Annotated in this window: 53 protein-coding genes and 1 pseudogene (1 of these 54 running past the window's edge); 27 read left to right on the top strand and 27 right to left on the bottom strand. The window is 57.9% G+C overall.

Annotated elements, in window-relative coordinates:
- The 3 genes in view from alkB to CR155_RS07655 are tightly spaced (at most 26 nt apart) and all read left to right on the top strand, a layout consistent with a single transcriptional unit that may run on beyond the window.
- Window positions 1-636, top strand: the 3' portion of a protein-coding gene (gene alkB / locus CR155_RS07665; RefSeq protein WP_102069486.1) for a DNA oxidative demethylase AlkB. The gene continues 9 nt to the left of window position 1, outside the view; 636 of the gene's 645 nt are visible here — the last part of the coding sequence; its start codon lies off the left edge, out of view; its stop codon occupies window positions 634-636.
- A 22-nt stretch (window positions 637-658) separates the two neighbouring features.
- On the top strand, window positions 659-1306 hold the full coding sequence (locus CR155_RS07660; protein WP_102069397.1) for a DNA-3-methyladenine glycosylase family protein: 648 nt from the start codon (window positions 659-661) through the stop codon (window positions 1304-1306).
- Between the two features lie 26 nt (window positions 1307-1332).
- Complete coding sequence (locus tag CR155_RS07655) at window positions 1333-1932, top strand: 2OG-Fe(II) oxygenase (protein WP_233214010.1); 600 nt, start codon at window positions 1333-1335, stop codon at window positions 1930-1932.
- Here CR155_RS07655 and CR155_RS07650 read toward each other — a convergent pair.
- Window positions 1929-3017, bottom strand: a complete 1089-nt coding sequence (locus CR155_RS07650) for an NADH:flavin oxidoreductase/NADH oxidase (protein ID WP_102069396.1) — start codon at window positions 3015-3017, stop codon at window positions 1929-1931. The two genes, CR155_RS07655 and CR155_RS07650, sit on opposite strands and share 4 nt — an antisense overlap.
- A gap of 99 nt (window positions 3018-3116) precedes the next feature.
- Here CR155_RS07650 and CR155_RS07645 point away from each other — a divergent pair, with 99 nt between their 5' ends.
- On the top strand, window positions 3117-3425 hold the full coding sequence (locus CR155_RS07645) for an ArsR/SmtB family transcription factor (RefSeq protein ID WP_102069484.1): 309 nt from the start codon (window positions 3117-3119) through the stop codon (window positions 3423-3425).
- A gap of 58 nt (window positions 3426-3483) precedes the next feature.
- On the opposite strand, the gene CR155_RS07640 is transcribed toward CR155_RS07645, so the two are convergent.
- A complete protein-coding gene (locus CR155_RS07640; RefSeq protein ID WP_102069395.1) occupies window positions 3484-4377 on the bottom strand; it encodes a LysR family transcriptional regulator in 894 nt (297 codons plus the stop codon).
- 190 nt (window positions 4378-4567) lie between these two features.
- Between CR155_RS07640 and CR155_RS07635 the strand changes: the two genes are divergently transcribed.
- Complete coding sequence (locus CR155_RS07635) at window positions 4568-5305, top strand: sulfite exporter TauE/SafE family protein (RefSeq protein ID WP_233214041.1); 738 nt, start codon at window positions 4568-4570, stop codon at window positions 5303-5305.
- 132 nt (window positions 5306-5437) lie between these two features.
- On the opposite strand, the gene CR155_RS07630 is transcribed toward CR155_RS07635, so the two are convergent.
- A complete protein-coding gene (locus CR155_RS07630; RefSeq protein WP_102069394.1) occupies window positions 5438-6340 on the bottom strand; it encodes a LysR family transcriptional regulator in 903 nt (300 codons plus the stop codon).
- A 269-nt stretch (window positions 6341-6609) separates the two neighbouring features.
- Between CR155_RS07630 and CR155_RS07625 the strand changes: the two genes are divergently transcribed.
- Together CR155_RS07625 and CR155_RS07620 are read left to right on the top strand one after the other, a co-directional pair.
- Window positions 6610-7479, top strand: a complete 870-nt coding sequence (locus CR155_RS07625) for a Bug family tripartite tricarboxylate transporter substrate binding protein (RefSeq protein ID WP_233214039.1) — start codon at window positions 6610-6612, stop codon at window positions 7477-7479.
- A complete protein-coding gene (locus tag CR155_RS07620) occupies window positions 7476-8765 on the top strand; it encodes an amidase (protein WP_233214008.1) in 1290 nt (429 codons plus the stop codon). The genes CR155_RS07625 and CR155_RS07620 overlap by 4 nt, the downstream gene beginning before the upstream one ends.
- A 72-nt stretch (window positions 8766-8837) precedes the next feature.
- Here CR155_RS07620 and CR155_RS07615 read toward each other — a convergent pair whose 3' ends face one another.
- Entirely contained in the window at window positions 8838-10340 is a 1503-nt protein-coding gene (locus CR155_RS07615; RefSeq protein WP_102069392.1) for a hypothetical protein, read from the bottom strand.
- Window positions 10341-10691: 351 nt separating this feature from the next.
- Between CR155_RS07615 and selD the strand changes: the two genes are divergently transcribed.
- Together selD and mnmH are read left to right on the top strand one after the other, a co-directional pair.
- On the top strand, window positions 10692-11726 hold the full coding sequence (gene selD / locus CR155_RS07610; protein ID WP_102069391.1) for a selenide, water dikinase SelD: 1035 nt from the start codon (window positions 10692-10694) through the stop codon (window positions 11724-11726).
- On the top strand, window positions 11726-12823 hold the full coding sequence (gene mnmH, locus CR155_RS07605; protein WP_102069390.1) for a tRNA 2-selenouridine(34) synthase MnmH: 1098 nt from the start codon (window positions 11726-11728) through the stop codon (window positions 12821-12823). Before selD ends, mnmH begins: the two co-directional genes overlap by 1 nt.
- A 16-nt stretch (window positions 12824-12839) precedes the next feature.
- Here mnmH and CR155_RS07600 read toward each other — a convergent pair whose 3' ends face one another.
- On the bottom strand, window positions 12840-13172 hold the full coding sequence (locus CR155_RS07600; RefSeq protein WP_102069389.1) for a hypothetical protein: 333 nt from the start codon (window positions 13170-13172) through the stop codon (window positions 12840-12842).
- Between the two features lie 122 nt (window positions 13173-13294).
- Here CR155_RS07600 and CR155_RS07595 point away from each other — a divergent pair, with 122 nt between their 5' ends.
- Window positions 13295-13867, top strand: coding sequence for a DUF488 domain-containing protein (locus tag CR155_RS07595; RefSeq protein ID WP_102069388.1), 573 nt, complete (start codon window positions 13295-13297; stop codon window positions 13865-13867).
- A gap of 94 nt (window positions 13868-13961) precedes the next feature.
- Here the strand turns inward: CR155_RS07595 and CR155_RS07590 are convergent, their stop codons facing one another.
- Window positions 13962-14888, bottom strand: coding sequence for a DMT family transporter (locus CR155_RS07590; RefSeq protein ID WP_102069387.1), 927 nt, complete (start codon window positions 14886-14888; stop codon window positions 13962-13964).
- Window positions 14889-15156: 268 nt separating this feature from the next.
- On the opposite strand from CR155_RS07590, the gene CR155_RS07585 reads away from it, so the two are divergent.
- The 3 genes from CR155_RS07585 (at window position 15157) to CR155_RS07575 (ending at window position 17421) form a co-directional block, all read left to right on the top strand.
- The gene (locus tag CR155_RS07585; RefSeq protein WP_102069481.1) at window positions 15157-15426 is read left to right on the top strand and encodes a DUF2164 domain-containing protein; all 270 of its coding nucleotides are present in this window, start codon (window positions 15157-15159) and stop codon (window positions 15424-15426) included.
- Window positions 15427-15545: 119 nt separating this feature from the next.
- A complete protein-coding gene (locus CR155_RS07580) occupies window positions 15546-15980 on the top strand; it encodes a DUF3597 domain-containing protein (protein WP_102069386.1) in 435 nt (144 codons plus the stop codon).
- Between the two features lie 268 nt (window positions 15981-16248).
- Entirely contained in the window at window positions 16249-17421 is a 1173-nt protein-coding gene (locus CR155_RS07575) for a fumarylacetoacetate hydrolase family protein (protein ID WP_102069385.1), read from the top strand.
- A gap of 55 nt (window positions 17422-17476) precedes the next feature.
- Here CR155_RS07575 and CR155_RS07570 read toward each other — a convergent pair whose 3' ends face one another.
- From CR155_RS07570 to CR155_RS07560, 3 genes are all read right to left on the bottom strand, one after another.
- Window positions 17477-18175 (bottom strand): tellurite resistance TerB family protein, encoded by a 699-nt coding sequence (locus CR155_RS07570; RefSeq protein ID WP_102069384.1) that lies wholly within the window; start codon window positions 18173-18175, stop codon window positions 17477-17479.
- 100 nt (window positions 18176-18275) lie between these two features.
- Window positions 18276-19193: a dihydrodipicolinate synthase family protein gene (locus tag CR155_RS07565; RefSeq protein WP_102069383.1), complete on the bottom strand. Its 918-nt coding sequence runs from the start codon at window positions 19191-19193 to the stop codon at window positions 18276-18278.
- A gap of 1 nt (window position 19194) precedes the next feature.
- Window positions 19195-20931, bottom strand: a complete 1737-nt coding sequence (locus CR155_RS07560; RefSeq protein ID WP_102069382.1) for a thiamine pyrophosphate-binding protein — start codon at window positions 20929-20931, stop codon at window positions 19195-19197.
- 217 nt (window positions 20932-21148) lie between these two features.
- On the opposite strand from CR155_RS07560, the gene CR155_RS07555 reads away from it, so the two are divergent.
- Window positions 21149-22138 carry a Bug family tripartite tricarboxylate transporter substrate binding protein gene (locus CR155_RS07555; RefSeq protein WP_102069381.1) on the top strand — a complete coding sequence of 330 codons (990 nt, stop codon included), beginning with the start codon at window positions 21149-21151 and terminating at the stop codon, window positions 22136-22138.
- On the opposite strand, the gene CR155_RS07550 is transcribed toward CR155_RS07555, so the two are convergent.
- Both CR155_RS07550 and CR155_RS07545 read right to left on the bottom strand, forming a co-directional pair.
- Window positions 22131-23078, bottom strand: coding sequence for a LysR family transcriptional regulator (locus tag CR155_RS07550; RefSeq protein WP_102069380.1), 948 nt, complete (start codon window positions 23076-23078; stop codon window positions 22131-22133). The genes CR155_RS07555 and CR155_RS07550 overlap by 8 nt on opposite strands.
- Before the next feature lie 4 nt (window positions 23079-23082).
- Window positions 23083-24006, bottom strand: coding sequence for a LysR family transcriptional regulator (locus CR155_RS07545; RefSeq protein WP_102069379.1), 924 nt, complete (start codon window positions 24004-24006; stop codon window positions 23083-23085).
- A 117-nt stretch (window positions 24007-24123) separates the two neighbouring features.
- Here CR155_RS07545 and CR155_RS07540 point away from each other — a divergent pair, with 117 nt between their 5' ends.
- The 3 genes and pseudogenes from CR155_RS07540 to CR155_RS07530 all read left to right on the top strand — a co-directional run bounded on the left by CR155_RS07540 (window position 24124) and on the right by CR155_RS07530 (window position 27328).
- Window positions 24124-25362 carry an alpha-hydroxy acid oxidase gene (locus CR155_RS07540; protein WP_102069378.1) on the top strand — a complete coding sequence of 413 codons (1239 nt, stop codon included), beginning with the start codon at window positions 24124-24126 and terminating at the stop codon, window positions 25360-25362.
- Window positions 25340-26903 (top strand): annotated as a pseudogene (garD, locus tag CR155_RS07535) (galactarate dehydratase). Before CR155_RS07540 ends, garD begins: the two are co-directional and overlap by 23 nt.
- 149 nt (window positions 26904-27052) lie before the next feature.
- On the top strand, window positions 27053-27328 hold the full coding sequence (locus CR155_RS07530) for an HAD-IA family hydrolase (RefSeq protein ID WP_102069377.1): 276 nt from the start codon (window positions 27053-27055) through the stop codon (window positions 27326-27328).
- Window positions 27329-27347: 19 nt separating this feature from the next.
- On the opposite strand, the gene CR155_RS07525 is transcribed toward CR155_RS07530, so the two are convergent.
- Together CR155_RS07525 and msrA are read right to left on the bottom strand one after the other, a co-directional pair.
- The gene (locus CR155_RS07525) at window positions 27348-28013 is read right to left on the bottom strand and encodes a DNA-3-methyladenine glycosylase family protein (RefSeq protein WP_233214006.1); all 666 of its coding nucleotides are present in this window, start codon (window positions 28011-28013) and stop codon (window positions 27348-27350) included.
- Between the two features lie 24 nt (window positions 28014-28037).
- Window positions 28038-28559 (bottom strand): peptide-methionine (S)-S-oxide reductase MsrA, encoded by a 522-nt coding sequence (gene msrA, locus CR155_RS07520; RefSeq protein WP_102069375.1) that lies wholly within the window; start codon window positions 28557-28559, stop codon window positions 28038-28040.
- Window positions 28560-28839: 280 nt separating this feature from the next.
- Here msrA and CR155_RS07515 point away from each other — a divergent pair, with 280 nt between their 5' ends.
- The 3 genes from CR155_RS07515 (at window position 28840) to CR155_RS07505 (ending at window position 31590) form a co-directional block, all read left to right on the top strand.
- Window positions 28840-30201: an acyclic terpene utilization AtuA family protein gene (locus tag CR155_RS07515; protein WP_102069374.1), complete on the top strand. Its 1362-nt coding sequence runs from the start codon at window positions 28840-28842 to the stop codon at window positions 30199-30201.
- Window positions 30202-30212: 11 nt separating this feature from the next.
- On the top strand, window positions 30213-30539 hold the full coding sequence (locus CR155_RS07510; RefSeq protein ID WP_102069373.1) for a DUF4387 domain-containing protein: 327 nt from the start codon (window positions 30213-30215) through the stop codon (window positions 30537-30539).
- Between the two features lie 94 nt (window positions 30540-30633).
- The gene (locus CR155_RS07505) at window positions 30634-31590 is read left to right on the top strand and encodes a tripartite tricarboxylate transporter substrate-binding protein (protein WP_233214004.1); all 957 of its coding nucleotides are present in this window, start codon (window positions 30634-30636) and stop codon (window positions 31588-31590) included.
- A gap of 43 nt (window positions 31591-31633) precedes the next feature.
- On the opposite strand, the gene CR155_RS07500 is transcribed toward CR155_RS07505, so the two are convergent.
- On the bottom strand, window positions 31634-32632 hold the full coding sequence (locus CR155_RS07500) for a sigma-54 interaction domain-containing protein (protein ID WP_102069372.1): 999 nt from the start codon (window positions 32630-32632) through the stop codon (window positions 31634-31636).
- A gap of 161 nt (window positions 32633-32793) precedes the next feature.
- On the opposite strand from CR155_RS07500, the gene CR155_RS07495 reads away from it, so the two are divergent.
- Window positions 32794-33480 (top strand): type 1 glutamine amidotransferase domain-containing protein, encoded by a 687-nt coding sequence (locus CR155_RS07495; RefSeq protein ID WP_102069371.1) that lies wholly within the window; start codon window positions 32794-32796, stop codon window positions 33478-33480.
- 133 nt (window positions 33481-33613) lie between these two features.
- Here the strand turns inward: CR155_RS07495 and CR155_RS07490 are convergent, their stop codons facing one another.
- From CR155_RS07490 to CR155_RS07480, 3 genes are all read right to left on the bottom strand, one after another.
- Window positions 33614-34240, bottom strand: a complete 627-nt coding sequence (locus tag CR155_RS07490; protein ID WP_102069370.1) for a pseudouridine synthase — start codon at window positions 34238-34240, stop codon at window positions 33614-33616.
- A 54-nt stretch (window positions 34241-34294) separates the two neighbouring features.
- Window positions 34295-36346: a TRAP transporter permease gene (locus CR155_RS07485; protein ID WP_102069369.1), complete on the bottom strand. Its 2052-nt coding sequence runs from the start codon at window positions 36344-36346 to the stop codon at window positions 34295-34297.
- A 108-nt stretch (window positions 36347-36454) separates the two neighbouring features.
- The gene (locus CR155_RS07480) at window positions 36455-37417 is read right to left on the bottom strand and encodes a TAXI family TRAP transporter solute-binding subunit (RefSeq protein WP_102069368.1); all 963 of its coding nucleotides are present in this window, start codon (window positions 37415-37417) and stop codon (window positions 36455-36457) included.
- Between the two features lie 252 nt (window positions 37418-37669).
- On the opposite strand from CR155_RS07480, the gene CR155_RS07475 reads away from it, so the two are divergent.
- Window positions 37670-38266 (top strand): lipocalin family protein, encoded by a 597-nt coding sequence (locus CR155_RS07475; protein ID WP_233214002.1) that lies wholly within the window; start codon window positions 37670-37672, stop codon window positions 38264-38266.
- 39 nt (window positions 38267-38305) lie between these two features.
- Here the strand turns inward: CR155_RS07475 and CR155_RS07470 are convergent, their stop codons facing one another.
- Both CR155_RS07470 and CR155_RS07465 read right to left on the bottom strand, forming a co-directional pair.
- Window positions 38306-38776, bottom strand: coding sequence for a DUF2269 family protein (locus CR155_RS07470; RefSeq protein WP_102069367.1), 471 nt, complete (start codon window positions 38774-38776; stop codon window positions 38306-38308).
- Window positions 38776-40056 carry an SDR family oxidoreductase gene (locus CR155_RS07465; protein WP_102069366.1) on the bottom strand — a complete coding sequence of 427 codons (1281 nt, stop codon included), beginning with the start codon at window positions 40054-40056 and terminating at the stop codon, window positions 38776-38778. Before CR155_RS07465 ends, CR155_RS07470 begins: the two co-directional genes overlap by 1 nt.
- A 93-nt stretch (window positions 40057-40149) precedes the next feature.
- Between CR155_RS07465 and CR155_RS07460 the strand changes: the two genes are divergently transcribed.
- From CR155_RS07460 to CR155_RS07450, 3 genes are all read left to right on the top strand, one after another.
- The gene (locus CR155_RS07460; RefSeq protein ID WP_102069365.1) at window positions 40150-40620 is read left to right on the top strand and encodes a hypothetical protein; all 471 of its coding nucleotides are present in this window, start codon (window positions 40150-40152) and stop codon (window positions 40618-40620) included.
- Between the two features lie 105 nt (window positions 40621-40725).
- Window positions 40726-41292: a DUF4142 domain-containing protein gene (locus CR155_RS07455; RefSeq protein WP_102069364.1), complete on the top strand. Its 567-nt coding sequence runs from the start codon at window positions 40726-40728 to the stop codon at window positions 41290-41292.
- A gap of 9 nt (window positions 41293-41301) precedes the next feature.
- Window positions 41302-42297, top strand: coding sequence for an SDR family oxidoreductase (locus CR155_RS07450; RefSeq protein WP_102069363.1), 996 nt, complete (start codon window positions 41302-41304; stop codon window positions 42295-42297).
- Here CR155_RS07450 and CR155_RS07445 read toward each other — a convergent pair.
- Window positions 42249-43604: a PQQ-dependent sugar dehydrogenase gene (locus CR155_RS07445; protein WP_102069362.1), complete on the bottom strand. Its 1356-nt coding sequence runs from the start codon at window positions 43602-43604 to the stop codon at window positions 42249-42251. The genes CR155_RS07450 and CR155_RS07445 overlap by 49 nt on opposite strands.
- Window positions 43605-43723: 119 nt before the next feature.
- Between CR155_RS07445 and CR155_RS07440 the strand changes: the two genes are divergently transcribed.
- Together CR155_RS07440 and CR155_RS07435 are read left to right on the top strand one after the other, a co-directional pair.
- Window positions 43724-47911 (top strand): CheR family methyltransferase, encoded by a 4188-nt coding sequence (locus CR155_RS07440; RefSeq protein ID WP_233214001.1) that lies wholly within the window; start codon window positions 43724-43726, stop codon window positions 47909-47911.
- A 27-nt stretch (window positions 47912-47938) separates the two neighbouring features.
- A complete protein-coding gene (locus CR155_RS07435; protein ID WP_102069361.1) occupies window positions 47939-49066 on the top strand; it encodes a two-component system sensor histidine kinase NtrB in 1128 nt (375 codons plus the stop codon).
- Between the two features lie 91 nt (window positions 49067-49157).
- Here CR155_RS07435 and ada read toward each other — a convergent pair whose 3' ends face one another.
- The 7 genes from ada to CR155_RS07400 all read right to left on the bottom strand — a co-directional run bounded on the left by ada (window position 49158) and on the right by CR155_RS07400 (window position 56458).
- The gene (ada, locus tag CR155_RS07430; RefSeq protein ID WP_102069360.1) at window positions 49158-50309 is read right to left on the bottom strand and encodes a bifunctional DNA-binding transcriptional regulator/O6-methylguanine-DNA methyltransferase Ada; all 1152 of its coding nucleotides are present in this window, start codon (window positions 50307-50309) and stop codon (window positions 49158-49160) included.
- A gap of 75 nt (window positions 50310-50384) precedes the next feature.
- Window positions 50385-51731 (bottom strand): amidase, encoded by a 1347-nt coding sequence (locus tag CR155_RS07425; RefSeq protein WP_102069359.1) that lies wholly within the window; start codon window positions 51729-51731, stop codon window positions 50385-50387.
- Between the two features lie 20 nt (window positions 51732-51751).
- Window positions 51752-52435, bottom strand: a complete 684-nt coding sequence (locus CR155_RS07420; protein ID WP_102069358.1) for a DUF2848 domain-containing protein — start codon at window positions 52433-52435, stop codon at window positions 51752-51754.
- A 70-nt stretch (window positions 52436-52505) separates the two neighbouring features.
- Entirely contained in the window at window positions 52506-53789 is a 1284-nt protein-coding gene (locus tag CR155_RS07415; protein WP_102069357.1) for a TRAP transporter large permease, read from the bottom strand.
- Complete coding sequence (locus tag CR155_RS07410) at window positions 53786-54406, bottom strand: TRAP transporter small permease subunit (protein ID WP_102069356.1); 621 nt, start codon at window positions 54404-54406, stop codon at window positions 53786-53788. The genes CR155_RS07415 and CR155_RS07410 overlap by 4 nt, the downstream gene beginning before the upstream one ends.
- Window positions 54407-54469: 63 nt before the next feature.
- Entirely contained in the window at window positions 54470-55486 is a 1017-nt protein-coding gene (locus CR155_RS07405) for a TRAP transporter substrate-binding protein (protein ID WP_233214038.1), read from the bottom strand.
- Between the two features lie 162 nt (window positions 55487-55648).
- Window positions 55649-56458, bottom strand: coding sequence for a putative hydro-lyase (locus CR155_RS07400; RefSeq protein WP_102069354.1), 810 nt, complete (start codon window positions 56456-56458; stop codon window positions 55649-55651).
- Window positions 56459-56526 lie beyond the last annotated feature (68 nt).

The following is a 56526-nucleotide window of genomic DNA, read 5'->3' as shown; positions in this document are numbered from 1 at the left end:
GAACTCTTTGCACCGGTCACCGGTCAACCCGAGGCCCTTGGACAACGTGCGGTTGTTCTGCGTGGCTTCGCCTTGCCTTTCATGGACGAGTTGCTGCCCGCCATCCAGGACGTGGAGCAGGCCTCGCCATTCCGGCACATGATCACCCCAGGTGGATTCACCATGTCGGTGGCTCTTACCAACTGCGGCACTTTCGGCTGGACAACGGATCGGCGCGGCTACCGTTATGCAACCATTGATCCCACTACCGGCCGCCCATGGCCAGCGATGCCGGCGGTATTTGCAAGGATGGCGCGCGAGGCAGCCGCGGCTGCCGGCTTCGACAATTTCGAGCCCGACGCCTGCCTGGTCAATCGCTACCTGCCCGGCGCGCGTCTCTCGTTGCACCAGGACAAGAATGAACGCGACTACGACGCCCCCATCGTATCCGTATCGTTGGGCATGAGCGCCGTATTCTTGTTTGGCGGACATCATCGCGCCGACAAGCCGGTAAAGGTTGTTCTTCAGCATGGCGACATAACGGTCTGGGGCGGCGAGGACAGGTTGCGATATCACGGCGTGTTGCCGCTTAAAGACCTGCCGCATCCTTTGTTGGGGAACCAGCGCATCAATTTCACGTTTCGCAAGGCAGGATAAGCGATGTCGCTGGAGGCCAGACGTGCGCCGTGAAACTCAAGCTACCGAACTGTCGCAGCAGGCCTACAGGCGCGCCGCCGACTATCTTGCCGACCTAGACGAGGATTGGGCGCGTCATGTTGCCGCTACCGGCCCGTGCCAGCATGAGCCCAAGCCCACACGCGAGCCGTTCGAGGCGCTGGTGCGCGCCGTCGCCTACCAGCAATTGCATGCCAGGGCGGGCGACGCCATCCTGGGCAGGTTGCTGGCGCTTTATCCTGACAAGAAGTTTCCGTCAGCCGGGCTGCTGCTGGCCACCGATCCGGAACTGCAGCGGGCTTGTGGGTTCTCAGGAGCCAAGGTTGCGACCATTCGCGGCATTGCACAGGCTGCCTTGGATGGTATCGTGCCCACGCGCTCCCAGGCTTTGCAGCTGTCGGACGACGATTTGATCGAGCGGCTTGTGTCACTTCGGGGAGTGGGCCGCTGGACCGCCGAGATGTTCCTGATCTATAGCCTGGAACGCATCGATGTCCTGCCCGTGGATGATTTCGGCGTGCGCGAAGGCTATCGGCGCCTGAAAGGTTGGGATAGGGCACCCACACCACGCCAGATGCGCGAAATTGGCAAGGCCTGGAGCCCTTACCGAACCGTGGCGGCCTGGTATCTGTGGCGAAGCCCGACGCGCTAGCTGATTCGATGAAATGGAAAATCACCGTGATCCTTTTCAATAATGATGTCGTTGCCAGGCTGGACTGGGCAGAGATTGCCGCTGAACTGGATCAGGACGGTTATGCAATCCTTTCAGGCTTGCTGCATGGGGCGCGGGTATTACCCGAACCGCTGGGCGCATTACCTGCCGCCTTGTACGAGCCCCTCTCGACGATTGCGAACCGTTGGAACCAATCGCTTGGACTGAAGGAGCGCTTTCCGGACGGCTCCAATGCCTTTCAGGAACAGAGCAGGAAGGCGGGCCTGCCCGGTCCGCGGTCATATATGAGCCGGCTGCGAGAGCGGGACTATCAGGCCTTGCAGCAGCGGAATGACGGCGCATGGCGCTTTCCCCTACAACTGGTGGCGCTGCTGTCAGAGCCGGGAGTAGATTTCACGGGCGGCGAATTCGTAATGACAGAACAGCGCCCCCGAATGCAGTCGCGGCCGATGGTTCTGCCTTTGCAACGGGGCGATGCGGCCATCATTGCGGTGGCGCGGCGACCCATCATGGGCAGGAAGGGGTATTACCGCGTGAACAACAAGCATGCGATCAGCCGGGTGCACAGCGGCGAGCGTATCGGACTGGAGCTCTATTTCGATTAGTAGCGCGCGAGCCAATGGGCGTAGGGTGCCGGCAAGGTCCATGAGGGGCGCTCTATAGCAAGTTCCTTGGCGGCGAAATAGGCCCAATGAGGGTTGGCCAGATGGCTTCTCCCGACCATGACGACATCGAGCTGCTCTTCTTTGACGACGCGCTCTGCAATCGCCGGCGTACCAAATCCCCATGCGGAGCTCACAGGCACGTCTGCTTCGCGACGGACGCGCTCGGCGATCGGCCCTAAAAAAGCGGGCCCCCATGGAATGGCAGTTTCGGGTATCGTGAAACCTACGCTGACACTGATCATGTCCATACCGGCCGTTTTGAAATCGCGCACGAGGCTTATCGAATCGATCAAGGTTTGCTCATCGCGTCCGTCATACTCGATGACGCCAAAGCGTACGGTCAGGGGCAGGCTTTCTGGCCAGACTTCGCGTACCGCCCGCAAGGTCTCAAGAAGAAAGCGTCCACGGTTCTCGACGCTTCCGCCGTAGATGTCGTCACGATGATTCGAATGTGCGGAAAAGAAGCTCTGTGCCAGATAACCATGGGCGAAATGCAGCTCCAACCATTCAAAGCCGATTTCCCGCGCCCGTTTGGCAGCATCGACAAAGTCTTGACGCACGCGCGCGATATCATCCAGAGTCATCGCTCGAGGCTGTTTCGGCAGCTCCTTGCCGTACGCGACTGCCGATGGCGCTATCGTCTGCCAGCCTCGCGCATCGTTTTCAGCGATATGGTCGTCGCCCTCCCAGGGGCGATTTGCGCTGGCCTTTCTTCCCGCATGGGCAATTTGGATCCCGGGCACGGCACCCGCTGACTTGATGGCTTGCACGACAGGAACAAGGGATAGTGCCAGTTCATCGCTCCAGATGCCTGTGCAGCCCGGGGTGATGCGTCCTTCGGGCGATACGGCGGTCGCCTCGACAATAACCAATCCCGCAGCGCCACGCGCCATGCTGGCGTAATGCGATATGTGCCAGTCGTTGATATAACCGTCGACAGCCATGTACTGGCACATAGGTGGAACGGCAATGCGATTGCGCAGAGTCACGTCTTTGAGTTTGAAGGGTTGGAAGAGAGCAGACATGAGGGGCCTCGATTGAAAATACTAGGATCAGGTTGTTTCTGTAGTTCGAACATATACGAACATTAGAATAATTATAGGGCAATGTGTATGATATTGCTCATGCGCCCATTCAAACATCCCGCCGCCAGCGAGCTTTCACTCGAACGCGTGCTCTACGCCTTGAGCGATTCCATACGCCTCGATATCGTTCGACACCTTGCCCGCGTCGAAGCGGCAACGTGTGGAGAACTGGACGGGGGGCGTCCAAAATCTACCGTATCGCATCATTTCAAGGTGCTGCGTGAAGCCGGGCTGGTGTTCACCAGGAATAGCGGAACCATACATTTGAATAGCTTGCGCCGTACGGATATTGAAAGTCGATTTCCAGGATTATTGGATGCAATATTGACGCAGAAAACCGACTCATGACACGCTTTGCCGTATGCCGCCGCCGGAGTTCGCTGCCATGCGGGCTCATCGGCATCAGTCAGGCTTTGCAGAAGGCCAGGATATGGTGCAGCATTTTTCTGACATAAGCCGGCAGTTCTTCAAGTGATCGGACACAAAGGACCAGGTCTCTGGATGCCCACGCGTCGGTGAGCACAATTCGCTTGATATGTGCCGATCGGGCGTAACGGATCGCCGCCGCTTGTGGCACGACCGCAATCCCGATCCCGTGTCCCACCATCCGGCAAACTGCGTCAATGCCCCGCAGCCGTATGCGATACGTCAGCTCTTTGCCACTCTTGCGTGCATGGTAGGCAACGTGCTCCTGCAGCGCACTGTCGCCCGCCAGGCCCACGAATTCCAGGTGAGCCACCTCGGCCAGCGTGATGCAAGAGCGCTGGGCGAGCTCATGGTGGCGCGCGCAAATAAGGGTCAGTGGATCGGGCCGAAAGTGGAAGACTTCCAGTCCCTGCAGATTAGCAGAGCTGGCTACCATCCCGATGTCACCCATGCCGTTTCGGATGGCGTCGGCAATCTCAAAGCTGAGCCGCTCCTCCATGTCGATCGATATCTGCGGATTCATATTCAGAAAACTGTTGAGGATTTCGGGAAGATGCTCGCTAAGTGCGGATGTATTGCAAAGAAGCCGGACATGCCCTTTTATTCCGTTGCCGTAGCAGTCAAGTTCACCCCGCATACGGTCCATTTGTTGAAGGACCACCCGGGCATGGTGGATCAGTGTTCTGCCGGCTGGGGTGATCTCGACGCCGCGTCTGCTGCGGGTCAACAAGGCCACGCCCAAAATTGATTCCATCCCTTTGATGCGTTCGCTTGCCGATGCGAGCGTCATATGGGATTTACGCGCGCCCTCTGTGATGGTGCCCGTTTCATGTACGTTCAGGAAAAGACGGAGATCGATCAGATCGAAGCGCATGAAAAATCATAGCATCCCTGCCTAAGGTGCCGCCTTAGCCAGGCTTTGTGAAAGCCAGATTGTCAGAATGCACGCACCGCTCCAGAATCCGGCGTAAGCATTGGCGTCGTCTCGCCGCTGGAGATTTCCATTGGAATACTTGATGGACATGATATTGCAAGGTGGTTCTGGCTTTCAGGGCCTCCCTGGCATGGGCGCGCACCCTTTTTCGGTTGCGGTTGTCTTCATGATCGCAGGCATGGTCAAAGGCGTCGTAGGCCTCGGCCTGCCGACAATCTCCATGGCTTTGCTGGCACTGTTCATGCCTCCGGCCGACGCCGCAGCATTGCTGATTATTCCCTCCCTGATCACGAATATCTGGCAGGCGGGACCGGTGCGCACACTTAAGCCAATAGTGCGGCGCATCGGAGGCATGCAAGTGGGCATAGTGGCCGGTACCCTGGCCGGTGCGGCGGTGTTGGGTGCGCCGGCAGGAGCCTTGGCGTCCGCGGCACTGGGGGTGACGCTTATCGCGTATGCGGCCTGGGGGTTTTTGGGCAAACCACTCTTTGTTCCAGCCAATGCTCAACGGTGGGCTGGCCCGCTTATGGGCGGGCTGACCGGCATCGTCACGGCGGCTACGGGCGTCTTCGTCGTGCCCGCCGTCCCATACCTGCAGGCGCTCGGCTTGCAGCGCGACGACCTGATCCAGGCTATGGGCGTGTCGTTCACGGTTTCCACGGTGGCGCTTGCCCTTGGCTTATGGGCTAACGATAGCTATTCACCAGCTGTGGCGGGCGCGTCGTTTCTCATGCTGATACCTGCTTTGATCGGCATGTATGCGGGCCAACGATTGCGGCTGCGACTCGCACCAAGTTTGTTTCGTCTATGCTTTTTTATCAGCCTTGCCTTGTTAGGTGCCTATCAGGTTGCCCGCCATATCCTGTAGCACAACACCTGTTAGTGCCAAGTGCAGAATCTTGGGTCTTGGCTGCACGCAGCCGGTCGATAGGTAGCGGTGGAGTCACGGCGACGAACCAGGCTTCTGCCTGCGCTGCGGTTTCGGCGTTCAAGGGTCCATCTAAGTCAGGTCTACGCAGCTCTGGAGTACGTCTTCCAATGCGAGCACGGCCGCATTGGCTTCGCTGTGCCTGCGCACGCTGTAGAGTTCGACAGCGCACAGCGGGTCGTCTTCGTCTAAGGGCCGATATTGGATCTCTTTACTGTACAAAACTTCCGCAGATGCGGGAACCAGCGCCAAGCCGATTCCCGCCTGCACCAGTGCGAGCACCGTAGGCATGGCGCTGGCGGTCACGACATGAGGATGTATCTGATAACGAGCGAAAAGACTATGGGTCCGCTCGCGGAAATAAGTGGCGGTGTGGCTCTCGAAATCGATAAAACGTTGTCCGTCCAGTTGTTGGACGGAGATGCTCGCTTTATGTGTTAAAGAATGCCCACTGGGCAAGGCGACGTAAAACGGTTCACGCTCGACCACCCTGAAGAGCAAGCCGTCAAGGCTGGCCGCCGCGGGTCTGCGCACCAGCGCAATATCGAGGCGTGAATCCCGTACTTTCTCGATCAGATTCTGCGAGTGGCCTTCCTGAAGGTTTATCGTAAGATCTGGCCGACGGACCTGTAAAGCGCTCAGTAGCCTTGGAAGTAGGCGGTAGGCTACCGAACTGCTGAAGCCGAGTTCTACGGTACCGGTTTCGCCAGCAGAGAGCCGCCGTAGCTGATGCAATAAAGCGGCGCCGTCCGCCGCTTGCTCCTGGGTCCAACGCTGCAACCGCTCGCCTGCGGGTGTTAATTGAACGGAGCGAGTGCTTCGAACAAAAAGAGTGGTGCCAAGCTGAGCCTCGAAGCGACGTATAAGTTGGCTAAGAGGGGGCTGGCTGATATTCAGTCGTTTCGCCGCGTGCCCAAAGTGCAACTCCTCTGCCACCACCACGAATGCGCGCAACGCACGCGATTGTAAAAGCATATGGATCCTCTTTTAGGAGCTATTAGGTCGATAGAAGACCTAATTAATCACTTTAATCATATTGGACGACATTATGCAGCATGGCTACACTTTGCATTTTCAAAGCGCACAGCATCGGCTGGCCGCGCTCATCACTTCCAAGGAAACGTACGATGCGCACGCGCCGAAATTCGTTAATACGCCTAATGGGCGCTTTGCTGGTACCAGGCCTGTTGTTCGCGCCTATTGCTGCGCAATCGCAAGGTACTTATCCAAGTCACCCTGTGACCATGATCGTCCCCTTTGGGGCAGGCAGTACAACTGATGTGCTGGCCCGTATTGTTGCAAACGGCCTTTCAGCGCGTCTTGATGTACCGGTTATCGTGCAGAATAAGCCGGGCGCAGGCGGCAATATTGGCGCTGCGATAGCCGCCCGTGCTACACTCGATGGTTACACGCTTCTGGTGGGACCGACCAGTACGAACGCGGTCAATCCCAGTCTGTTCAAGAATTTGCGTTTTGACCCGCTGAAAGATTTTCGTCCGATTACCAATCTTGCAAAGTCGGCCAATATCTTAGTGGTGCACCCAGATGTGCCGGCGAAAAATGTGTCCGAACTCATCGCCCTTATTCAAGAGCAGGAGTACGCCTACGCGTCGACCGGCAATGGCGGAAGTATGCATTTGTCCGGGGAGCTGTTCAGAACCATGACCAAGGGCAAGATGCTACATGTGCCATACAAGGGGGGAGGTGACGCATTGGCCGACCTATTGCCCGGTCGTGTTCCGATGATGTTCTGTAATGTGCCGTTATGCCTGCCGCACATTACATCAGGAAAGTTGCGCGCACTCGCCGTCACCACGGAAAAACGCTCTGCACTGCTGCCTGAGGTGCCAACCGTGGCGGAGTCGGGATTGCCTGGTTATGACGTATCGGGCTGGTTCGGCTTGTTCGTGCCGACGGGTACGGATGAAGCTATCGTGCAGCGGCTCAACAGGGAAGTTTTGGCTATCCTCGAAACACCTGACGTACAAAAACAACTGCTCACGCTCGGCGCCGAACCGGATGGTTCATCGAGTCAATCATTCACGGCCTTCGTGCAAAGTGAATTCGACAAATGGGCGAAAGTGATCAAGGAAGCGGGAATCTCGGTCGAATGATGCAATCTCAGCAATTGAATAGGCTCGGCGTGCTGGAAACCGTCCGCGCGGTGCATGAAGGTTGCGCGACTGCAACCGCTATCGTGCAGGCCCGCCTTGATATTATCGAGGCGGGTAATGATGACATCAAGGCGTTCGTGGCGATCGATCCCGAAAGGGCACTGGAAGAAGCCGCTCGCGTCGATGCTGGCAGGTACAAAAATGGTCTATTGAGCGGTGTGCCCTTCGCTGTCAAGGATGTGCTGGATACAGCCGAATACCCGACCCGTTATGGTTCGCCTATTTATGCCGATCACCAACCCCGGGCAGATGCCGCCTGTGTGAGGCTCGCACGCCGGCAAGGGGCCGTGCTCATGGGTAAAGTTGCAACCGGGGAATTCGCAACGCAGACGCCGAGCGAAGCACGCAATCCTTTGCGTGTCTCCCACACGCCTGGCGGATCGTCGAGCGGTTCAGCGGCCGCCGTAGCCGCAGGGATGGTGCCCGTGGCGTTTGGCACCCAGACCACCGGCTCGATCGTCCGCCCCGCTCTCTATTGTGGCTTGATCGGCTATAAGCCCAGCTTTGGCCTCATCGGTACCGCGGGCCTCAAGACGTTAAGTCACACGCAGGACACGATTGGCGTCATTACCCGCGATGTGCCTGACGCCGCGTACTTCACCATGGGCTTGCAGGGCGCACGGACGGCTGGGCACGGCATTGAACGACCGCAGATCGCACTGTGCCGATCGCGGCAATGGGATTACATTTCCTCCGAAACGCACCGTGCGATCGAAGAACTGGTCCGGCGCCTGGAAGCCAGTGGTGCGCGCGTGGTGCCTGTTCGACTTCCGGCCATGCTGGAAGCCCTCGCAATACAACAGCCACGGCTTTTCATGTTCGAGGCTCTCCAGAACCTGGCGCATGAATTCGAAATGCACCGTGATGCTTTAAGTACCCGGCTGCAGACGCGGTTAACGGCAGCGGCGGGCGTTACATTTGATGAATATGCGTCGATACGACAGCAGGTCCAGCGTGGCCAACAAATGTTCGCCGATATGATGCAAGGTTTCGATGGCTTGCTTTACCCCGCAGCGTCGGGGGAGGCGGAGGCCGGCCATCAGGAAGCGGGCGACCCGCGTTTCGGGGCCTTGTGGTCGATGCTGCATGTTCCGACCGTGTCGTTCCCTTGTGACGTCGGCCCGACAGGTCTCCCAATCGGTGCTCAACTGGTCGGCGCGTTTGGAGAAGACACGCGCCTGCTTGCCGCCGCCACCAGCGTGTCGCGATTGGCGACACAGCCATAGACGCGAAGTGAGCGCCGCGCTTTGTTGGCGGGGCGCTCCAGTCAATTACACAGCATTGCTGCGTTTAAAAAATCACGCGGCGACAGGCAGCACAAAATTGCTGCTATTCAACTCACCTGTATAGCCGACCAGTTGGATCAGGCCGTCACCGGTTTCCAGTTCGCCGCTGCCGTTCTGGACGAACACGAAGGTGTCATCCTGATGCTGGAAAGTCGTCCAGCTGTCAACGGCGACATTCGCTGCGGCAGTCTGCAGCTTGACCAATAAATCCGCGCTGGCGTCCATGGCTACATTTACCTGCTCACCTTCCAGCACGATGCCTGTAAGTTCGCGCGCACCGGCACCGTCGGCATGTTGACCAAACACCAACTCATCGCCGGCGCTGAAGTCCCTGACATTGATCACGCTGGCGCGGATGCCTGCTTCGCTGCCCACATCCGCCAAGTTGGACACTTGCTCAGTGAACTGGATCCAGTTATCGCCTTTGCCAGCCTCCACGGTTACACCCAGTCCGCCCGCGAGGTAGAGCGTGTTGTCGCCGGCGCCCAGGTCGATCTGTCGATTTGTGCTGACGCCGGAATCGATGACACCGTCATCGGATTCGACCCGTAAGCTGATGCTGTCATCGCCACCACCGAGCATGACTGACCAGCCAGGCAGGGCCGAGTCGCCCGCATCGATAACGATGTCGGCATCCACGGTTGTGGTCAGTGTAGACACGTCGAACGTGGAAGAGCCGTTTGCATCAATGGATATTGGTCCGAGATCCAGCGTGCCCCCGCCTTCCACTATGACTTCGTTAAGGAACTGGCCGATCGGAAAATTGGTCCCCAAATCAATTGCGCCCTCCGTCGTGACAAGGTCAACGACCAGATTCTTCATGACCTCGGCCACGACCGTGAGGTCGATAGTGGAATTTGTGAAGGCCTCGGTCAGCGACATATTGGGCGGCAGGGCCGCCGCGTCGGAGATATCAAAGGCAAAGCTTAGCGTTTCGCCATCCAGGCTGGCGCCTGTGGCGTCAATGCCGCGTGCAGCCAGAAATTCGATCAATGGCGCTGCGGCGTCCTTGATATCGTCCAATGTCAGCTCACCTGTGTCGCCCAGGCCATCGCGCAAGCGTAGCAGGTCGGAAGGTGTGATGGAAAACTCGCGGCCGTCGGGGGCCGTCAGCAATAGCTCTCCAGTCAGATTGATCGTGAGTTTGTCGCCCTGGCGGCGCGCGATAGCCTCGCCTTCTCCCGACCATTGGACAGGAATACTGCCAAAATCGGTGACGAAGGTCGCGGTGCCGCTGGCATCCTTCAGCTCGGCGGTAAATCGATTGGGATTGCCATGCTCGTTACCATGCCCGTGGCCATTTCCGTTTCCGTGGCTATGTCCGTGATCAGGGCCTGGCTCAAAGTCGTTTCCGCGTCCGTGGCTAAGTCCATGATCGCGGCCTTGCCCGTCGCGGTTGCTGAATTGGTGGAAGGCGTCCAGAGCCGTGACCAGGCCTTTGTTCGCAACGCCGAATACATTGCCAATATCAGAGAGCTGGTCCCTGTTCCATAAGCCATTGAGTACAGATGCCATAATTTTCTCCCGGTAGGGTTGAGCGGAGGACACCGTGCGGATGCGCGGTTCATACCAGGCATGATCCTAGCAACTCGCAGGAATGGTGCAATGACAAAACGTATCCTCCCGCGTACGTTCTGAAGCAAATGTAAACGGCCGTGTGAGCTGTTCCTGGCGAGATCGGGGAGAAACGTTCACGAGCCATGACTAATGCGCTCTGTCAGGCAGGTATCATGTCGTTGAATGAATCAGAAACCTGCGGTTGCAACTAAGATGAATGGATTACAGCTTTTGGCCCATTGTGAGAATGCAAAGCCACAGGGAATGAAAGGTATAGAATTGCCAGCGTTGAGCCATAGCGGAGTAGTCATGAACAGTCCCATACGCCTTACTCAGTACAGCCACGGAGCCGGTTGCGGTTGCAAAATCTCGCCCAAGGTGCTGGAGGTGATACTGGCGGGTAGCGGCGCACAGCATCTGGATCCCAATCTGTGGGTCGGCAACGCCTCCCGCGATGACGCGGCCGTCTACGCGTTGGACGAGCAGCGCGGCGTGGTGTCGACCACGGATTTTTTCATGCCGATCGTGGACGACCCCTTCGATTTCGGGCGTATAGCGGCGACCAATGCAATCAGCGATATTTACGCCATGGGTGGCGATCCACTGCTGGCCATCGCCATCCTCGGATGGCCGGTCAATCTGTTGCCGCCGGAAGTTGCGCGCGAAGTGATTTGCGGTGGGCGTTCGGCCTGCGAAGCGGCCGGGATTCCTTTGGCCGGCGGGCACTCCATCGATGCACCGGAGCCGATCTTCGGCCTTGCCGTCACTGGGGTGGTGGACAAGGCCTTCCTCAAACGTAATGACACCGGCACGGTTGGTTGCAAGCTATACCTGACCAAACCACTGGGCATCGGTATCCTGACCACCGCCGAGAAACAGTCCAAGTTGCGCGCCGAGGACATCGGACTGGCGCGCGACTGGATGTGTACGCTGAATAAACCAGGAAGCCGCTTTGGTAAATTGGATGGCGTCAAGGCCATGACTGATGTCACCGGTTTCGGCCTGCTTGGCCACTTGGTCGAAATGACGGACGGCAGCGGCGTAAGCGCCCGCATTGAGTTTGACAAAGTGCCGCGCCTGCCTGGCGTGGATTATTACCTCAGTGAAGGCTGCGTACCCGGGGGCACTGGTCGCAACTTTGACAGCTATGGCGAACGCATTGCTCCCATCAGCCAGGAACGACTGAACTTGCTTTGCGATCCTCAGACCAGCGGAGGCCTGCTGGTGGCGGTTGTGCCTGAAGGCGAAGCCGACTTCCTTGCTGCGGCGGCGGAGTTCGGCCTTCAGTTGGCGCCGATCGGCGAACTGATTGAGAGACAGGCCTACGCAATAGAAGTGGTGTGATGCGCGAGGACACCAGCAACTATCGGAACCTGTTCCTGGACGATGTGCCCATGATGGACGCCCGCGCGCCCATCGAGTTTGGCAAAGGGTCTTTCCCGGGTGTCGTCAATCTGCCGCTCATGGATGATATCGAGCGGCAAAAAGTCGGGCTCTGCTACAAACAGAAGGGCCAGGATGCGGCCATCGCCCTGGGCCATCAACTCGTATCGGGACAGATCAAGGCGCAACGCATTGCAGCATGGGCGGCGTATGCGCGGGCCCATCCGAACGGTTACCTGTATTGCTTTCGCGGAGGCTTGCGCTCGCACGTTGTACAGCAATGGTTGAAAGACGAGGCCGGCATCGAATATCCGCGTGTGATCGGTGGCTACAAGAGCATGCGCACTTTTCTGCTTGAGACCACCGAACAGGCAGTGAAGGACTGCGGATTCGTTGTGCTGGGTGGCATGACTGGCACCGGCAAGACCGATGTACTGCTCCAGCTGGCTAACAGTCTGGACCTTGAAGGGCATGCGCGGCATCGCGGCTCCAGCTTTGGAAAACATGCCGCCGGCCAGCCCGTGCAAATCGACTTCGAGAATTCCCTGGCCATCGATATACTGAAGAAGCGCGCGGCGGGTCACGACTTGTTTGTGGTGGAAGATGAGAGCCGGGCAATAGGCAGCTGCAGCTTGCCATTGCAGCTGTATCAAGGCATGCAGACCTATCCGATCGTATGGCTGGAAGATAGCCTGGAAAACCGGGTGCAACGTATAGTGCGCGATTATGTACTTGGCTTGCGGACCGAGTTCGACAGGTTGCATGGCGAGGAAAGGGGCTTTGGCTTATACGCTGAACGACTGCGTCAAAGTCTGGACAACATCGTCAGGCGACTGGGGGGCGATCGTCACCGGCGTCTGGCGGCAATCATGAGCGCCGCGCTGGCCGAGCAGGAGCGCAGCGGCGCGGTTGAGATGCACATGGGCTGGATTGAGGGCCTGCTGACCGAATACTACGACCCCATGTATAACTACCAGCGGCAGCGCAGATCGACTCGCATCGAGTTCTGCGGTGGGCAGCAGGCGGTGCTTGATTATTTGCGGAAGCATCGGGGATAAAGAGTGCACAGGGACGCTATGCCTGCTGCGTAGCCGTCATCTCTTCATACCACTGCGCATATGGAGTGTTCTTGGCCATGCAGCGATTGAAGTCTTTCGCGCCGTCCGACCACCATGGGGGTCCCCGCTCGCCGAGTGCAACTTTTGCGATATTGACTGCGGCGCGCGCGTCTGCAAGTTTAGCCGGTTCCCGGTGTTTAAGCGCGGCCTTCACATTACGGCGGGCGGCCGCCAGTTCATTCACGAGCGCAGTTCGCACCGCCTCTGGAATATTTGGATTGCTCGCGCGCCAAAGGCGTCCGCGAACAACAATGTATCGCCCGTCTGGCGTCATCAGGGGCTTGTTCATCCTAAGGCATCTGCGTATCCGTGTCGTGATTCTTTGATTCTACGCTGGCGTCTTGCCGATAAAGTTATAGTAATTATGCGGGCCCGGCTATCGTCGCCCGTGATTTCGTACGGAGCAGCGTTATGACTCGAGAATCAACAGCGACAGGAACCGACTATCCGCGAACCATCTGGACCATAGGTCACTCAACCCGGCCGATCGAAGAATTCTTAACTCTCCTTGCCGAGTTTGAGATCGAAACCGTCGTGGATGTACGTAGTTTTCCAGGATCCCGCAAATATCCGCATTACGGCAAGGACGCTTTAGCGGCCACGCTGCAAGGCCATGGCCTTGCTTATCAGTGGTTTCAAATCTTGGGGGGACGTCGGCGCACCAGCCCGGATTCGCCGAATACCGCTTGGCGCAACACATCATTTCGGGGTTACGCCGACTACATGTCGACGCCCGAATTCGCGGAAGGACTTGAAGCGCTACTGAAGATGGCCAGTGCCTCCCGCATCGCACTGATGTGTGCCGAGGCGGTGTGGTGGCGCTGCCATCGATCCATGATTTCTGATGCGTTGTGCGTACGTGGCGTCAAGGTCCTGCATATTATGGATGATGAGCATGCCGTGGTGCATCCCATGACTTCGCCTGCGCGGGTTAACGATGGAACGCTGACCTATGGGGCGGCTCCGCCGGCCACTAACGACTGACGGCGGGCCGGCGACGGGCTTGTGGCGACCTCCCGTCACTTTGGCTGCGACGCGACGTCATTGCACAGGGCCCGCGCGCGGTCAACACTGGAAACTATGTTTTTGGTGTTGCTTTCGCCTGGCTCATGGCAACCAAGGCGATTCCAAGCGCAATCAGCGCGGCGCTGGGAATCAAAGCTTGCGGCGGCGCTTCGTTTTGTAGGAAGATGGCGATTGGCACGCCGACAATGGCGCCGACCGATCCAAGAAGACTCAATAGAACGGGGCCGCCGGTTTTTTGCAAAAGAAACAGCAGTTGGAATTGCCCGGCAAAAAGCAAGGCCTGGATAACGATAAGGACGAATGGCAAGCTACGATCGGTGGGCACGACCAGTGAGTGGCCGGGCAGAAAGCCAGCCATCAGCAGCATGATTGCAGCGCCCGTCACCATGCCGGGGGCCAGCGCCTCAGCCGAAACACCTTCCGGCCAGCGCAAGGTTCTGTAGAGATTTCCGGCGGCCAGAAACACGGGTCCAACCAGCGCAACAAGAATCCAGAATACCTCGGCTTGCGGCATCCTCAACTGACTTACAGCAAGCACGCCTGCGCCGGCTAGTGCTGCCGCGACACCCACGGCGCGGGTCGTCTGGAAACGTTCCATTTTCAGAACTAGTGCCCCGACGTAGGTCAACAGGGGCGGCAACGTGATGATGAGTGCCACGAAGCTGGCACCTACATGCGGGATGGCGGAAAAAAAGATGAAATTGGACGCGGCGACGCTGACCAGCGCGGATATTGCGTAGTACGTCAAGGTACGCTTGTTGACGGGGGGAGGGCTGCGCCGCGCTGCAGCCACAATCAGCAAAATTGTCGCTGCACCGGTCATTGACCAACCGAGAAGCGCCAGCGGTGCCAAGCCGATATCGCCGGCAAGCTTGGCCAGATTGGTCGACAGCCCCAGCACCAGTCCGCCGGACAGGAGGAGCAGCAGGGGGAACAACCATGTGTTTCTACGGGAGCGTGCGATTTGCTGATGCGTCATGGCTTGCCATCTTGTCGAGATTGGGTATCTTGGCGTCAAGGTAACTGAACTGCTCGAATATTCAAATCGGCCAAGATAGAATCTACCTTACAAATCGATCTTGCCGCCATCTGAAGCTGTGTCGACTGACAATCGGAGGCGCGACGATAGGCAAGGGCATTTATCGATGCCTGCAGACCGCGACGAAGCGGGATATGCATCACATACATGCGCGCATCGGCCAGGTGATTGCTACGCTGTTTACCACTGATTTAACCAGGTGAAGAATGTGTCCATTAAACTGAAAACCGAGACCGAGGACCAGTTGATTGCATCCTTGCGTCGTTATTGGAAGGAGGAAGAAGATTTAGATCTGGGCGAGCTTCGCGCACGAATGTTCGTAAAGTACCTCGTGCAGGAGTTCGGCCCCAGTATCTATAACCAGGCGATACAGGATGCCCAGGAATACATGCAGGAGAAAGCCGCTGAAATGGAGATTTCCTGTTATGCACCGGAATTTACCTACTTTTCGAGCAGGAAAAGGCCGGCGCGCAAATGATCACCGCTGATTGCATCCACTGACAGCCTTGTAACTGGAAGAGGGGTATATTCGAACAGTATTGCGTCGATGTGACGCTTTGCGCCCTTCTTCACAACACCAATCTTCCAGGAGTTGATATGGGACTTTTCAGCAAGATTCTTGATAAATTGGGCATAGGCGGGGCTTCAGCGGCGCCTGCCGCAGGTGCCACACCCGTCGATGCACCAGCGACCAGCGGCAATCCCGTAGCGGTCAACATTGCTCCAGCCGATTCCAGTACCACGTCAGTAGCCCAGCCCCGTGCAGTGCCCGTCGTAGATGTCGTGGCCCAGCTCGAGAAAAAAGCCGCCGCACATCCTGAAAAATTGAATTGGCGCACGTCGATTGTCGATCTCCTGAAATTGCTGGATATCGACAGCAGCCTGACCGCGCGCAAAGAACTCGCGACCGAGCTGGGCTGTCCCGCCAACCTGATGGCGGATTCGGCCCAGATGAATATGTGGCTGCACAAGGCCGTGCTGGCACGTGTTGCTGCCAATGGCGGCAATGTCCCGGCGGACCTGCTGGATTAAGGTCAGACACGAGGCACAGTCCGCCACGCGGAAATGTTTTTGCGGCGCAGCGTATGTACGGCGCTCCGTTGGAGCGCCGTACTGTGCAAATTCCCTGATACAGCATCCGTTTTGCCTTCGATCAGGAAGCGACCAACCTGGACTCTCCTACTTTTACACCTGGCGCAATGCTTCTCGTGGTAACCCGCCATGGCGGTCCGTAGTCAGATAGAGTAATGTTTACGATTTCCAAGGATGTCACTGACATCGATATATCTGCCGGGAAATCATGATTACTGCTTTGGATACTGAACGGTTTTTGCCCGAGGATTATGTGCGAGCTACGCTAGTTGGCCGGATCGCGGACCCGGCCCACGAAGGCGACCCCTGCGTCGTGATTGTTCGAGAAGGCCTGGTCCTTGATATCACACATATTGCCTCCACCGTTAGCGAGTTGCTTGAACAGGACGACCTTGTCGCGTTTCTGCGTCATCAAACCGGACGTCGTGAATGGCCGCTGGAACAGGTGGTCCAGAACTCACTGGCCCAACGTCAGGATGCAGTGCGTTTCATTGCTCCTTGCGACCTGCAGGTGATTAAGGCTTGCGGAGTGACGTTTGTGGGCAGCATGCTCGAGCGCGTCATTGAAGAGAAGGCGTCGGGGGATCCGTTGAAGGCTGACAAGATTCGATCCAGCATCAGCGAAATCGTGGGATCCGCCATACAAAGCGTCAGGCCAGGGTCGCCAGAAGCCGCCAAGGTCAAGGAGTTCCTGCAGTCTAATGACCTGTGGTCGCAGTATCTTGAAGTGGGCATAGGCCCCGACGCTGAAGTCTTCACCAAGTCACCCGTGCTGTCCTCAGTAGGCTCAGGTGAAGACATCGGTATCCTTCGCAAGTCTGAATGGAATAATCCCGAGCCAGAGCTAGTGCTTGCTGTTGATTCACAGGGACATATCAAGGGCGTGACCTTGGGCAACGACGTTAATCTGCGAGACATCGAAGGCCGTAGCGCGTTATTGTTGGGCAAGGCCAAAGACAACAATGGTTCGTGCGCAATTGGACCGCTTATTCGTGTTTTCGACGACAACTTCACGATCGATGATGCGCGCATGCTGCAAATATCTTTGTCCATACAGGGCGAAGATGGCTACGGGCTGGAGGGGCACAGCTCCTTGAGCGAAATCAGCCGCGACCTCCTGGACCTGGTAAGTCAGACGATCGGAACCCATCATCAATATCCCGATGGCGTAATGTTGTTTACCGGGACGCTGTTCGCACCTACGGACGACCGTGGCGAAAAGGGACAGGGCTTTACACACAAGGTGGGCGACCGCGTTACGATATCCGCAGCAGCGTTAGGTGCGCTGGTGAACACGGTACGCCATTCCGAAGATTTACGACCGTGGACTTTCGGTATCAGGCAGCTTATGCGCAGTCTGCAACGGCGCGGATTCCTTTAGGATCACGCCTTTTCTGAAAAGGCCCGGGCCGACGCTATCGGACAATAGAGCAGGCTCACGCCTTGAGCTTTGAATCCAGTTCGGCTTTCAGGCCCGGATCCAGTTTAAGGTTGCGGGCAAGCTCGTCAAGGTAGGCGCGTTCCATGAAGCTTTCTTCGTCGACCATGAGTGCACTGGCCAGATACAGTTCGGCGCCCAGTTCGGGCGTGGTTGCGAGATTTGCAATTTCCGCCGGATTGGCAGGCTTTGCCAATTCGGAATCGATCCACGTCACGTCTGTTACGTCGGACGTAAGCTTTCCCACTTCGGCGTCAATAAGCTGTTTTTCTTCGGTCCCGATGTGCCCGTCGGCTTTGGCCGCGGCGATCATGGCCGAAAGGATGGCCCTGTTGTGCTGTTCATTGTCAGGACTGGGGAGGGCTGACACGGGCCGCGGACTGAGAGCAACGGGGCGTTGCTGTGCGTCTGCGGGGGCCGGGGTGGCTGCTTTCTTTTCCTGCCAGTCTTGATAGGCCTTCAGCGCAACCGCTCCCAATGCAGCGGCGCCACCATAAGCGCCAATCTTCCCGCCCATTTTGCGAAACTTCTTGTTGCCTAGCAACAGGCCAAGGGCGCCCCCCGCGAGGGCGCCGCCGCCAAATCCGCCCATGGTCGAACCGAGGCCCTGACCGGACGTGTTAAGTTTGGAACCCGCATCTTGGGCCAGGCTTTGGCCGGATTGAAGCAGTTGTTGCAAGAGCCGTTGCATTGACATCGCGCTGTTTTCCTTTGATCCAGTAAAAGTCATGAGACAAGAAAGGATCATTTTAGTTGCATGCAGGACTTACAGCGCCTCAGCAGCGGTCAGGGGCGTGTTAAGCGATAGCGGGGATGCCCCAACCCTTCATCAGGGCCTCCAAGCGTAATTGCTGGGTTGAACTCAGTGGCCATGCCGCCGGAGGGCGGGTCGGGCCGCAATCGTTGCCGATCAGCTGGAGGGCGGCTTTCACACCCGTAACATTAGTGCCGTTCAATTCTTCGGCTCGTATCGTTTCGAACTCTTCGATCTGGCGGATCAGCTGCATGGCCTTGGCATACTCGCTCGCGCGCAACGCCTGCAGAATGGCGACGGACTGTTCCGGCCAGATATTGATCAATCCTGAAGTGAACCCCTGGGCGCCGACCGCGCACAGGGCAGGAGCCCAGGTTTCAGCCAGGCCGCCGACCCATACTACGTCTGGATCGGCTCCTTGTATGGCCTGGGCGAGTTTCATCGGACTGGGCGCTGCCCATTTCACGCCGGCGACAGCGGGAATGCTGGTCAGGCGCACGATGGTGTCCGTACCAATGGCATCGTTGCGCAAGTAGAGCATGACAGGCAGGCCGTCAGCGGCGTTCGCAACGCGTTCGACATAGTCGATTAAACCGCGTGGCGAAACAAACGGGTCCGGCGGCTGGTGCACCATGATGCCGTCCGCGCCGGCCATTTTGGAGGCGCGAGCCAGGGCGCAAGCCTCATGAACGCTGCGTCCGACACCATTTATGACGGGCACCCGGTTATCAACCATTTCGACCGTGGCGCGCATCATTGAATCCGCCTCCGCAGCCTGCAGTGCGTAGAACTCGCTGGTGTTGCCATTGATGACAAGGATGTCGACCCCTGCGTTTATCGCACGGTCCATGATGGGCTGAAGCCTGGTGGGAGCGATCTGGTCATCCGCGTCGAATGGGGTGACCAGTATGCCCGATATGCCGGTAAACGCCTGCCGCAAAGTGTGTGAAATAGTGCTCATGTCAGTCTCCCAGGCGCATGGTCGGTGTGATTTGGCGTGGATCGGTGCGAAGCTCCAGCAATGCCAGGCCGCCGGAGTCCTGAGCCCGCTTGAAGGCAGCGGCGAAGTCTTCTGTGCGGCAGACCTGCTCTGCATAGGCGCCAAATGACTTGGCAAGCGCGGCATAATCGGGGCCCTGAAGGCGGGTGCCGCTGATGCGGCCTGGATGGTGGCGTTCCTGGTGCATGCGGATAGTGCCATACATGCCGTTATTGACCACCAGCACAATCAGCTTGGCGCCGTACTCCGCCGCCGTCGCCAGTTCCTGAGGATACATCAGGAAGCAGCCGTCGCCGGCGACGCACACGACGCTTTGTCCCTTGTTGCGCAAAGCGGCGGCCACGGCGGCGGGCAGGCCATAACCCATGGCACCGCAGGTAGGAGCAAGTTCGGTGCGCCCGCCGCGGTACTCGTAGTAGCGGTGCAACCAGACGGAATAGTTGCCAGCCCCGTTGGTCAGTACGGCATTGTCCGGCAACGTCCGGGATAAATGCTTGATAACGGCGGTCAGGTCTACGCCATTGTGCGCGGACGAGAGGACGGAATCTGCGCTGAAGGCGACATGATCGGCCCGCGCAGACCGCGTCCAGTCTGATCGCGTAGCGGCAGACCGGGTCGCGCCAGACCGGGTCGCGCTAGACCGGGTTGCGGCAGGTGGCGGGACGAATGCAAGCGCTGCGACCGCGGCATCAGCCGTGGCCTGAATGGCGATATCGGCCTGGTAAACGCGGCCCAGCTCAGAGGCGTCGACGTGAATGTGGATGAGCTTTTGCGCCGATCTAGGTGGCACGAGCAAGCTGTAGCCATCGGTCATGACGTCGCCGAGGCGGGTGCCAATGGCGAGGATCAAGTCGGCGTTCTTGATCCGTTGGGCGAGCTTTGGGTTCATGCCCAGGCTGAGGTGGCCGCAATAATGCGGGTCGCGGTTATCCAGCAAGTCCTGGCGCCGGAAGGCGCAAGCGACCGGCAAATCCCATTGTTCAGCGAACTGGGCCAGATCCCGGCGTGCCTGTGCGCTCCAGTTGGGGCCTCCAATGAAAACCAGCGTGCGTTCCGACTGCTCGAGCGCCGCGGCGATCTGGTCCACTGCGTCGGCCGGGAGCGCAGGCGCCTGCAGGGGCGTCGCCATGCAGTCGAGTGTACTGCATGCCTCGACCAGCATGTCTTCCGGTAGCGAGACAACGACTGGGCCGGGACGGCCCGACACGGCGGTCTGAAAAGCGCGCGCCAGGATCTCGGGTATGCGGTTTGCGTCAGTGATTTCCACAACCCATTTGGCTAGCGAGCCGAACATGGCGTGGTAGTCGACTTCCTGGAACGCTTCGCGACCTATGTGATTCCGGGCAATCTGGCCCACGAACAGGACCATGGGCGTCGAATCCTGCTGTGCAATGTGCACGCCGATGCTCGCATGCGTGGCGCCTGGCCCGCGAGTGACCATGCATATGCCCGGACGGCCAGTCAGCTTGCCATCTGCTTCGGCCATGTTGGCGGCTGCGCCTTCGTGCTTGGCAACGATGAGCTCGATTTCAGGCGTGTCGTAAAGGGCATCCAGCACTTCCAGATAGCTTTCGCCGGGAACGCAGAACACACGATCCGTGCCGTGCATTCGCAGGGCGTCGACAATGGCCCGGCCACCCGTGCGCGCGGTGTGGTTGACGCCGGTCGCCTGTTGTGTCGATGCGATTGCATCCTTCATTGAATTCTCCTTGGAAATAGCGAGCAGTCGAGATGGCTGGCGATGCAGTGTATAGAGGGTTGACTGTCCAAGGGTATTGCAGGGAAGTCATTTCTGAAATGATAAAAACACATGACAGGGAACTTGCTCCAGCCCGTAGAATGTCCTCACCATACCTGCGCGGCCGTGAAGCTGCGCAGGCATAGGATCAGATCAATAAAACAGGAGACTCAAGCACATGACGCTGTCCAAGAAATCACTATTCCTCGCGCTATTGGGGGGCTTTGCGCTCAGCATGGCAAGTGTGGCGCCGGCGCTTGCCGCCGACGACTGGCCCAGCAAGCCCATTACCTACGTCGTACCGTTCGCTCCTGGCGGAGCCACCGACATCCTGGGGCGAACGTACAGCCAGGCGCTGAGCGAAGCCTTGGGCGTGCCAGTGGTGGTTGAGAACAAGCCGGGCACTGGCGGCAGCCTGGGCTCCGCCTATGCTTCCCGCGCCAAACCCGACGGGTATACCGTAGTTGGAGGAACGATCAGCTCTCACTCCATCAATGTCAGCATCTATCCTTCCATTGGTTACGATCCCGTCACGTCGTTCGAACCCATCATCCTGACGGGCACGCTGCCCAACGTGCTGGTAGTGCGGGCCGATAGCGACATCAAATCGGTTGACGACCTGATCGCGAAGGCTAAGCAGAAGGCGGATGGGGTCACGTATGGGTCCTCGGGCGTGGGGTCGTCCCAGCATCTGGCGGGCGCGCTCTTTGCCGGCACGATAGGTGCACAAATGCTGCATGTACCCTATAAGGGCAGCAGTCCGTCGTTGCAGGCCCTGGTCGCTGGCGACATCGATCTGCTGTTCGACAATATAACGTCTGCGGTCCCCTTGATTGAAGGCGGCCAATTGCGGGCGCTTGCCGTCACATCGTCCACGCCTGCCGAGGCACTGCCAGGCATCAAGCCCTTGAAAGAATTGGGGCTCAAAGATTACGAAGTCGTATCATGGCAAGCAGTCTTCGCCCCGGCCGGGACGCCCAAGCCTATTGTCGACAAACTGCACAAAACCATGTACGGCGCTTTGCAGAAGCCTGAGGTCAAGGAACGCCTGAAGAATCTTGGCATGACCGTATCCGGAGCAGGCCCCGAGGAACTTGGTGCGTTTCAGAAAGCAGAGGTCGCCAAATGGGAAAAGGTTGTCCGCGACGCGAATATCAAGGTCAACTAGAAAGCGTAGCGGCGGCATGCGGGACCACGCCGGGCCAGTTGCCCTGCGTGACCTGATCGACCACTACTTGGCGTATGGACTGCAAAATGTCCCATTGGCCGATGACTGGAGGTCTGTTGCGAGCCGTCGCTATGGCAATATCCCGGGTGACTACCGGACTCACCAGTCGAGCGGCTTGCAGGCGTCCTTGTTCAACTTCTTCTGTGACCGTTGCCAGAGGAAGGATGGTGCATCCTATCCCGGCCTGGACGAGGTTTTTGGTAATGGCGTTTGAACCGTCGCACTCGACTTCGATCTGAAGTTGCATAGTGCAGCTCGCCGCCAGGCTTTCCGCCAATTCTCGCAGTCCGTGCGGTGTGCTCGGCAAAATAAGAGGCTTGCGGAGGGCATCTGCGACCGATATTGTGGGGCCCAATGCGACATGGTCCGGCGGTGCCACAAAATAAAGCGGCTCCTGCAACAGCACATCCATTTCAATCACCCCTGTCTGGCTGGGTACGTACAGCAGTGCAACGTCAATTTTTCCTTCCACCAGCCAGTTGATCAGTTGATGGCCCAGCGCCTCGACCATGTGCATTCGGGTGTCGGGAAAGCGGGCGCGCATCGTACGGGCTACGGCGGCGAAGCTGCGTTGTGCCAAAGTGGGTTGCGCCGCAATGACCAGTCGCGAAGGCCCCTCGTCCGAAAGTGTCACGGCAAGCTTGCGGGTTTGATCCAGTGCAACCGATACTGCCTGGGCGCGCGTCAGCAGCAGTGTGCCTGCGTCGGTAAGCATGACACCGCGACCGCTGCGGTGAAACAGCCGGACTTTCAGGTCGGCTTCCAACCTGGCGATATGTCGCGTCATGCTGGAGGGGTCGATACCCAGTTCGATGGCCGTGCGTGAGATGCTGCCGGACTCGGCGATTTTGACGAAATATTCAAGGGCTATGGGGTTCACGGCGCTAGTTTCCCTTAGGCGTCTTATCGGTCAGGAAACTGACCGGCAATTCGAAGTCGACGACTTCTTCAAGCAGCGACTGGATGCTGCGCATAATCGGGCGTGTATCGTCGCGCCTCATTTGCAATGAATAGTGCAGGGGCTTGAGCGTTGGCCACTTGGACAGCGGTTTCAGCAGCCCGCGATCCATGAGTGGGCCGGCCCAGGCCTGCGGCAGGAAACCTACACCGACGGCTTCGATGAGTAAGGCGGAGACGGCGCTCCATGTATTGCAGGCCAGGCTGCGACCCAGTATGACGCCAGTGCGCGACAGCCACTCTTCAATCATGCGGTGAGTTCCGGCCCCCGGCGGCATGGTGACAAGTGGCGTGTCTTGCAGCAGCTTCGTGGGGTGTGCATCATGGGAAGTTGCGATTCGATGCGCCGCCACCCAGACAAAATCTGCCTTGCCGAGGGGGCGCGAAGTGATGCTGCGCCGCGATGAGGTACCGGCCGCAAGGGTGAAGTCCAGTTCGCCGTTCTCCAGCGCGTGCTCCATGATGCTGCCGATCTCTACGTTTGGTTCAAGTTGCAGGCCAGGGTAGCGCTCCGCCGCCAGGCGCATGAAACGCGGCAGCCAGGTTTGCGAGGCAAGTTCGCCCACGCCAAAGCGCACATGGCCTTGCAGTCCGGCATCGTGCTGGACGCTCAGGCGCAGGGCTTCTGTTTGATCCAGCAAAGCGCTGACTCGCGGAAGGATGGAGTGCCCGGTCGCTGTCAGTGTGGCGCGATAGGTGCCGCGGTCGAATAGCGGTTCGCCTAGCGAGGCTTCGAGCTCGGAAATGCGCTTGGAAAGGGTGGACACTGATAAGTGCAGGCGTTCCGCCGCGACCGCGAAACTGGCACATGTTGCAGCCCAGAAAAAGGCTTCCAGTTGCTTGAGGGTCATGGGTGGAAGAAGCCTACATAGTGAATTTATTCGAACAATGTAATAGGATTATTATCGCTATATATCCACAAGCTTATTCCATACCATACGTGTTTGTCCATCAACGATCCAAGCCGTATGCTCAAGCACATTTATTCCCTCAATGATTTCGAACGTCCGGCCCGTAAGAAATTGCCACGGCAATTGTTCAGCTATATTTACAATGGTGCTGACGATGAAGTCTCGATGACGCGCAATCGTGCAGCCTTCAACGAGTATGTGCTGATGCCTCGAATGCTGGCGGGCGTTTCGCAACGAACCCAAAAAATTGAACTGTTCGGGCATACCTACGACTCGCCTTTCGGCATTTCTCCCGTGGGCCTCAGTGCAATGTGGGCGTATCGCGGCGACGTGCTCCTGGCTGATGCGGCGTCCCGGGCCAACATACCGGCAATCATGAGCGGTGCCTCGCTGATCCCCATGGAAGCCGTCGCCCTTGCGGCCCCGCGGACGTGGTTCCAGGCCTATATGCCGGGCGATGCGGCGAGGGTCGATGCGCTGTTGACCCGTATCAGCACAGCAGGCTTCAAGACGCTGGTGCTGACCGTCGATCTCCCCGTAACGGTGAACCCGGAAAACTATCAACGCAACGGTTTCAGTTCGCCGCTGCGTCCCAGCGCGCGCCTGGCGTGGGACGGTATCAGCCATCCGCGCTGGCTGCTGGGTACGTTCGGACGTACACTGCTGCGCCACGGCATGCCGCATTTCGAGAACTGGCGCGCCGAACGGGGAGCCCCAATTCTTTCAGCCAAGGTAGAGCGCGATTTCCAGGCGCGGGATCATTTCGACTGGAGCCATCTGCGCCAGATCCGCGAGGCATGGAAGGGAAACCTGGTTGTCAAGGGGCTGTTGCGGTGGCAAGATGCTTTGCTGGCACGCGATGCGGGTGTCGATGGCATCATCGTCTCGAATCATGGCGGACGACAAATAGACGGCGCTGTTTCCCCGCTCCTGGTCCTTCCGGAGATCGTCAAGGCAGTGCCTGATGTCGTGGTCATGATGGATAGCGGCGTCCGGCGCGGCAGCGATGTCCTCAAGGCTTTGTCCCTGGGTGCAAAATGCGTGTTCGCCGGCCGTCCGTTCAATTATGCTGCAACAGTCGGTGGTCCTGGCGGTGTCGATCACGCCATTCAGTTGCTGCGAACAGAGATTCATCGCAACATGGCGCTGCTGGGCATAAACCGGCTCGATGAGCTGGACCACACGCTGGTACGCCACGTGTCACGTCTGCGCCCCGAATTTCACCAGCCGGTTTCGCTGGCTGCCAACCTACTGAGTAATCCAGGAAGAGATGATGTCATCAGAAACGCCACATAGTATCCGGATGCACGACAGCGACAATGTTGCCATCGTCGCCAACAACGGCGGCTTGCCGGCCGGCGCAGTACTGGTCGATGGGACCTTGCTTCTCGAGGACGTGCCGCAGGGGCACAAGGTGGCACTGGCCGATATCGTCGCGGGTGAACCAGTCTATCGCTACAACGTCATCATCGGCCACGCCAGCCAGCCGTTGCCGCGAGGAAGCCTGGGTCAACGAACACCGCCTCGATATGCCGCAGGCACCCGGACTCGACAATCTGCCGGTCGCCACACAGGGTGTGAGCCAGCCGCCACTCGAAGGTTACAGCTTCCAGGGCTTTCGCAATGCCGATGGCAGCGTAGGTACGCGCAATATCCTGGCCATCAGTACGTCGGTGCAATGCGTGTCGGGCGTTGTTGACCACGCCGTGCGCAAGATCCGCGAAGAACTGTTGCCCAACTATCCCAATGTGGATGATGTCATTGCGCTCGAGCACGTATATGGCTGCGGTGTGGCGATCAACGCGCCCGATGCCGTGATTCCCATCCGCACCTTGCGCAACATTGCCCGTAACCCTAATTTTGGCGGCCAGGCCATGGTCGTGAGCCTGGGCTGTGAAAAGCTGCAGCCCGACCTGCTGTTTCCGAAAAATACAATCCCCATTCGCGATAGCAGGCAGCACGTCGCCCTGCAAGACGTGGATGTGGTGTGTCTGCAGGATGACGAACACGTGGGTTTTCAGAGCATGATCGATGCCATCGTCAGCGTCGCAGACAAAAAACTGCAAGTCTTGAATAAGCGCCGGCGCGAGACCTGTCCAGCGTCGGCCTTGACGGTGGGCGTCCAGTGCGGCGGAAGCGACGCTTTCTCTGGCGTGTCGGCCAACCCGTTGGTGGGATTTGCCAGCGACCTGTTGGTGCGGGCTGGCGCCAAGGTGATGTTCTCGGAGGTGACTGAAGTTCGCGACGGGATCGCCCAGCTTACAGCGCGGGCGGCCAACCAGCATGTCGCCGATGCCCTGGTGCGTGAGATGGACTGGTACGACCGCTACCTGGGTCGTGGCAGCGCCGACCGTAGCGCCAATACCTCGCCGGGGAATAAGAAGGGCGGTTTATCGAACATTGTCGAGAAGGCCATGGGTTCGATCATCAAGTCGGGCTCCTCGCCCATTGTCGGGGTGGTATCGCCGGGCGATCTGTGCGAGAAGGCGGGCCTTAACTTTGCCGCCACGCCGGCCAGTGACTTCGTGTGTGGCACCCTGCAATTGGCCGCGGGTATGAATTTGCACTTATTCACGACGGGGCGCGGAACGCCTTATGGCTTGAAGGAAGTGCCGGTCATCAAGCTTGCGACCCGCAGCGACCTGGCCCGGCGCTGGCACGACCTCATGGACGTCAATGCCGGACGTATCGTCGACGGCGAAGCCACCATCGAGGAGATGGGCTGGGAGCTGTTTCACCTGATGCTGGATATAGCCAGCGGGCGCAAGCAAAGCAAGGCCGAGGCGCTGGGCCTGCATAATTCCCTGGCACTGTTTAATCCGGCCCCAGTAACCTGAACCCTGCACATCGCTGATTCCACCGCAACAAGGAGGCGTATGCATTTAAAGCTTCCGCTCGATAAGGCCGTTCGTGTCGCACTCTGCGAGGCGTATCTGACCCTCGCGCCCTATCCGGAAGCGCCCACCGTCTTGACGCATTAAAGACCATGGGTCTGCCGCTCGCTATCAGTGTCGAGAGCAAGGTCTTCAAGCCCCACACCAAGGTGTATGAATTGACCGAACGCAGACTGGACTTGCCGCGATCGGAAATCCTCTTTGTCTCATCAAATGCCTGGGACGCGGCAGGTGCAGGCCATTTCGGCTATTCGGTGTGCTTGGTCAATCGTGCCGGCAATACCTTTGACGAGCTGGGCACGCGTCCGGATGTGATGCTTGCAGGCCTGGGTGAGGTTCCCGAATGGATCAGGCGACACACGGCGTGAGCCGTCATCGTGACAGCCTTCAGCTATTCAACGCCATGCCTTCGCGATTGCGCCTGGCGGCATAGAAGCGCCAGAACAGAAGCGCCGCCGTGGCGCGATACGGCGCCCACTGAGTCGCAATAGCCATCAGCGCGCGTCGATCGGGAGACGGCACAATGTTGAACGCATCGCCTACGGCTTTTTGTAGTGCCAGGTCGCCGGCAGGGAATATATCAGGGTGTCCCGAACAGAACATCAGGTAGATCTCCGCCGTCCACGGTCCGATGCCTTTATGGCTGGTAAGACGCGCAATGGCGTCTTCGGCGCCAAGAACCTCCACCGCGGCAAAGTCGAGGCCGCCGGCAACAATGGCTTCCGCCAAGCCCTTTAGTGTGTGGTATTTGCTCCTCGAAAGGCCGACGCCACGTAATGCTTCTTCACCCAAGGCGAGAAAGCCTTCTGGCGTGGTCGCATCCGGCTGTGCCTGCAGGCGCTTCCAGATGGCGTTGGCGCTCGCGACTGAGACTTGCTGGCCGCAAACGATACGGGCCAGTCCGGAAAAACCCGGTTCACTGATGCGCGGTGAAAAAGCACCAGCTATATCGTGTACCTTGGCCAACCGTGGATCGAGCTGCAGCAGGGAATGCAAATGCCGCGCCAACGCCTCGTCAGAGGCAAGGCGATCGGGCAGAATCATACCGTCCATGTTCGTGGGATCGCGATGGCGAACTTAGGAGACTTGCGTTGGCGACTTAGCCGGCAGCTTCCAGTTTGGCCGGACGTAGTGGCACGTATAGCCGTTCGGAATGCGCTCGAGATAATCCTGGTGTTCAGGCTCGGCTTCCCAGAACGCGCCCGCCGCCTCCACTTCGGTCACGACCTTGCCAGGCCATAAGCCAGAGGCATCCACATCGGCAATCGTTTCTGCGGCGACACGCTTTTGCTCATCGCTGGTATAGAAAATAGCGGATCGGTAACTGAGTCCGAGATCATTACCCTGACGGTTTTTTGTGGTGGGGTCGTGAATCTGGAAGAAAATCTCCAGAAGTGCCCGAAAGCTCAGCACGTCGGGTTCGAAAATTATTTCGATGGCCTCGGCATGGGTGCCATGATTGCGATAGGTCGCGTCGGGGACGTCGCCGCCGGTATAGCCTACACGGGTGGACACGACGCCCGGGCGACGGCGCAACAAGTCCTGCATGCCCCAGAAACAGCCGCCGGCAAGAACGGCGCGTTCGGTAGAAGCTGGCATATCGTTACTCCTGATTTGGTGTTCGGATAGTTTAACGCGTGGACCGCCGGCGCGATGGTGTTCGACAATCAGGTCAGTACCATTCATTGGAATTTTTCACGCGTTCCGCGTGATTTTCACGCAAAATCGACGCATTTCCGGGCATGACGCCCCATTGGCATTCATTAGAGCATTGATATTTAAGGATTTTTATAAATCTCGAATCTTGGCATGCCATTTGCGTTTGTCATCGTATCCGGTCTATTGCCGGTACCGTTCATGACTACTTAAGAGATGCCAGATGGATTCATTGAAGATTATCTGCCCTAACGGGCATTTGGGTTTCGCGCCGCTACGCACGGAAAGCTTTCAGGTCGGCGTCGAGGCCGGACCGGACTATATCGCCGCAGATTCGGGCAGCGACGATGTCGGTCCAGTCCCGTTGGGATCGGACACATCGACCAGCCCCGAATCGTGGCAGCGACACGATCTCGAGCAAATGCTGTTGGCTGCGCGAAAGCAAGGCGTGCCCATGATCATTGGTTCAGCCGGCGATACGGGTGCGAACAGCCGGGTTGACCTTTACGTGCGCATCATCCAGCAGCTGGCCGCCAAGCATAATCTACCGGAATTCAAGCTGGGCTACTTCTATTCGGAAGTCGACAAGGAGACCGTGCGCAAGAGAATACGCGACGGCAGCCAGGTAACAGGTCTGGACGGCTATGCGGACTTGACCGAAGACGAGCTCGACGCGACCAGCCGTATTGTTGCAGTGGCGGGAGTACATCCCTATATCAAGTTGCTGGAGCAAGGCGCGGAAGTGATTATTGGCGGTCGCAGCTCCGACGCCGCTTTGTTTGCCGCGCCGGCGATTTTCCATGGTTTCCCTGCCGATAATGCCTATTACCTGGGCAAGGTACTGGAATGTGCTTCGTTCTGCGCGGAGCCGTATGGCGGCAAAGAGACCGTCCTGGGCGAGATTTCGCACGGCAAGGTTGAAGTGACGGCCATGCATCCCGATCAGCGTTGCACCATCGCCTCGGTGGCAGGCCATGCCATGTACGAACGATCCAATCCGTTCGAAGAGCTTTTTGCTGGAGGCAAGCTGGACATGACCGATTGCCACTATGAGCAGATCAGTGAAAAAACGACGCGCATCACCGGATCACGGTTCATCCCGGCGCAGAAGATACGGGTCAAGCTCGAAGGCTCCGGCAAAGTAGGCGAGCGTTTTATTGGTCTTTGCGGTATTCGTGATCCGTACACCATCGCGAATCTGGACAGGGTGATTAGCTGGGCGCGGGAGAAAGTGCAGGAACGATTTGGCGATAGCGGCTATCAGCTCCATTACAACGTGTATGGGCGCGACGGCGTAATGGGCGAACTGGAGCCGCTACGTCACGCCGTAGGTCATGAGGTGGGTGTGCTGGTGCAAGGGGTCGCCCCAACCAAGGAGATGGCAGAAGAGCTCACCTTGATAGGTTTGCGCCAGATGTTCTATGCGCGTCTGCCCGATGTAAAAGGGACCGCCGGATCAGTATCGTTTCCATTGGACGAGGTACTCGAGGCGAGTGCGGCGTACCGCTGGACGCTTAACCACACGATGCCTGTTGACGATGCGCTTGAGCTTTTTCCAACCCATATCACTTCTGCAGGTATTTGACGGAGCGCGCCATGACAACACATAAACTGAATGAACTCGCCAAGACCATACGCAGCAAGAATGCTGGTGTGAACAAGATTACTTTCGATATCATATTCCGTGACCCGCAAACGTATCAGTCGGTCAAAGCCTCGAAGGCGTTGACGCGCGAAACAATTTGCCATTTGTACGATATTTCCGCCGAACGTATCTCGGATTTTGTCGAATACGATCCCGGACTTGCCATCAAATTCACGATCTATCGTCTAAGGCCTAGCGGCTCCGCAGGTGATGGAGATATTTTCGGCGCACAGCAGTATGCGCCTCTGTTGGAGTTGCCGGTCAACCTGCAGGATTGACAAGGTACGCGCCGCAGCGCTACGCGGCGCGCTACTGAAATTGACGCTCATTCAAACAATCAAACAAATGGGAAGTGACTTGATGAAAAAACTCATGTGCAAAACGACTTTTGCTGTTTGCTACGTGCTTCTGCTTGCCGCATCCAGCCATGCCGCGACACCCGTTCCCAAGCAGATCAAGATTATTGTGCCGTTCTCGGCCGGTGCCAGCAATGATTCCATTGCGCGCGTAATTGCCCCGCAATTGGGTGAGAAATTGAAGACCAGCGTTATTGTTGAAAACCGCGCTGGCGCAGCCGGTGTCATAGGCTCGGATTACGTCGCAAAGGCGGCGAAAGATGGCTCGGTACTTTTATTGAATTCATCAACGTTTGTCACGTCGGCAGCAACGCAACCGACCCTGCCCTATGACGCTATAAAAAGCTTCGTACCCATCGCAATGATCGGCCAAGGCCCCCTGGTCGTTGCCGTTTCATCTGAAAAGCCTTATCAATCGCTTGGCGAGTTGCTCGAGGCAGCGCGCGCCCACCCCAAGACACTGAACTATGGTTCCGCTGGGGTAGGATCTTTGGCGCATTTGGCCAGTACCTTGCTGAATGACGCGGCAAAAGTCGATATCACCCATGTGCCCTATAAAGGCTCGGCCAATGCCGCCGCGGACTTGGCCGGCGGCCGTATCGACTTCATGCTGGCGAACTACAGTTCCATGGCCTCACTATTGCCCACCGGCAAGGTGAGATTGGTAGCCACCACGGCCCCTGGTAAGCACCAAGCATTTCCACAGTTGCCACCCGCGGCCCAGACGGTGCCAGGCTACGATGTTGATATTTGGGTCGGTGTATTTGCGCCTGCCGGCACGCCGGAAGACCTGGTAAAGGTGTTGAACCGTTCCCTGGTTGAAATTTCCAGGTCCCGCCAGTTGACGGCTTTGCTGGATATGGACGGCACCGTACCGTCGGACATGAGCAGTGCTGAGTTCGCCAGCCGTGTAGTACAGGATCTTGGTCGCTGGAAGGCATTGGCAAGCCAGCACGGCATCACGGCGAACTGAACGCGGGTGAAAATAGGCCGTTACACAAGTGTTTCCCGCTGATTCAATTCTTGCTTTGTGCCATGTCCAGTTTGGCAAGCTGATGCCGCAGGGCATGGCGGGATATTCCCAATTGGTCGGCAGCTTGGGTCACATTTCCGCGGCTACGCTGCAGCGCAGCGTCGAGCAGGGCTTTCTGAAATTGTTTCGTCTGCTCGAAGTAATCGCTGGGGGTGGTTGATCCGGACGTGTCGTTAGGGTGTTTGAGGACCTCACGCACGATGCGCGCGGGCAAGTGTTTTTCTTCGATGCGTTCACCTTCCTCCAGAATGCAGATGCGTTCTAGAAGATTACCGAGTTCGCGCACGTTTCCTGGCCATCTGTACTGACGGAATATCTCCCGTACCGCAGGATCGATCTGGTTGAAGTGGCTCTCGTGTTGAACGTTGTACTTCTCCAGGAGTCGATCTGCCAGCAGCTGCACGTCGTCGCCCCGGTCGCGTAGCGGAGGAATGTTTATCGATACGACCTGCAAACGATAATAGAGATCGTCGCGGAATTTTCCCGCGGTCACTTCATTGAGCAGTATCTTGTTGGTTGCCGCGATAAACCGGGCATTGGTGGAAAGTTCTTGAACTGATCCGATACGCCGAAAACCGCGGGTGTCCAGTAGAGTGAGCAGCTTGGCCTGCATGACTGGATCCAGTTCTCGAATCTCATCAAGGAAAACGCTGCCGCCGCTGGCGATCTCCAGCAGGCCGATTTTCCGCTCCACAGCACCCGTAAACGCGCCGCGTTCGTGGCCAAAAAGTTCGGATTCCAGCAGATTGCCTGGAATTGCCGCGCAGTTGATTTCGGTGAAGTTGTTCTTGGCCCGGTCTGACTGGGCATGCAAGGTCCGTGCGACCAAGCCCTTGCCGGTGCCCGTCTCGCCATAAATCAGGACGATGCCGGCCTTGCTGCGTGCCACACGTCCCACAAGATCCCGCAATTGGACGACGGATGGGTGGTCGCCCAGTATGGTTTGGAAGGCGACCGGGGGCGGTGTGGGGTGGCGGGCCATGCAGGGCGTCCGGGATGATCAGTGAATTTGGGAAATTGAGGACTTCGCTATCTTGAGTGTAGCGCGCCTTGTTACCAAACTGATGCTATTGCTGGCATCGGGTTTCGATCTATGATGCAGTGTTGTTTGACGATAATGCAGGCAGTGTTCAGGAGGTCAAGATGAAGATACTGATGGTGCTTACTTCGCATTCCAAGCTGGGCGCTACCGGCCGCCAGACAGGGTTCTGGCTCGAAGAGTTCGCAACGCCGTACTACGTTTTCAAAGACGCCGGCGCCGATATCACAATCGCGTCGCCGCTGGGGGGGCAGCCTCCCATAGATCCGTCCAGCGACGAACCGGCGGCGCAAACCGACTCCACACGTCGCTTCAAGGCTGACACCGAAGCGCAAGCCGCGCTGGCTCATACCGCCAAGTTATCCGGTATTGCGGCCTCCGATTTCGATGCCGTCTTCTATCCTGGTGGCCACGGGCCTCTGTGGGACCTGGCTGAAAACGCCTTTTCCATAGGCATCATCCAGTCGGCGCTAGCCGGCGGGAAGCCCGTCGCAGCAGTCTGTCACGCACCAGGCGTGCTGCGTCACGTCAAGACGCACGATGGCGGCGCGGTGGTACAAGGCAAAAACGTGACGGGTTTTACCAATACCGAAGAAGAGGCTGTCGGCCTGACCAAGGTTGTGCCTTTCCTGGTTGAAGATATGTTGAAGGCCAGCGGAGGCAATTACTCCAAGGTGGCGGACTGGGAGCCGCATGTTGTCGTGGATGGACTGCTTATCACTGGCCAGAACCCCGCTTCGTCCGGTGCGACAGCAGAGGCCTTGCTGAATCAGTTGCGCAAAGGAAGATAAGCGCGTAGCCAAAAGAAGGCGCGCGGACATGCCAACTCTGTGGGCAGTACGGGCGCATGCCGCCGCATCGCTGCTTATCTGGCTTGGGGCAGTGCTGGCGGGCAGATGGATAGGTTTTTTATAACGGGACAGCCTAGAGAACGGGCGGGAGCTCCCGCCATTGTCCTGGCTGCAGGCCATCCAGCGACCAAGGGCCGACCTGCACCCTTACCAGGCGCAGGGTCGGCAGGTTGACGGCGGCTGTCATGCGCCGCACTTGGCGATTGCGGCCTTCCTGGATGATCAGCTCGAGCCAGGTTGTGGGGAGGTTCTTGCGGAAACGCACCGGTGGATCGCGTTCCCACAATTGGGGCGGGTCCAGCAGCCTGGCCCGTGCAGGCATGGTAAGTCCGTCATTCAATTCGACCCCATCCCGCAAACCTTGCAACTGCCGCGCATCGGGCTCGCCCTCTACCTGCACCCAATACGTTTTCGCCATTTTGCTTTTTGGATCGGTGATGCGTGCCTGCAGGCGGCCGTCGTTGGTCAGTAGCAGTAAACCTTCGCTATCCCGGTCCAGACGCCCCGCAGGGTAAACGTCGGGGACGTTCACGAAGTCCTTGAGCGTTGCACGGCCGGCTTCGTCGCTGAACTGCGTCAAAACGCCGAATGGCTTGTTGAGCAACAGCAGTCGTGGTTCGGCGGGCGGCGCTTTTGCCGTCCGGCGCACGCCCGGCTTACGGTGATGGAGCAAGGATGCGGAGCGAAAGGGAGAAGGCATACGGCGATGTCCCGCAAATTAAGAGGATCAGTGTAACGCGGACTTCTCATGGGCTCATCCGGAGTTGGCTCTTTCGCCTTGCAGGGGCCGGTGTTTCCAGCCGCGACGCCAATGGGAGGCCAGCGCAATGATTATCAGCGCAGCCCCCGCAAGGTTGGACACGGGACCCGGATAGACCAGCGCAAATCCGGCGGCGATCAGGAACGTACGCTCGACCGCGGTGGCGCGCACCAGCAACCACCCCTGGAACCCCACGGCGAGGGCAAAAATACCTGCAGCGGCGGTGAGGGTGACCCTTGCTATTTCCCAGGGATTGGCCATGGCCAACGCATCTGTAGAACCCATGAGCAGCAAGGCCTGGCCGCTGGGATCAAGCACGAAAACGAAGGGCACCAGGAATGCGGGTATGGTGTACTTCCAGCACTGCATGGTGGTTTTGTATGGATCGCCTCCGGTGATGGCGGAAGCGGCAAAAGGCGATAATGCCGTCGGCGGCGACACTTCGGACAGCACGGCATAGTAGAAAATGAACATGTGGGCGGCAAAATCCGGCACGCCCAGTTTGATCAAGGCCGGCGCAGTAATGACCGCGCAGATGATGTACGACGCCGTCACCGGTACAGCAAGGCCAATGACCCATACCACCAACGCGGTGTATATGGCGGTAAGCAGGAGGGAACCCCCCGCATAGTCGATCACGATGCCACTGAACTTCAGCCCCAGACCTGTCAAGGTGACCACGCCAACGATAATTCCTGCGCCAGCGCAGGTGGCACCCACGCCGAGCATTCCAACCGAACCTGCGCGCAGGGCCTGAATCAGCGGCGACTGGAAAAAATGGTGTGAGATGGACCCTTTGCCCTGGAACAGATCATAGGAAATCATTGCTGTGTCTCGACGCAGGAAACTGGTCAGGAAGGACACAACGGTGGCCCAGAATACCGAAAGCACCGGCGAAAAGCCCCACATCATGAAGACGATGATGGAAATCAGCGACAGGAAGTGGAACCAGTAGTGGCGTGTCAAATTCCATACGGTGTCCACTTTTTTGAATATCGTCTGCCCCATGCCGTATTTGCGTACATCGATTTCGACCATGAGAAATAGGGCAAGATAAAACAGGGTGGTCGGTATGACTGCCATCAGCAGCACATCCAGGTAGGATATCTTCAAGAACTCGGCAATGATGAACGCTGCGGCGCCCATGACGGGAGGTGAAATGATGGCGCCCAGGCCGCCGGCGGCCAGCAGGCCACCAGCGGCGTTGCGTTCGTAGCCGACCTTGGAGAGCATGGGCCAGGCCACGGTGCCCAGCGTAACCGTGGTTGCCACGCCTGAGCCCGACGGTCCGCCAAGCAAGAAGGACGACAGCACGACGGTCCGCCCGGCGCCGGCGGGCTTGCCTCCCATGGCAGAAAAGGAAAAATCAATATAAAACTTCCCCGCGCCCGAGAATTGCAGGAAGGCTCCGAAAATGGTGAACAGTATGATCAACGACGACGATACGTCGACCGCGACGCCGTATATGCCTTCCAGTGACATGTACATAAAACCGACGACCCGGCCGATTTCATAGCCTTTATGTGTCCAGGGTGAGGGCAGGTAGGCACCCAGGAATGCATAAAGCAGAAAACAGATCGATATGACAGGCAGAATCCATCCGATGGTGCGCCGCATACCTTCGAGCACCAGCAGGATCAGCGCCACGCCGAAGAAAATATCCCACGGATCAGGTCGGGTGTTGCGGTCGGTGAAGTCGTCGCCGCCGAGTATCAGGTACACGACAATGGCAATCGACAGTAGTGATACCAGCCAGTCCCACCACATGATGCGGTGCCGGAAACGCTTGCTGACCGGAAACAGCAAAAATGACAAAAACAGGACAAAACCCACATGCACCGGGCGCAACGTTTGGGTTGGAACAATGGCATACGCGGCAAACATATGAAACAGGGACATCACGACCGCGACAGTGGACAGGAACACGCCCAGCCAACCCTCCAGATGGTTGGCCGCGCCTTCTTCTTCTTCGATGTATTGTTCGGCCTTCAGCAACGCTTCTTTGCTTACTGCGATGTCCGGTTTCGATTCAACGATATCGCTCATGGTGGAGTCTCATAAGTGTGGTTCGGCATCTGTGTGCCGTCGTCGTCCGCAGGGGCGGGGCAAACAAAAAACCCCAGCTGATGCATCAGCTGGGGCGGTGCGCTGCGGTTAATTGAGCTTGACGCCGCGTTCTTCGAAATACTTGACGGCACCGGGGTGAAAGGGAATGGGCGACGCCGCGGCCTTTTGGTTTTCAAGCTTGAACTCGGCGGTGTCTTTATGCACCGCGATCAGGTCGTCCCTGCTTTCAAAGATCGTCTTGACGATGTTGTAGGCAGTCTGGTCGTCCATCTTCTCGCTGCCGACCAGGATGTTCATGACTGTCGCCTGTTTGTTGTCGGTGTCCATGCCCCGGTAGGTCGCTTTGGGAATCACGTCCTGAATATACAGATTGCCGTATTTCTCGTTCATGCTCGGCACCAGATCGGCGTTGTCAATCAGCTTGATTTTGGTGCCGGGTGTGTTGGCCAGATCTGTGACGGCGGCAGTGGGCAAGCCTCCCACCCAGAAGAAAGCATCTATTTTGTTGTCTTTGACGCCATTGACCGACTCGGCCACGCTGAGGCGCTCCCGCTTTACGTCCTTGTCTTTGTCCAGACCGGCCGCCTCGAGCTGGCGGAACGCCATGACTTCGGTGGCGCTCCCGGGCGCGCCGGTTGAAATGTGTTTGCCCTTGAGGTCAGTAAAGCTGTTGATGCCACGTCCTTCCACCGTTACAACGTGCATACGGTTGGGATAGAGAATCATCAGTGTGCGCAGAGGTACTTTTTGACCTTTGAACTTATTTTCGCCCTTGTACGCGTCTTGGGCGGCATCGGACATGCTAAGTCCGATGTACGACGCGTCGCCATCGATGAGTTTCAGGTTGTCGACCGAACCGCCCGTGACCTCTGCCGTCGCTTGCATGCCCGGTACTTTTTTTGAAAGCACGGAAGCAATGCCGCCGCCGATCGGATAATAGACGCCACCTGTACCACCCGTGGCGATAGAAATATTTTCCGCCATGGCTGGCTGCAACGCCACCAGTGGAAGGCACAGCATCAATGCGAACCGCTTTACCGAGATTTTCATTTTTGTCTCCTCCTGCGTTAGCTGTCGGTATGTGGCGCCATCATGGGCAACACGTTTTTATAAAGGCGACCCGCTCAGACCGGGTGCCTCCGATACGGGTGTAACCTGCAAGGCCGTAGACGTCAATTGGCGTTTATAGGGAGCCACAGTGCGCCAGCATCAGGGGCGAAACACTGTGGCCGCTTTGGCCAGGCAGCTATGATTGAAGCCGGGCATACTCGTTGCTGTCTTAATTTCTTCAAGGAGCTGCCTATGACCCGAAACTCGATGGTGCCCCGTTCAACCCGACAGCGATGGCCGCTGCTTATCGCGGCGGCTGTTGCGATCGCGGCGTTGTCCGCCTGTGCCAGCAACACTGCAAGGAATCCACCCCTGACGACGCAATCGGATGTCGACCTCGAGCGCTATGCCGGGGTCTGGTACGAGCAGGCACGACTGCCGAACCGCTTTCAGAAATCGTGCGTGGGTGAAGTACAGGCCACGTATACAGTGTTGCCCGATAGCAGGATCCGCGTGATCAACCAATGCCGTAGCGGGGATGGCGGTACGAAATTGGCCGAGGGCCTGGGCCGCCTTGCGCAGGATGGATCCGATGCGGATCCTGCGCGACTGAAGGTCCGGTTCGCACCCAGCTGGCTTTCGTGGCTGCCAGCGGTATGGGGCGACTACTGGATAATCCGACTGGAAGGAGATTATCAGTATTCACTGGTGGGAACACCTGATCGGAAGTATCTTTGGGTACTTAGCCGAGATAAGGCAGCGGATGCGACCAGGGTTGACGCGCTGCTCGACCACGCGAAAACCTTGGGATTTCCTGTGGGGCAGGTGGTGAGAACTTCGCAGAACTGACTCATCAGCCGGGGCTGAAGACTGCCAATAACGCGTATGTCAAAACGTGGCGGGTTTCGCGACCATCAGGTAGAAGACGGCCACGAAGGCGAAAAATGCCGGGATGCCCAGTGCCACCCACATTCGGAAGTAATGCCAGTAAGCCGCTGGCAAGGTGGTCGCATTGGAAGCGGCGGCTTGCGCCAGATCGCGCAGCTTCATCTGAATGGCCACGACCGGCAGCCAGCACGCCACGGCAACGACATACAGGACAATGGACCATTTAAGCCAGCTCGCAGACCATGGGTAGCCCGCGAGTTTCACCAGCCAATAGCCGGTGAGCGGTTGGGCGACGACCGTGGTGGCGGTGAAGAGCCAGTCGGCGATGACGACGATACGTGCAACAATGGCAACGGCGCGGGGTTCACGAGTCAGGCTGGTCATGAGCAAGTAGAAGGCGCTGCCTATTCCAGTGCCGAACAAGAGGGTCGAAGTGAGCACATGCAGCCATTTTGCGATCAGGTATTCCATCAGCGCTCGTCCAGTTCGTAGAGGATCCACAAGGCGGCCAAAAATGGCAGGTTCTTCAACACCGGCCCATAAGGATGTAGCCAGAACTCCGGCAGCTTCCATGAAATGATGACCGTGTACCCGAGAACCAGGGCGGCTTGACCGGCCCAAAGCCATCGTGATCGCTTGGGCAGCAGTGTCAGAATGCCAAGCGCAATATCGAGTGCTGCGGCGCCATACAGAAATAAAGGCATCAGCGGTTCGGGCATCCCCGTACGCGCCAGGAGCGCGTAGCTGGACTCGACCGGATATATGCCTAGCGACACAACGCCAGTGCCCAACCAGACCAGCCCAATGCTGACACGCAGGATGGGCAGCAGCCATCGCGATCTCGCCTGGATACCAGCAGGGCGCGCATAAGCCGGTGGTACGAACTGGCTTGCGGGTCGCGGAAGGCGACCCAGCAAAGAGTTGATCTCATCAGGTGGCGCCGTGTTGCCTCGCTCCAGCATGTCCAGCGTGTCGATGTCCAGGAAACCGCCCGGCAATCGGCTTCCAACGCGGGCAATAAGCCGCATAACGGGCATGGGAACTGCCAGGAAGTGCGCACGCCGCTTTATCCCCATGGCGTTGCGCAAGGTGCTGTAGAAGTCTCGGAGGGTGATGGGCGTTGGCCCCACCATCGCAATGCGGCGTGAACCACCCTGTGTAGACTCGATAAGCGCATGTAATGCCTGGACGAGATCGTCGATGTGCACCGGCTGAATCAATTGGCGCCCGCCGCCCGGCAGCATGGTCAACGGACTGCTGGCGAACAATTCGAACAAGGCGGCGCTGGCGCCCCCGGGCCCGTACACCAGCGAAGGCTGGACGACGCTGGCTCGAAGCGGCAGGCGTAGCAAAAATTCATCGGCGGCCTTTTTGCTCAAGTGGTAGCCGCTACGTGCATTTTCATCGGCACCCAGGGCCGATATCTGTACGATATGTTTCACGCCGGCCTCGGCCGCCGCCGAAAACAACGCTGTGGGGGCTGCCCTATGGATCAGATCGAAAGTTCGTGTCGGCGATTCTCGCAGGATTCCAACGGTGTTGACCACCACGTCCACACCATCGAGCGCCACGCTCCAGGCTCCTGGTGTGATAGCGTTGTTGAAATCTATCCTGACGTAGGAAATATTTGGATGACTTGGCGATGCAGGCGGCGTGCGAACGGCGCAAACCACGCTGTGGCCCGCGTATAAAAGGGCGGTGACGAGGTTTCGCCCGATGAATCCGGAAGCTCCCGTGAGTAATATTTTCAAATTGGCCTCGTCTCATTGAGTCGAACAGTCCGTGGCACGGAAGGTTCGTAAATTGCTATTCCAGGTTGAAGCGTTCCTGGCCAGGAGTCAGATATGAAATCAATCGTAAAACTGTTGAAGCGGGCGATGGTATCCGGCTCTTATGCGAGCCTGGGTTCCAGTGTGGCATTGCTGGCAGGCGGAGTGCGAGACACCCGCAGCGCCATCGCTCCGGTGAATGCGGTCAGCCACTGGCTATGGAAAGACAAGGCCCTGCGTCAGCATAAGGCGAGCCTGCGCTACAGCCTTGCCGGCTACGCCATTCATCATGCCGCCTCGATATTCTGGGCTGTCTTCTATGAAAAGCTGGCACTCAGGCACGGGAGGGCGTCCACGAAGACGCAGGCTATCACCGATGCGCTGACAGTCTCAGCACTTGCATGTGCCGTCGACATGCAATGCACCCCCGAGCGCCTTACCCCCGGATTCGAGCGCAAGCTGAGCAAAAAATCCCTCTTTGTCGTCTACGTTGCCTTTGGAGTTGGGTTGGCGTTGCATACCTTGCTGGACCGCAAGGTGGATTGACGGCCAGGGATGACGTGAATCCGTGGCCGATTGTCCTCCTCACTCGCTGCGGGACCGTAAATTGCTAATTGCGAGACACAATCCTTTTAGCGACAGGAGAGACCGATGAACCTACGTACAGCAGTCATCAGTACCTTTGCCTATGGCTCCATGACACTATGCGGCGCACTCATGGCGCAGGCGGCGCCCACCACTCCGGCACCGGCAGGTCAAAGCGCGGCCGCACAGCTCGACGACAACGATGAGGACTTCCTGGAATCCGCAGCACAGTCCGGGTTTACGGAAATCCAGGGAAGCAAGCTGGCGCAAGACAAGGCCACCGATGCCGACGTAAAGGCATTTGCCGAGAAAATGATCGCCGATCACACCAAGGTGGGCAAGGAGCTTGAAACGCTGGCCAGGAGCAAGGGTTATACGCTGCCTACGGAACCGTCGCTGGTCCAAAGGACTAAGCTGAAGGCCTTGAGCGCAATGGACGATTCCTTCGATAAACGCTATGTGAATCAGATCGGCGTAGCCGCCCACGAGGATGCCGTGGAACTGTTCCAGGAAGCTTCGGCTGAAGCAAAGGATCCGGAGATCAAGGCCTTTGCAGCCGAGAAGCTGCCCGCGCTCCAGGAGCATCTGGAAATGGCCAGGACATTGAAACAGAAAGTGGACCCTGCCAAGTAAGGAGCTCTCATGACAGACGATACTAGCGATGCTGCCGACAGGACGGCCCAAAAACAGCGCGGCATCCAGGATGAACAGGACCAACGGGATGCGGCGAAACAGAAGAAAGGGGAACCATCGGACGAGAACAGCGTGTCCCAGGCTGGGGCACGCGATTATCCAGTTCCACCCTTGCCAGCGCAGCACCTTGAAAAACCAGGACGTGAACAGGATCTCGATCTGAAGCCGAGATTTCTGGCTGAGGCCTATAAAGGCAGCGGCAAGCTTGATGGACTATCGGCGATCATCACAGGAGGAGATTCGGGCATAGGCCGTGCCGTCGCCGTGCTATTTGCGCGCGAGGGCGCCGACGTAGCGATCGTGTACTTGAACGAACACGAGGACGCCAGGGACACCTGCCGTCATGTCGAGGCTGAAGGCAAACAGTGCATCCTGATTCCGGGCGATGTGAAAGATCCTGCGTTTTGTCGCGACGCGGTGGAAAAGACGGTAGGCGCCTTTGGCAAGATCGATATTCTGGTAAATAATGCGGCATTCCAGGAACACGCGGATTCCCTGCTTGACATCACCGATGAGCGCTTCGATGAAACCATGCGCACTAATGTGTATGGCTATTTCTATATGGCACGCGCGGTATTGCCCCATCTCAAGGAGGGCTCGTCGATAATCAATACGGGGTCCGTCACCGGCTTGCAAGGACAGGGTCAACTGCTGGATTATTCGACCACAAAAGGGGCGATCCATGCTTTTACGATGTCGCTGGCTTCGAATCTTGCAAAGCAGGGGATACGGGTCAATGCGGTGGCTCCGGGTCCCGTATGGACACCGCTGAACCCGGCCGACAAGCCGGCCGAAAAACTTCCATCGTTCGGCGCTAAGACCGCGCTGGGTCGGCCGGCCCAGCCAGAAGAATTGTCGCCTGCCTATGTATTCCTGGCCTCGCCGGTATGTTCTAGCTACATCACCGGGATGGTGCTCCCCATAACAGGCAGTCCCGGTTTTTGAGTGACCCGCCACACGGTATTGCCCACGTCGTCCGCAACCAGGAGTGCCCCATCACGGTCGACGACCACGCCGACAGGCCGGCCTTGGGCCTCTCCATTCTCGTTCAGGAAGCCCGTGAGTACGTCAGCGGGCAGTCCTGAGGGACGTCCTTTGGAAAATGGGATGAAAACGACTTTATACCCGCTATGGGGCTTGCGGTTCCAGGAGCCGTGCTGTCCTATGAACGCGCCGCCCCAATAGCGCTCAGGCAGCAGCCGGTCCTGGTAGAAGGTCAGTCCAAGCGAAGCCGTATGATTGCCAAGCGCGTAATCCGGTTTGATCGCTCTGGCTACCTGCGCGGGATCAGAAGGACGTACCCGCGGATCGACATGGTTGCCATAATAGCTATAGGGCCACCCATAGAATCCGCCAGGTTTCACCGAAGTCAGGTAATCGGGCACCAGATCGCTACCTATTTCATCGCGCTCGTTGACCACCGTCCATAGCACCCCGGTCACTGGTTCCCAGGCCATGCCGACGGGGTTCCTCAGGCCGGAGGCAAATACTTTCGACACCCCGCTGATCGCATCGACTTCCAGAATCGCGGCGCGACGCTCCTCGTTAGCCATGCCGTTTTCCCCGACATTGCTGTTCGACCCCACGGCGACATACAGCTTGGTGCCGTCGGGGCTGGCAATAACGTTTTTAGTCCAGTGATGATTGATCGGACCTCCCGGCAAATCAGTGACTCTCACGCCTGGTTCGTTGATTTTGAGGGTGCCAGGAGTATACGGAAAGCGCAGCAGTGCGTCAGTGTTGGCGATATACAGGAAGTCACCGACCAGTTCCATCCCGAATGGCGAGCTCAGGCCCTCCAGGAACGAACTGCGTACTTCGGCGATTCCATCGCCATTCGCATCACGCAGCAGGGTGATGCGATCCGGGCTCACAGTACGAGATCCTGCATACTTCATCACACGATCCATGATACGGGCGCGTATGCCTCTGTTCTTCTCTGGCTTCGACGGCGCGTCGGATTCCGCGACGAGCACGTCGCCATTGGGGAGGACATAGAGCCAGCGAGGGTGTTGCAGGTCGCCGGCAAAGCGTTGTACGGCCAATCCGGGCGCAGGCGTCGGTGCCGCTGACGGTGGCCAGCCTATTGCTTTTGCAACATGTACCGTGGGAATTTTCTGTCGGCGTGGCTCCGGAAGCTGTGGGTCCGGCCCGTAAGCAGCACTTTCGGGCAGTTTCGACATATCGGCGCACCCGGTAAGACTGAGTATCGAGGCGAGTAGGGGCGCGCGAAAACCAATGGGACGACGCATTGTGTCTCCTTGGGAGGTGGTCGGTCATGTGCCATGAACGCGAGCATGTGCCATGCCCGCGGCCAAGAGATTCATAGCTTTGATCTGTGGCGGCGGGCTGTGCAACAATGACTGATTGAATGTCGTTGGCTTCCATCCCTGGGCGGGATGCTGGCCCCAATGTCAAGACAGCCATGGCACATAAACAGATCATGACAGTGACAAACAAACCTGCGCCTGCCGCGCCGGGACCTTTACCGTTTCCGGTTGTAGGGCTGGGTGCCTCGGCGGGCGGACTCGAATCGCTGCTGCGGTTTTTTGAGAATATGCCTGCCGATTGCGGCATGGCGTTCGTCGTGATTCTGCATTTGTCGCCCCGACACGAGAGCAACGTAGACCAAATCATTCAACGGGTCACGAGCATGCCTGTGCTGGAGGTGGCTGCTCCTGCCGCGATAGAAAAGAATCACATTTATGTAATTTCCCCTGCGCTGAACCTGGAAATGGTGGACGGCCATCTCCAGGTCAATGCGGCAGACCGCCCCCCCCAGCGACAGGTTGCCATCGACTTGTTTTTCCGCACATTGGCTGATGCGCACAAAGCTCGTGCTGTTGCGATCGTATTGTCCGGTACCGGTGCGGATGGCGCGGTGGGCATGGCCCGTGTAAAAGAGCAAGGCGGACTGACCATCGCACAGCTGCCCGAAGACGCCGAATTCGATGGCATGCCGCAAAGCGCTATCGACCATGGCGTGGTCGATTTCGTCATGCCCGCGGTCGAAATGCCGCAGAAACTGCTTGAATTATGGAGGAATGCACAACGTATCGAATTGCCATGTGAAGACAAGGTCGCAGATATTTCCCGCTTGCCCACATCCCAGGAAAAGGCTGGGGAAGCCGAAGCCGCCCTGGCCAAAGTGCTGAAGCTGCTGGCCGAACGTAGCGGCCATAACTTCCAATACTACAAGCGCGCCACGGTGCTAAGACGGATTGAGCGCCGGATGCAGGTCACGGCGGTCAGCGATCTGCCCGGCTACCTGGCACTCCTTGAACGGCAGCACAGCGAAACTGCGCCGTTACTCGCCGATATGCTCATCGGCGTGACCAATTTCTTCCGTGATCGCGAGGCGTTCGAAGCGCTCGAGCGCGAAGTCGTGCCGCTCTTGTTCCAGCAGGCCGCCGACGAGCAAAGTGATATCCGAATCTGGGTCCCGGCCTGTTCGACAGGCGAAGAGGCTTATTCGCTGGCCATCGTATTGGCCGCCGAAGCCAAACTGCGAAGCACCGCAGTCAGGACGCAGGTTTTTGCAACAGATGTCGACGACCATGCGATTTCCATGGCACGCAAAGGACTTTACGATGCAACCATTGTCACGGATGTTCCCCCGGCTTATTTGCGCCAATATTTCATTAAAGAAGGATCGCGTTATGGAATTGTAAAGAGCATCCGTGAGAGCATACTGTTTGCTCCGCATAATGTGCTTCGTGATCCGCCTTTTTCCCGCCTGCGGTTGATTGCATGCCGAAATTTGCTTATTTACCTGGATCGCCACGCGCAGCGCGAGGTGCTGAAAGTCTTTCACTCGGTGTTGAGGCCCGGCGGGTACTTGTTCCTTGGCTCGTCTGAAACGCCGGACGCCGCCGAAGGTCTATTTACTGTCGTGGACAAGAAGAATCGTATCTATCGGAGTACGCCAACCGCAGCGACGGTGAGTCCGGCCTTCTATACGGCAAAGCAAGGTTCCCTGACCACGGCATCCCATGCCGTGGTGCCAGCACGCGTCATTCACGACAGGAGCCACTCCTATTCGGGTGCGCATCAACGCGCCTTGGATCTCTACGGCCCCCCCAGCATCCTGATCGACCCGGCTTTCCAGATAGTGCACCTGTCGCATGCGGCAGGCCGATTCCTGCGTCAGGCAGGGGGTGTTCCTTCGTATAACGTGCTCGCCCTGGTTCATTCGAGATTGCGGGCGGATCTTCGTATGGCGGTGTTGGAAGCGCTCAAGACCCGGGAACCGACACATACTCGCACCCTACAGATCCGGCAGGATGAAAAGAACGTAAACATAAGAATAGTGGTGCAGCCTTTCAAGGACGCGGAATGGAACAAGCAATTGGTGTTGCTGATTTTTGATGAAAACGAAGTGTCGGCAACCGGGGTTGCGGTCGAGTCCCCGAACGAGCTTCACAATAAGGCCTTGCAGGCGCTGGAACAAGAGGTGCAGGTTCTTGCCGAGCAGCTTCAGCAAACGGTCGAGAGTTCCGAGACGTCTACTGAAGAATTGAAAGCCTCGAACGAGGAGCTCCAGGCAATGAATGAAGAGTTGCGATCGGCGACCGAAGAGCTGGAAACCAGCAAGGAAGAGCTGCAGTCGATGAACGAAGAGCTCACCACAGTTAATGATGAGCTCAAGTCCAAGGTCATTGAAACCGTCAAGATAAACGACGATCTTCAAAATCTCATATCATCCAGCGATATCGTGACCATCTTTGTCGATCGGAACATGCGGATCAAGTGGTTCACGCCGAAAGCGACCACGCTGTTCAACCTTATCCAGGCGGATATCGGTCGCTCACTGATGGATATTACTCATCGGCTCGAGTATCCGCGCTTAATGGCCGATGCGGCCCATGCGTTCGACACCCTGCGTCTGGTTGAACGGGAAGTTCACAGTGTCGACGGCCGCAGCTATCTTGCCCGTATCCTTCCATACCGGACCGCCGAAGATAGAATAGACGGTGCGGTAGTGAACTTTGTCGACATCACTGAATTGCGGCGTGCGCAAGCACGCCTGCGCGATAGCAAGGAGCGTATACGCCTGCTGGTTGACAGCACAACGGAGTTCGCCTTTATCACGATGGACACGGCGGGCCGGATAACGGACTGGAACCATGCGGCGGAACTCATGTTTGGCTACGAGGCATCACAGGCGTTGGGGCAGCCGTCCGAGATCATTTTCACCCCTGAAGACCGTGCTTCCGGTGTCCCGCAGGAAGAGCTGCGTAAGGCACGCGAGGAGGGACGGGCCGCCGACGAACGCTGGCATATCCGTAAAGACGGCTCGCGTTTTTATTGCAGCGGGGTCGTCCATCCCCTGCTTGACGGCAAGTTGATCGGATATGCAAAAATTGCGCGCGACCTCACCAACGAACGGTTGCAGCGAGACGAACAGCAAACCCATCTTCAGCAAACCCAGGCATCGAATATGTTGAAGGATGAGTTCATTGCAGTCATGTCCCACGAACTGCGTCATCCCCTGAACCTGATCCAGCTGAATGCCGACCTGCTTTCGCGCTCCCCCGGAGTGCTTGCCACGAAAAATGCCGTCAAGGCCGTTGATTCCATACGCCGGTCCGTGAGCAGCCAGGCGCAGATCATTGCCGATCTTCTTGACCTTTCCCGGGTGAAAACCGGCAAGCTCACTTTGAATCGAAGTTTGATTAGTCTGGCCGACATTGTCACCTCGGCTGTGGAAGCGATGCAGCCGCAGGCTCGCGATAGTCAGATCACGCTGGTAATCGAAGGTGTGGATCAAGACGCGATCTTCAACATCGAAGGCGATGTCACCCGTATAGAGCAGATTGTGTGGAATTTGCTGAATAACGCCTTGAAATTCACGCCAAGTGGAGGCACCGTAACGGTGACGCTGAGCCATGAGGATGGCTGTTGGGTTCGTTTGGACGTGCATGATACCGGCATCGGCATCGCGAAGGAGTTTCTCGACAGCATCTTCGACATGTTCAAGCAGGTCAATCGGCAGCACAACGAAACGCGTGCCCGGTCAGGGCTGGGCATTGGACTTGCTCTCGTAGATCAGCTGGCCAATGCGCACGGAGGTCGCGTGGCCGCGGCATCGGAAGGCGAAGGGCGCGGGTCGACCTTCAGTCTGTGGTTGCCGCTACGCAGGCAGGAAGCCCGCTCGGCAGCAGTTGGCGGCGCGCCGCAGAAGCACAGCCTGCAGGGTATGCGCATTCTGTTGGCGGATGACTCGGAAGAAATATTGGATGTGCTTAGTGCCTTATGCGAAATGCGCGGCGCGATCGTAACGACCGCAAGCGATGGCTCGAAGGCGCTGGCACTTTTGCATAGCGGCGATTTCGATGTGCTAGTGTCTGATCTGGGCATGCCTAATATGGATGGCTATACATTGTTGGCGAGCCTGCGTAGAAGCGCCCGCAACGCGGATGTGCCGGCGATTGCATTAACAGGATATGGGCAAAGTGAAAAGGCGCGTGCGGTCGGTTTTACCGACCAATTGTGCAAACCGGTACCCATGGATGAGTTGATCTCCAAGCTTGGAGCCATACACAAGCGGAGATCTTGATCAGAAAAAGTCAAGGATTACGCAGTGATGACTTCTCCAACGCAAGAGCCAGGCAATGAAACGGACTTGGTGCAGCATGCACTGCGCGCCGCAGGCGTAGGATGCTGGGATCTCGACTTGGCAACGGGCAGCCTCTGGCGGTCGCCTGAGTGCGACAGGATATGGGGCAGTACTCGTGCCGACCGCAGGGCACCTCTGAATGTTCTTCTCGCCCGCATCATTCCCGATGACCGCGATTCGGTGGCCGCGGCATTCGAACAAGCACCCTCACAGGGGATGATCGCGCTCGAAAAGCGCATACAACGGGTGGATGACGATACCATACGCTGGATCAGATTGACGGGCCAGGCTTATTATCGCGCCGAGCAACTCGCCGGTATTGCTGGTGTTGTGGCGGACGTAACTCCCGAACATCTTGCCCGTGAAAAACTGCGCCACACGGAAAAAATGCAATCGCTGGGCCATATGGCCCGTGAGGTCGCCCACGATTTCAATAACCTTCTGATGGTGATCGGAGCCAGCCTTGAAATGCTCAGCGAGCATATTGACGGTGAGCGGGCGAATCGGCTTTTTTCCGCAATGAGCCATGGCGTGGAACGTGGTGTCGCGCTGACCCATCATCTCATGGACTTTTCCCAACCCGCGGAGGCCGAAATGAAAGTGGTCGGCATAGACCAGCTTATGGCTTCTGCTAAGCTTGACCTCATAAGCCATGCCGGTGACCGGGTTGTTGTCACGATTCCACCTGCGCCATCGGCGTGGTGTTATTGCGTCGATCCTGACCAGTTGGTCACGGCAATGACAAATATTATTGATAATGCGCGCGAAGCCATGTCTCAAGGCGGACGCGTCATTATTTCAACGACTGTCCAGGACCTGGATCACGCCAGTGCCGCCAATTTTGGTGTCCGGGCGGGCGCTTACGTAGGCATTTCGTTTGACGATGACGGAATAGGAATCCCGCCAGATCTGATCCCACGGGTCTTCGAGCCTTTGTTTTCCACAAAGCAGGACAAGAAGGGGCACGGCTTCGGGCTTAGCCAGGCTTATGCCATGGCCAGTAGTTCGGGCGGGTTCGTGACGATTGAAAGCCAGCAGCAACGTGGCACTACGGTCACCATCCATCTTCCACTTGCCAGTCCGGTGCCGCACTGATCATCGTCTTGTCCCTGCAAGAACGCAACACGTTGGCCGAGAACGCTACGACTTGCGCGCCGGATGGCGCGTGAACGAGCCGGCGCCCGACCTATGGCCGCTGTTCGACGTCGGCCTCGGTGATCCCTGTCTGGTTCACGCCATGCCCAGGCATATCAGGTTGTAGTGCGGCTTCCCGCTCCAGTAACTGGCGTTTGCGGTCCACACCCCAGCGATATCCCGACAAGCTTCCGTCGCGCCGCACCACACGGTGGCACGGAATGGCGACCGCCAGCCGGTTCGCGCCGCAGGCGCTGGCCACTGCGCGCACGGCTGTCGGCATCCCGATGCGCGACGCTATTTCTGTATAGGTGGCGGTCGTGCCAGCGGGAATCTCGAGCAGAGCCTGCCAGACGCGCTGCTGGAATGCAGTGCCTCGCACGTCCAGCGGTAAATTTAGTCCGACGCAAGGAGACTCAACGAAGCCGACGACTTCTGCGATAAGCCGTTCAAAATCGGCATCGCCTCCGACCAGGGTGGCCCGGGGGAACTGGTCTTGCAGATCTCGAACCAGCCGGTCCGGATCGTCGCCCATCAAAATGGCGCAGACGCCTCTTGCGCTCTGAGCGACCAGTATGGATCCCAGCGAACATTCGCCGACGGCGAAGCGAATCTGCGTGTTGACACCGCCGGCGCGATAATCTTTTGGCCGCATACCCAGCATTCGATCTGAAGCTTCGTAGAAGCGGCTGTTTGATCCGAAGCCGGCATCGTAGATGGCATCAGTGATGGAACCTGGCTGGGTTAGCGTCGACCGCAACCTTGCGGCGCGATGGGCGTCGGCATAACCTTTGGGAGTCAGGCCGGTTTCGGCCTTGAAGACACGGTGGAAGTGAGGCGGGCTCATGTCGGCGCGTGCGGCCAGGTCGGCCAGGGTCGGCATGTTGTACGCGGTTTCGATATACCTGCACGCGTCCGCCACCAGCTTGGCGCGCCGGGCTGCCATTGCCGTGTGATCCGGCGATGCGCGGCGACTGGGGCGGTACCCCGCCGCTGCGGCGGCCTGCGGCGTGCTGAAGAACTCAACATTGGCAGGGTGGGGATGCCGTGACGAACTGCTGGGATGGCAATACACGCCAGTGGTCTTGACCGCATAGACGAAATTCCCGTCGGCAGCGGGATCGCGAGCCTGGACGGCAGCCCAGCGGGGGTCCTGCTCAACGGTGTTGGCCGCACTGCGGTCGGAGTGAGGTTGAACAATCATGGCTATTTACCTCCAGGGCGGATGATGGCTCCACTGTAGTTGTTGCAGCCAACGCACACACTCCGGCTCTTGCGATCAAACTCGAAAACTTTCTTCGAGCGCCATCCCAACGTCAAGGACTTGGCGATCATGCATGGCCGTGCCAACGATCATCAGGCCTACCGGGGCGGAGCCCGTGGGATGGCAAGGTATGGAAAGCGCGCATCCGTCCAGGAAGTTGATCAGGGTGGGGTTGCGCAGAATCAGGCCATTTGCCGCAAAATAGGCTTCGTCCGATGCCTGCAGGGCCTGGATCGCTGGGGCGACAATGGGCGAAGTCGGCATCAGCAAGGCATCGTAGTGTGTCAGGCGTGATTCCACTGACGCGATCCATTTCTGGCGAATCTGCAGCAGCTGGATATAGTCGGCGCTCGACATGTCCTTGCCCCGCTTAATGCGCGAGGCGACGCGTGGGTCATACTGGTCGGCATGCCGTTCAAGCAGTTCCTTGTGCCATGCCCAGGCCTCCGCGCATACGAATCCGCCCAGGCGGTTGATGTGGGCCAGCTGTTCGAATTCCGGTAATTCGATGGTGTCGATTCGTGCTCCCCGGCTTTGTATGGTTCGTAGAGCCTTTTCGAATACCCCGCGAACATGATCGTCGGCCCCGTCGAGTATGACCGAAGATGGCACTCCGAAGCGAAGTTGCGACATTTCCGGCGCGACCGGTGCCGTATAAGCCCGGCCCGACAGGATGGCGTCGAGTATGGCGCAACACGTTACTGACGCGGCCAGGGGACCAATGGAATCCAGACTGGTCGACAAAGGGATGGCGCCGTCGGCGGGCACGCGGCGCGCGGTGGGCTTGAAGCCCGCCAGTCCGCAAAAGGCCGAGGGTATGCGCACGGAACCTCCTGTGTCGGTGCCCACTGCCGCGACGCACATGCCGTCCGCCACTGACACGCCCGCGCCGGATGACGAACCACCGGGTATCCGGCCTGTTTCGCGGTCCCAGGGGCTGCTGGGCGTACCGTAGTGTGGATTGATGCCCAGGCCCGAGAAGGCAAATTCCGTCATATTGGTCTTACCCACGATAACGGCGCCCGCATTGATCAAGCGCTGGACGATAACCGCGTTATGCTGTGCCGGGTCCATGTCTTTGAGCACTACCGAACCAGCCATAGTGGTTTTTCCCTGCACGTCGAACAAGTCCTTGACCGAAATGGGCAGTCCATCTATGGCGGAACGCACAATGCCGGCCGCGCGCAGGGTGTCGGCAGCCTGCGCGGTTGCCATCGCTTGTTCGCCATAGGTGTCGGTAAAGGCGCGGCGGCCCTCGCCCTCAGGCGCGGCAATGCGTTGGAGCGCTGCCTTGGTCAGTTCGACTGAACTTGTGGCGCCGGTGGCGAGAAGTCGTTGGAGTTCAAGGATGGTGGCTGGCATAAGTTCTCTTGTGGGGGCTTTCAGGCGACTTCCGGAAGGATGCTTGCGGTATAGCGGTGCTTGATGCTGCGTTCAAGGCGGGGGTCGAAAAGTTCCATGGTGAACGTTGGCGCATGCCTGATTTTACCAATCACGCCCACAGTGCCGCAGGCCATGCCATTATGCTCGGGTATCTGTGCGTTTCCGAAGTAACCCTGCAGCAGATCCAGGGGGGGTTGTAATAAAGCCAGCGGTCCTTCCTGATACAACACCTTTGCTCCGTCTTCTTCAATCCAGGATCGCAGTACCAGTTCGTCCCAATGGTCGGCGACTTCATCGTAGGCCCAGGCGACGTCAGCCACCGGCTTGACGCATAACTGCTTCGAGAGTGCGACGCTGTGGGCTTCCAGCTTGCGGTCGGTGTGATCCGACACCATGCTTACCAGAGCTTGACCGTTGTGCGAGAAAATGAACACCTCTGCCTCACCGGACGAGCCGTCGCCGACCACTTCAACGTTCGTATCCTGCGTAAGCTGGTTGGCTGCGATCCGGTAGTACAGGGGTACGGCGCTGGGACGGGGAACACCCAGCTCGGCCAACTCTTCGATATGGTGTTCAATGGCGTCCTTATCGCGACCGGCCCAGCCGGCCACGATGAAGGAGTTGATGTTGACATCGACCGTACTTGTCTGGTCGGATTGGATAAGCTGGAAGGAAAGTTTCATGGCAGAGCTCGTAAATGAGTTGATACAAAAAGCGCATGGCGGCCGGGCATGATCGGGTGCCCCGCCTTTTTTAACTGAATACCCTGGGAAGCCAGAGCGCAAGATCCGGTAGCCAGGCCAGTATGCCCACCATGCCAAGCAGCATAAGCACGAAGGGCAGGCTGCCAAGCATCACGTCGTTCATGCTGCCGCTTGTACGCAAGCTCTGGACGACGAAAAGATTCAGGCCGACTGGGGGAGTAATCAGGGCAGCCTCGACCAAGATGATGATGACGATGCCCAACCATACCGGATCGAACCCCATGGTGATCATGATCGGGGTGACGATAGGAATAGTGGTGATCATCATCGACAGGGTTTCCATGAAACAGCCCAACACCAGGTAGAACACGACCAGGATCAACAACATGGTCATGGGCGTGACATCAAGGCCAGAGATTGTGCTGGTGATGGCATTGGTGAGTCCGGTTGCCGACATGATGAAATTCAGGAACGCGGCACCGACCACAATAAGCATGATCATTGCCGTCGACTTCATGGTGCCTTCCAGGACCTCGCGCATCATGGGCAGCGTCAAGCGGCGCATGCTGGCAGCGAGAATCAGCGCGCCGACGACACCCAGGGCGGCCGCTTCGGTCGGCGTGGCAATTCCTGCGTAGATCGACCCTACCACCAGTATGAAAATTCCCAGGGGCGGCAGCAAATGAACCAGGCTGGCAAGGCGCTGTGCCCAGGTTGCCGAGATTTTTTCACCGCCCCATCTGGGCTTGGCCATGCAGGCCAGCGCAATGACAAGCATGAACAGCGCCGCCATCAGCAATCCCGGGACGATCCCGGCCAGATATAGCCTTGGCACCGAGGTATTGGTCAGCACACCGTAGATGATCAGATTGATTGAAGGGGGGATAAGGATGCCGAGTGTCCCGCCCGCGGCGAGGCTGCCCAGGAAAAGGGATTCGTTATATCCTTTTTTCGCGATCTGTGGAATGGCCACTGTGCCAACGGTTGCGGCGGTGGCGACGCTGGATCCCGATGTGGCTGCGAACAAGGCACTGGCGCCGATATTGGCATGCATAAGCCCCCCCGGAAGCCACGACAGCCAGAGACTCATCGCGTTGTACATGCGTTCTGCCAGCCCGGATCGCAGCAGGATTTCTCCGAGCATGACGAACAGGGGTATGGCCACCAGGAGGAACTCATTGCTGGTGCTCCACGAGACTTCCCCCAAGGCGCGCGTCAGCGGCAGCATGGAATAGAGCGGGTCCAGGATCAAGCCCAGTATGCCCAGGGCGGCGCCCACGGGGATGCTGATACCGATAAGAACCAACAAGAGCACAAGAGATGTCGTGATCATTGCATTTCTCCGTGCACCATGCGCTTGCCGGTTTCGGCCTCTTCGACAGCCTCTTCCTGCGTACTGCGTATGCCGCAAATATTCCTTACCGTCGTGATGTCACCTGTGACCAAGGCCACGGATGATCGCGCAAGCATGAGCACCAGCACGATGCAAAGCCATGCCAGCCCTGCCACCCAAAGCGTTTGCGGTATCCACAAGGGGGTCGCCATGACTGTATTGGCCGTGGCTCCGCGGTCCCACGATGTCATGGCGACTTCGCCGGCATAGCGGGTGAGAAACACGATGAATACCGCCAGCGCCACCAGCGCCACCCAATCGAGCAGCGCACACAAACGGATAGGAAGCAGTTGATACAAGGCGTCGATGCGGATGTTTGCGCGCTGCAATGTGGCGAATGCCAAAGCCCAGGAAATGCTTATGGCGAAAGCATAGCCGGAGAGCTCATCCGAGCCGCCCAATGAAAGTTCGAAGAATTTGCGGGTTATGACGTCGGCAGTGATATAAAGCGCACTCACCAGTGTGAGGCCGCCAGCTACCCAGATGGCTGCGCGCGACAATGAGTTTGCCACGCGCAGAAGCCGGTCCAGTATGTGATCGCGTTCTTGTGTTGTCATAATGATCGCCCATTAGGAAAGCATGGCTGTCGCCGGTATGGCGACAGCCTATGGGATAAACGCCTACTTGGCCGCAACAATATCCAGTTTCTTCCCGATCGTGCTGTTGAAATCTTTGACGCATTCTTCGGAACAGCGCGCCGCCCATTTGGGTATTACGGTTTCCACGGTGATCTTTTTCAGAAGCTCGCGGTCGGCTTCGCTGGGTTGTACCAGCTTCATCTTGCCTTTCACCGCTTGCGAGCAGGCAGCCGCACCTGTGTTGCAGTCATAGCCTTCCTGCGTTTCCCTGGCTGCAGCGTCCCAGATTTTGTCGGTCATGAACTTGATGTTGGTTTGGAGGAAATCCTGAACCTTGGGATCCAGCTTGTTCCAATACGCCAGGTTGGCGGCATGGATCTGCTGGTTCCAGTTGATCGGCAGGGAATACAAGTGTGTGGCCACTTCATACCATTTTGCGGAATAGCCCGACATGGATCCTGTAATGGCGCAGTCCACGACTCCATTTTGCAACGCGGGGACAACCTCACCAAAGGCGATTGTCACGCTTGTGCCGCCCAGTGCCTGGACGAATTCAGCCGTGGTGCGGCTGCTAGTGCGGACTTTCTTACCCTTGATGTCCGAGAGGCCCGAAATGTCGGCGTTGCAAAACAGAACCTGGGCCGGATAAGTTGAGAAGCCCAGGACCTTGATGTTGTTCTTTTCGTAGAATTTTTCGTAAACCGGCTGGAAAGCCTCGGTAATCTCGCGGGCCACCTTTACGTCGGGGGCCAGCCCGGCCAGATCGATGGCTTCGTTGATCGGATTATCACTGGCAAAGTAAGCCAGCGTAGCCGTCCCGATGGGAATGACTCCTTGGCCTATCAGTCGCAGGATTTCCGGACCTTTCAGTCCCATCTCGTTGAATCCCTTGATGGTGGCGGTGACTTTTCCGTTCGAGAGCTCCGGGACCGTTTTGGTCCAGAAGGGCTGCTCGGCATTCTGGTAAGCCGTCAGATTACTCAGGCCTCCGACGACCTGTAACTGGGTCGCTGGAAGATTATCGACCTTTTGTTGGGACATGGCAGTAGGGCCCGCCATTAAAGTGCCGACGGCCAGCGTTGAAAGAAGTAAACGTTTCATAAGAGATCTCCTGAGTATCGACCAAGGGAAAAGGAACCGTATCCACTGTTGTATGGACGTCGGGAAAAGCGGCACTATCCAAACCAAATTTGTTAACAGGCCCAGCCTGCCGGTAATGCGTTAGAAGGAAGCCAGGCGAGCGTTACTGATATCGGTGATCAGCATGTGGCCGGGGGCATGCGTAATGCTGAATTCGGGTTTGACCGTCTGTATGATGGATTGCGGAGTCACGCCGCACGCCCAGAACACCGGTATTTCGCCTTCGTGTATCGTTACTGGGTCGCCATAGTCGGGTCGATTGATGTCGCGGATGCCTATCAGCGTGGGATCGCCCAGGTGAACAGGAGCACCGTGCACGGATGGAAACCGTGATGTTATCTGTATGGCCCGGATGGCGTCAGCAGCCGGCATGGGGCGCATCGACACGACTAATGGACCATGCAGGCGTTTGGTTCCGTTCGTGGCGATATTCGTACGGTACATGGGAACGTTCGTGGATTGGCTGATATGGCGAACGTCGATGCCGTCGACGAGCAGCGCTTCTTCAAACGAGAACGAGCAACCGATCAGGAAAGTGACGAGGTCGTCCCGCCACAGATCCATCAGGCTGGAAGGCTCGGACGCCAGTTTTCCGTCACGCCAGACGCGATACTTTGGTACGTCCTGGCGAACATCGATGCTCTCTCCCATTGATGGGACGGTGGCCTGGCCCGCTTCGGTAACCGCGAGCAAGGGGCAGGGCTTCGGGTTGCGTTGGCAGAACAACAGGAACTCATTGGCAAGGTCTTGAGGCAGGATCATAAGATTGGCTTGCACACAGCCTGGCGCCAGGCCAGCGGTGGGCCCTGTATGTGTGCCAAGACGTATGGCTGCGCGGCAGCGTTGAGCGTCTGACGCAAGCGTTTTTTGACCGTTCTCGAGAGGTTGCATTGGAAGCTCCACCAGCGTGGTTGTACAGCTTCGAATTGCATACTATCTTACGTCCGCTGTCCAATAGA

Origin of the sequence: Pollutimonas nitritireducens, assembly GCF_002849615.1 — a bacterium.
GTDB classification, from domain to species: Bacteria; Pseudomonadota; Gammaproteobacteria; order Burkholderiales; family Burkholderiaceae_B; genus Pollutimonas; species Pollutimonas nitritireducens.
This window is presented reverse-complemented; position numbering and strand designations above follow the sequence as displayed.

Excerpts from the sequence above, each read along its gene's own strand:
- CR155_RS07530 (WP_102069377.1), top strand. The coding sequence starts at position 27,053 with ATGGGTCTGCCGCTCGCTATCAGTGTCGAGAGCAAGGTCTTCAAGCCC.
- CR155_RS07570 (WP_102069384.1), bottom strand. The coding sequence starts at position 18,175 with ATGTCAATGCAACGGCTCTTGCAACAACTGCTTCAATCCGGCCAAAGC.
- CR155_RS07640 (WP_102069395.1), bottom strand. The coding sequence starts at position 4,377 with ATGCGCTTCGATCTGATCGATCTCCGTCTTTTCCTGAACGTACATGAA.
- CR155_RS07600 (WP_102069389.1), bottom strand. The coding sequence starts at position 13,172 with ATGAACAAGCCCCTGATGACGCCAGACGGGCGATACATTGTTGTTCGC.
- CR155_RS07625 (WP_233214039.1), top strand. The coding sequence starts at position 6,610 with ATGATCGTCCCCTTTGGGGCAGGCAGTACAACTGATGTGCTGGCCCGT.
- CR155_RS07620 (WP_233214008.1), top strand. The coding sequence starts at position 7,476 with ATGATGCAATCTCAGCAATTGAATAGGCTCGGCGTGCTGGAAACCGTC.
- CR155_RS07420 (WP_102069358.1), bottom strand. The coding sequence starts at position 52,435 with ATGAAACTTTCCTTCCAGCTTATCCAATCCGACCAGACAAGTACGGTC.
- CR155_RS07460 (WP_102069365.1), top strand. The coding sequence starts at position 40,150 with ATGAAATCAATCGTAAAACTGTTGAAGCGGGCGATGGTATCCGGCTCT.
- CR155_RS07495 (WP_102069371.1), top strand. The coding sequence starts at position 32,794 with ATGAAGATACTGATGGTGCTTACTTCGCATTCCAAGCTGGGCGCTACC.
- CR155_RS07475 (WP_233214002.1), top strand. The coding sequence starts at position 37,670 with ATGACCCGAAACTCGATGGTGCCCCGTTCAACCCGACAGCGATGGCCG.
- CR155_RS07615 (WP_102069392.1), bottom strand. The coding sequence starts at position 10,340 with ATGGCATCTGTACTCAATGGCTTATGGAACAGGGACCAGCTCTCTGAT.
- CR155_RS07595 (WP_102069388.1), top strand. The coding sequence starts at position 13,295 with ATGACTCGAGAATCAACAGCGACAGGAACCGACTATCCGCGAACCATC.
- CR155_RS07440 (WP_233214001.1), top strand. The coding sequence starts at position 43,724 with ATGTCGTTGGCTTCCATCCCTGGGCGGGATGCTGGCCCCAATGTCAAG.
- CR155_RS07645 (WP_102069484.1), top strand. The coding sequence starts at position 3,117 with ATGCGCCCATTCAAACATCCCGCCGCCAGCGAGCTTTCACTCGAACGC.
- selD (WP_102069391.1), top strand. The coding sequence starts at position 10,692 with ATGAACAGTCCCATACGCCTTACTCAGTACAGCCACGGAGCCGGTTGC.
- CR155_RS07470 (WP_102069367.1), bottom strand. The coding sequence starts at position 38,776 with ATGGAATACCTGATCGCAAAATGGCTGCATGTGCTCACTTCGACCCTC.
- CR155_RS07555 (WP_102069381.1), top strand. The coding sequence starts at position 21,149 with ATGACGCTGTCCAAGAAATCACTATTCCTCGCGCTATTGGGGGGCTTT.
- CR155_RS07590 (WP_102069387.1), bottom strand. The coding sequence starts at position 14,888 with ATGACGCATCAGCAAATCGCACGCTCCCGTAGAAACACATGGTTGTTC.
- ada (WP_102069360.1), bottom strand. The coding sequence starts at position 50,309 with ATGATTGTTCAACCTCACTCCGACCGCAGTGCGGCCAACACCGTTGAG.
- CR155_RS07490 (WP_102069370.1), bottom strand. The coding sequence starts at position 34,240 with ATGCCTTCTCCCTTTCGCTCCGCATCCTTGCTCCATCACCGTAAGCCG.
- CR155_RS07565 (WP_102069383.1), bottom strand. The coding sequence starts at position 19,193 with ATGAGCACTATTTCACACACTTTGCGGCAGGCGTTTACCGGCATATCG.
- CR155_RS07400 (WP_102069354.1), bottom strand. The coding sequence starts at position 56,458 with ATGCAACCTCTCGAGAACGGTCAAAAAACGCTTGCGTCAGACGCTCAA.
- CR155_RS07540 (WP_102069378.1), top strand. The coding sequence starts at position 24,124 with ATGCTCAAGCACATTTATTCCCTCAATGATTTCGAACGTCCGGCCCGT.
- CR155_RS07435 (WP_102069361.1), top strand. The coding sequence starts at position 47,939 with ATGACTTCTCCAACGCAAGAGCCAGGCAATGAAACGGACTTGGTGCAG.
- CR155_RS07485 (WP_102069369.1), bottom strand. The coding sequence starts at position 36,346 with ATGAGCGATATCGTTGAATCGAAACCGGACATCGCAGTAAGCAAAGAA.
- CR155_RS07510 (WP_102069373.1), top strand. The coding sequence starts at position 30,213 with ATGACAACACATAAACTGAATGAACTCGCCAAGACCATACGCAGCAAG.
- mnmH (WP_102069390.1), top strand. The coding sequence starts at position 11,726 with ATGCGCGAGGACACCAGCAACTATCGGAACCTGTTCCTGGACGATGTG.
- CR155_RS07650 (WP_102069396.1), bottom strand. The coding sequence starts at position 3,017 with ATGTCTGCTCTCTTCCAACCCTTCAAACTCAAAGACGTGACTCTGCGC.
- CR155_RS07635 (WP_233214041.1), top strand. The coding sequence starts at position 4,568 with ATGGGCGCGCACCCTTTTTCGGTTGCGGTTGTCTTCATGATCGCAGGC.
- CR155_RS07545 (WP_102069379.1), bottom strand. The coding sequence starts at position 24,006 with ATGACCCTCAAGCAACTGGAAGCCTTTTTCTGGGCTGCAACATGTGCC.
- CR155_RS07480 (WP_102069368.1), bottom strand. The coding sequence starts at position 37,417 with ATGAAAATCTCGGTAAAGCGGTTCGCATTGATGCTGTGCCTTCCACTG.
- CR155_RS07575 (WP_102069385.1), top strand. The coding sequence starts at position 16,249 with ATGATTACTGCTTTGGATACTGAACGGTTTTTGCCCGAGGATTATGTG.
- CR155_RS07630 (WP_102069394.1), bottom strand. The coding sequence starts at position 6,340 with ATGCTTTTACAATCGCGTGCGTTGCGCGCATTCGTGGTGGTGGCAGAG.
- CR155_RS07580 (WP_102069386.1), top strand. The coding sequence starts at position 15,546 with ATGGGACTTTTCAGCAAGATTCTTGATAAATTGGGCATAGGCGGGGCT.
- CR155_RS07450 (WP_102069363.1), top strand. The coding sequence starts at position 41,302 with ATGACAGACGATACTAGCGATGCTGCCGACAGGACGGCCCAAAAACAG.
- CR155_RS07415 (WP_102069357.1), bottom strand. The coding sequence starts at position 53,789 with ATGATCACGACATCTCTTGTGCTCTTGTTGGTTCTTATCGGTATCAGC.
- CR155_RS07525 (WP_233214006.1), bottom strand. The coding sequence starts at position 28,013 with ATGGACGGTATGATTCTGCCCGATCGCCTTGCCTCTGACGAGGCGTTG.
- CR155_RS07410 (WP_102069356.1), bottom strand. The coding sequence starts at position 54,406 with ATGACAACACAAGAACGCGATCACATACTGGACCGGCTTCTGCGCGTG.
- CR155_RS07500 (WP_102069372.1), bottom strand. The coding sequence starts at position 32,632 with ATGGCCCGCCACCCCACACCGCCCCCGGTCGCCTTCCAAACCATACTG.
- CR155_RS07560 (WP_102069382.1), bottom strand. The coding sequence starts at position 20,931 with ATGAAGGATGCAATCGCATCGACACAACAGGCGACCGGCGTCAACCAC.
- CR155_RS07445 (WP_102069362.1), bottom strand. The coding sequence starts at position 43,604 with ATGCGTCGTCCCATTGGTTTTCGCGCGCCCCTACTCGCCTCGATACTC.
- CR155_RS07455 (WP_102069364.1), top strand. The coding sequence starts at position 40,726 with ATGAACCTACGTACAGCAGTCATCAGTACCTTTGCCTATGGCTCCATG.
- msrA (WP_102069375.1), bottom strand. The coding sequence starts at position 28,559 with ATGCCAGCTTCTACCGAACGCGCCGTTCTTGCCGGCGGCTGTTTCTGG.
- CR155_RS07505 (WP_233214004.1), top strand. The coding sequence starts at position 30,634 with ATGTGCAAAACGACTTTTGCTGTTTGCTACGTGCTTCTGCTTGCCGCA.
- CR155_RS07425 (WP_102069359.1), bottom strand. The coding sequence starts at position 51,731 with ATGCCAGCCACCATCCTTGAACTCCAACGACTTCTCGCCACCGGCGCC.
- CR155_RS07405 (WP_233214038.1), bottom strand. The coding sequence starts at position 55,486 with ATGGCGGGCCCTACTGCCATGTCCCAACAAAAGGTCGATAATCTTCCA.
- CR155_RS07515 (WP_102069374.1), top strand. The coding sequence starts at position 28,840 with ATGGATTCATTGAAGATTATCTGCCCTAACGGGCATTTGGGTTTCGCG.